The sequence below is a fragment of the Duganella aceris genome (assembly GCF_011090165.1).
In the GTDB taxonomy this organism is placed as follows: Bacteria; Pseudomonadota; Gammaproteobacteria; order Burkholderiales; family Burkholderiaceae_D; genus Rugamonas; species Rugamonas aceris.
Genome location: NZ_JAADJT010000022.1, coordinates 1 through 54,238 on the forward strand (window position 1 = coordinate 1; position 54,238 = coordinate 54,238).

A 54,238-nucleotide genomic window follows, 5' to 3' on the forward strand; every position below is an offset into this window, starting at 1 on the left:
GAATTGTTGGCCGCAAACCAAGCGTTGATGACGGTCTACGTGATGAGGGCGAGCTTGAAGGAACTCTGGCAGCCCACAGATCCTCGGCGCTGGCGGACTGCTTGGCGAGCGTGGCACGCCATGACAATAAGCAGCGCCATTGAGCCACTGGTTCGCTTTGCCAAACGCCTTAAATTGTACTGGAGAGGTATCTTGGCCCGAATGCGTTGGCCGATGCACACCGGCCAACTCGAAGGCATAAACAACCGGATCAAGGTCATGAAACGCATGGCCTACGGGTATCGCGACTCTGATTTCTTCTTCATGAAGATCAAAGCCGCGTTTCCCGGTAATCCGCGATGAACCTTTTTTTTCGCCTTCTCATAGCCGGTTGCTGCTGGACATCGACGCCCATCGCGGCAGCTGCCAATTCCGGCAAGGCGAGAACCCCGCGCTACCGTGGCGTGAGATCGGCCCATTCCTCGCCCACTTGCAGCGGCGGGTGAGCAATTACTTGTATCAAAGGTATTTGACCGATACCTGTTATAAGCGTAATCTGAAAATATTCGTTATAAAGGTAAAGCGCGGGAATCCGATGAGGCAAATTCTATCGCTCTCCAAACAGCTTGGCCCGATTATCCAGTCGGCGCGAAAGTCCGCAGGGTTGTCGCAGACGGAGCTGGCGCAACGCCTGGGCATCAGCCAAAGCCGCATCTCGGCGATGGAACTCGATCCGGGATCGATCAACGTCGAGCAGCTGCTGGCGCTGCTGGCCGCGTTGAATCACGAAGTGCTGGTGCAGCCGAAGACGAGCATCGGTGAAGAGCGTGGTTCGAACACGTCGGAATGGTAAGACATGGGACGCAAATCGCATTCTCGGTCGCTGTCGGTGTGGAGCAATGGCGAGCGCGTCGGAACCTGGACTATCCCGCCACGTGGCGAAACGCAATTCCTTTACGATAAATCCTGGAGGGAATCGGCGCTGGGACGGCCATTGTCGCTATCGCTGCCCTACACCGGCGATGAGCCATTGCGAGGCGATGTCGTCCGCGATTTCTTCGACAATCTCCTTCCCGACAGCGAGCCGATACGCAAGCGCCTGGCGTCGCACTACAAGCTCGCTTCCATCGAAGCATTCGACTTGCTGCAAGAAATCGGTCGGGACTGCGTTGGCGCGGTCCAGTTGCTGAAGGAGGACGAAGCGCCGACCGACGTCCAGCGCATCGAAGGCAGCCTCATGTCCGAGGAAGATGTCGAGCGACACCTGATCCAGCTGACGCGGTCGGGACCGTTAGGACTCGGAGAGGCCGCCGACGACCTACGCATCTCGCTCGCCGGCGCACAGGAAAAAACCGCTCTGCTGTGGCACAACGGCGGCTGGATGCGTCCGCATGGTTCGACGCCCACCACGCACATGCTCAAACTGCCGTTGGGCCTGGTCGGCCGCCGCAAGGCCGACTTGACCGCATCGGTCGAGAATGAATGGCTGTGCATGAATCTGCTGGCGGAGTTCGGCCTTCCGGTCGCCAAAACGGCCATCTTGAATTTTGGTACTCAAAAGGTATTAGGCGTCGAACGCTTCGACCGAAAAATGCACTCGTCCGGGAAATGGATCATGCGCCTGCCGCAGGAAGACTTCTGCCAGGCTCTAGGGGTACCGCCGCATCTGAAGTACGAAAGCGACGGCGGTCCAGGACTGTTGGAACTGGCAACAGTGCTGCGCGGCTCCGAGCGCGCGGAGGAGGATCTGACCACGCTGCTGACCAGCCAAGTACTGTTTTGGCTGATGGCCGCACCGGATGGCCACGCAAAGAACTTCAGCATTCACTTGTTGCCAACAGGTCGCTACGCGCTTGCACCCTTATACGACGTCATGTCGATCTGGCCGATTGAAGGCGGCGGCGCGAATCAATATTCGCTTCACAACGCCAAGCTGGCGATGGCCATATTGGGCAAGAACAAACACTATCGCTTCGCTGACGTGCAGCGCCGACACTTCAACAGCACCGCCGCCAAGTGTTTCCTGCGCGCCGATGCGGAAGAGGTTATCGAAAGCGTGCTGGCGCGAACTTCCGGCGCGATCGAGGCAGTAGCGGCGCGGTTGCCGTCTGGCTTCCCCGACCGGGTTGCGAAAACGATTTTCGGGGGGATCAAACGATCCGCACAGCAATTGGCCGCAGGTTGATCTCAAATGCGCGCTGCACAAAATTTTATGTCGAGCACGAAGGTGGGGTTCACAAAGCGGCTGAGTCCGCTATCGGGATCTGATACAAACCGCCGAAGCCGCCGGTAATCGTCTAACCAACAATTCGCTATGTAAGACTCAATCTATGCTATTCGAATCCGAGCGGTTTCAAGGACGCCTTACCAAACCTGTTAGCTGGTCAGATCACGTCTTCCGTTACAGCGAGTTCACGGGAATTAATACAGAAGGGGGCGATGTTGACTCAGTGTTCGTTTCATGCAAAATCGAAAACTGTGAATGGTATTGGGGGCTATTTAACCTTGAGATCTTCGTCGCGGTCGATTTCAACAAATGCATTTTCAGAGGCACGGCTTTTTCTGGTTCAAAATTCGTAGATTGCTCCTTCAATAATTGCGAGTTCCTTAAGGACAACCTCGGCGCGAGTTGCTCATTTGACGACGTCGTTTGGTACGGATGTACGCAAAATAACTGCACAGGATTGAACGAGTAATTTCGAAATCGCACTCGTGCTTGACGTCTCTGCTGAAAATTGGATAGTGATAATTTGCGCATTTTTATTTTTAGCCAAAGTGATGTGTTTGGCATCGCCATTCCGGTACCAGCCAACACGTCCAACGACGATGTTTGAGGTATCGCTTTCTCTGAAAGATTACCCATGCAAAAGAAGAAACGGTAGCTCATGATCGCACCGGCGTTGCCTCATCACGCAAGACATCAATCCCCTGGCTACAATTGGCCGTGTCTGGTCAACTACGACTCGGCGGCAAACACTCAGATGAGCCTCGCGGCGACTCTACAACGTCTACGGTGGAAATGTTCGTACCGGAGCAATGCACTGCGGCATATTCGTACGGATGCGAACGTTATTCCTCAGGAATTTGTGAGTCGGACCAGAAAGGCTGGGCATGTACCATCTGGAGCCCGGGGAGTTCTTCAAGTTGTACTGTACCGCAGCGCCAACCATCAGCTGGTTCCCAGTGACAGGGCTGTAGCAGCAAACGGGCGAAAAAAAACAGACCGAAGTCTGTTTTTTTTGCTTGTACCGGACGCCATTGGCGTCCAGCGGGCATTAAGCCTTGTTGCGGCGGCGAGCGATCGCGCCAACCAGGCCCAGGCCGACCAGCATCATGCCGTAGGTTTCTGGTTCAGGTACGGCGGTCACGTTCAGGTCCAGCGAACCGACGAAAGCGCCGCCCATTGGGGTGCCGGTCACGACCAGATGGTGCACGGTCGAGGTCAGCGACGTCAGATCGAACGTCCAGTAATCCGCACGGCTGTTATTGACCACTGGCGTGAAGGCAGCGCCGTCCAGGGTGACGCCGGTAACGTTGTAACCGGAAACGCCGGTGAAGTTGGCCGAAATCTGGGCGAAAAAGTCGGTCGCGGTGGCGAAATTGGTCAGGTCCAGATCAAAGGTGTTGACCGCAGCCGAACCAGTGAAGTCCGCCGAGTACGAAGTGGTCGTCACCGGGGTCAGGTTGATAGGGGTGTTCGCCGATGCGACAGCCGAGGAGATCAGCAGCGCGGCTGCCAGGATGGTGGATTTAAAGTTCATTAGATTCTCGTAGATAGTTAAGTTAAATTACGGATAATTGCCGTAAGGTATTGTTTCTTTGGAGGAAATCACTTTTAATAAGTGCTTAAGACAGATAGTACATAGGCTCAATGATGAATGCAATCAATTTCATTAAAAACAATTCAAATGTTCATTTAGAACTATTTCGGAGCCGTTTCCAGCGGCTACTTGACGATTTCAAATAGAATCTGTATTCTATTTGGATGGTCAGAATCGCAAAATACAACGAAGACGGGTTTATCGAGAGCGCAATCTTTATTGCCGCGCAGTGCGGCATCGGCGCGGTGTCGATGGCGTCCATCGCGTCCAAGGCGGGCGCGCCGATCGGCTCGCTCTATCACCGCTTCGACTCGCGCGACACGGTGCTGGCGCGCGCCTGGCTGAAGGTGAGGGCGGATTTCCGCGCCGACGTCGGACGCCACTGGGCCGATGGCGACACCTGGCGTGCGGTCGAGGCGCTGGTCCGGTGGTGCCGCAGCAAACCGGTGTACGCGCGCTTCATGCTGCAATCCGACGAGGCGCCGGACTTCGGTGAACTGGCGGCGCCGTTGCGCGCGGAACTGGAAGCCGACCAGGCCGAACTGGACGCCGCCTTCGCGCTCTGCCTGCGTAGCTTGCCGGCCGATGTCGACGATCCCATTCACCTGCTGCGCTTCATGCTGATCGGCGCACCGGTGGCCATGATCAAGCCATTCCTGAACCAGGAGCTGCCCATTCCCCCATCCATCGACGCCGTGCTGCGCTCCTCGCACGACGCCGTCCGCACCTGGACGGCCAAGGCGGCCTGATATAACAAAGCGAACCCATGAAACATTCCCAGCAGACCGACCACGGCAAGCCGATTCCGCTGCACGACGAGGCCGAGGTCGCGGCCATGCGTCGCGTCTGCCGGATCGCGGCGGACACGCTCGACATGATCGCGCCGCACGTCAAGCCCGGCGTTTCCACGGCCGAGCTCGATGCACTGTGCGAAGCCTCTATGCGCGACGCCGGCAGCGTCCCCGCCACGATCGGCTACCACGGCTATCAGCACGCCAGCTGCATCTCGGTCAACCATGTGGTCACGCACGGCGTGCCGTCGAGCACGAAGCTGCTGCGCGAGGGCGATATCGTCAACATCGACATCTCGCCCCTGCTCGACGGCTGGCATGGCGACACCAGCCGCACCTTCCAGGTCGGCGCGGTCTCGATCCTGGCCGAGCGCCTGGTCAGGAAGACCTACGAGGCGCTGTTCGCCGGCATCGACGCGGTCCGTCCCGGCGCGACCCTTGGCGACGTCGGCGCCGCGATCGAAGCGTTGGCGCGGGCGCAGGGTTTTTCGACCGTGCGCGATTTCTGCGGCCACGGCATCGGCCGGGTGTTCCACGACGCGCCGCAAGTGCTGCACTACGGCCGCGCCGGCACCGGCGTCGTGCTGGAGCCGGGCATGATTTTCACCATCGAACCGATGCTCAACGCGGGCGGCCATCAGGTCAAGACGCTGCCGGATAAATGGACCACGGTGACCAAGGACCATTCGCTGTCGGCGCAGTTCGAGCACACGGTCGCGGTCACCGAGACCGGGGTCGAAGTCCTGACGCTGTCGGCGGACGAGCGGGCCAGGCTGGCGCCTGCCTATGCTCCGTTCTTCGCAACGGCTTGAATTGGCTCGCCATGCATGCCGCCGAGCTTTACGCCAGATCGCCGGCGGGTTTGCATTGTCTTCCTGACGCTAGCGCCAGCTGACGATGCCCGCGCGCGCCAGCCGGTCGAAATGGGTGGCGATCAGCGCTTGCGGCACCGCCGCGTAGCGGCCGGTGAGGATGTCGCGGATCTCGGCGATGCTGCGCTTGCCGTCGGCCAGGTTCATCGCTTCGTACAGTATCAGCTCGGCGTCGCCTTCGGTGAGCTCCGGCATCGCCGGCAGCGAGCCGGCGCTGATGTTGCGCTCGGCCAGCGTGGCGTTGAAGTGGTCGTAGTAATACACATTCAACGGACCTCGAATGGCGGCGGCGGGCACCGGCACCCGGGCGTCGCCCGCGCCGGCGCTCGCTGCCGGCAGCGAAACGGTCTGTGTTGTCAATTGATCGGCCCATGCGTCGGCCACCTTCGCCGTGGCGGGCCAGCGCTGCGCCACCGTCCGCAGCCTGGCGCGCTGCATGGCCAGCGCTTCGCGCACCGCCAATGCGCCGTCGCGCGGATCGTCGCCGAGCGCCATGCGCAGGCGGGCTTGCGCCAGTTCCTGTTCGCCGTCGTAGCGCGCCAAGGTCAACAGACGCGCCGCCTCGTTGTCGGGCAGCGCGGCCAGCGTGTAGGCGATGCCTGCGCCCAGATACGTCACCCGTCCCAGCTTGGTGGCGTCGAGGTTTTCCGGCTGGTCCTTGTTGGTGTGGATGGTGGTGTCCGGCCAGTCGTGGAAGTACAGCATCGGCACCCCCCAGCCGGCCGCCTGGAATACCTCGTGATCGCTGCCCAGCTCCACCGCCCGCATGTCGCCGAGGAACACGTCGCGCGAGCCGCCCGGTGCGGCGAAGCCGGCGTACGCGTCGCCGCCGCGCTCCGCGTATTGCGCCGATGCCTTGCTGATTTCGTCGAAGAAGGCCTTGCCGATATCGTTGAGCACATGTGGCAGCGTCTGCGCGGTGCGCGACAAATGGAAGGTGCTGTGCGTTGCGCCCAGCAGCGCGCCGACCATGTCCATGTGGATGCCGCCGACGATCTTGATCTCCGGGTGGCTGGCCAGCCACGCCTGCGATCCGGCGATCTCCGGCGTCCACAGGAAGCGGATCGTCAGGCGCGGCCGCGCGATGGCGCCGGATTGAATCGCCCGGTTCAGCGCGCGCGCCACTTGCAGGATGGCGGCGCTGCCGGACGCGTTGTCGTTGGCGCCGGCCGATTGGTGGCACAGGTGCGCGGTCAGGACCACTTCGCCGGCGGACGGATCGGTGCCGGGTATGGTGGCGCTGACCACGTCCAGCGCGGCCGGCGTCATGCGCGCCTGGACCACGGCGTGCAGGGTGACCTGCTCCGCTGCGGCCAGGCGCGCGCGGTAGCCGTTGGCCTGGCGCTTGGACAGCATGAAGGCGAAGCTGTTTTTGGTTTGATACGGCGACAGGTGCCCCCAGCGCACCAGGTCCGGGTCGTCGCCGGACCAGGCGGTGGTCTGGTTCGGATAGTCGGACAGGATGCCGAGCGCGCCGCGCTCTTCGACCGCGAGCTTGTGCACCAGCGGCAGCGGTCCGCTGGCCAGCACCAGTTTGCCTTTGACGTCGCGCCCTTCGTAGTCGGCGGCCGCCGCGCCGCCGCCGACGCTCACCAGCGTCGCCTTGACGTCGGCGTTCTGGCTGTAATCGGCCAGCGCCACCGGCAGTTCCGGGAAGCGGGCCACGGGCCGGAGCTGCGGACTCACTTCATCCAGTCGCGCCGACCTGGCATCCCAGCCGAGATAGCTGCGGAAATGTGCGTACCTGGTGTTGCCATCGGACGGGAAGTGCTCGACCACCGCGTCGCGCATGCCGGCCGCCAGCGCCTGCTCCCGTACCCAGCCGGCGGCGGCGGCGTAGCCGGGCGAGCCGTGCACGCGATGGAAGCGGCCCAGCGCGCGCACGCTCTCCAGCGCGGCCTGGCCGTCGACCTCGGCCTGGATGGCCGCCGGCACCGCGTCGGGCCAGAACGGAATGCGGCGTTCGGCGGCGTCCGCGGCGGCGGCGGCGAACAAGACGATGAGCAGGGACGTGAGCTTGGACAAGGGCGACTCCGGTTGACGAGGTATCCGACCATACTGTCACAGCCGCGCGGCCAGCGCAATGGACGGCGCTAACCCACGGTGCGGAACCAGGTCACCAGCACCGAGATCGTGATGATCGACAGGATGGTCGAAGCGAGGATGCTGCCGGCGCTGCCGCTGGCTTCACGCTGGTACATATTGGCCAGCATGAAGGGGCCGGTGCCGGTCGGCAGCGCCGCCAGCACCACGGCGATCGCGGTCATCGTCGGCGGCAGCGCGAACACCCAATGCGCCAGCGCCCAGGTCAGCGCCGGCTGGCCGATCAACTTGAGCGCGACCTGCGCGCTGAGCGCCGGCAGCGGCGGACGACTGCGCAACTCGCCGATAAACAGTCCCAGCGCGACCAGCGCGCACGGACTGGCGGCGCTGGCCAGCAGCGTCAGGAAGCGGTTCGGCCCCTCGGGCAGCGGCGGGCCAAAGTCGGCATACAAGGCGCCCAGCAGCGGCGCCAGCAGCATCGGATTCTTCAGCAGCGACAGGCCGACCTTGCGCGCGATCTTCCACCCGCCGCCGCCTTCGCTGACGCCCAGCTCCACCACCGTCACCGCGATGCCGAACAGCACGCAGACGGTGAGGATCGAGGTGATCGTCACAGGCGTCATGCTGGATGGGCCAAAGGCGGCCAGGCACAAGGGAAAGCCGATGAAGCCGACATTGGCGTACGCCGCGTTCAATCCTTCCAGGCTGGCGTCGGCCAGCGCACCGCCGCGACCGCGCCGCACCGCCACGGTGGCGGCGTAGATCAAGCCGCTGCCAAGGCCGAAGGCGCCGATGAAGCCCGGCTGGTCGAGTTGCGACCAGCTGGCCTTGGCCATGATCTGGAACAGCAGCGCCGGCATGCCGAGGTACACCACGAAGCGGTTCATCTCATACGCGCCGGCCGGCCCCATCCAGCCGAAGTAACGCGCCAGCCAGCCGACGCCGATCAGCGCGAAGATCGGCAGGACGATGGAGAACAGGACCGCCATGCTATCCGGCCCAGCCTTCCAGGAAGGACAGCAGTTCGGCATTCACCAGTTCCGGTTGCTCCTCCTGCGGCAGATGGCCGGCCTGCGGAATCGCGGCGGTGCGCAGGTCGCTGGCCATTTCCGCCCATACCTCGGCCATGTCGAACATCTGGCCGACCGCGTGGAAGTCCTGGCCCCACAAGGCCAGCGTCGGACAGGCGATGCGGATGTCGGCGTCGACCTTGTCCTGCGCCACATCCTCGCCGATGGCGCGGTAGTCCGACATGCAGCCGCGCAGCGCGCCGGGACGACGGTAGGCTTCGACATAGGTGTCGAACGCCGCGCCGGAAATCGCCAGCGGGTTGTAGCACCAGTCGGAGAACAAGTGGCGCAGCCACAAGTCTTCGCGGCCGCTGATCAACGCTTCCGGCAGGTCCGGCACCTGGTTGAAGATGAAGAACCAGTACGAGTTCGCCAGTTGCGGGCTGAATTCGCGCGCCACGATGCGGGTTGGAACGTTGTCCATCACCACCAGCCGGTCCAGCATCTCGGGGTGGTCCTTGGCGAAGCGGGTGGCGACGCGGGCGCCGCGGTCGTGTCCGACCAACGCGATCTTCGGAATATCCAGCGCGCGCAGGAGCTCGCGCAGGTCCAGCGCCATGTTGCGCTTGTCGTAGCCGCCGGCCGGCTTGTCGGTCTCGCCGTAGCCGCGCAGGTCGGGGGCGATCACGCGATAGCGCTTGGCCAGCTCCGGCATCTGGAAGCGCCAGGCGAAGCTGGTCTCGGGAAAACCGTGCAGCAGCACCACCGGCGCGCCCTGGCCGGCTTCGAGGTAGTGCTGGCGGATGCCGTTGGCGCGCAGCGTGTGGTGTTTGATGTCGATGCTCATGATGGTCCTTGTGAATTAGCCCGGTGGATTAGAGCACGCGGTTTTTCAGCCTGCCATGGGTCATGCGGCATAACTGCAATTGGCCGGTTTCTCCCATCCTTATGGCAGGGGGGCCGCGCGCGGATCGGCCATACACTCGCTGCATGAACAAACCAGACCCCGACCACCTCGGCATGCCGCTGCGCCGCCGCGATTTCCTGCGCGGCGCGGCCGGCATGGCGCTGACCTCCACACTGCCGGCAACAGCCGCCGCCACCGCCAGCGGCGTGGTCGCGGCGCCGTCCGTCGCACACCAGCCGGCGTATTTCACCGCGCCGGAGTGGGCCTTCATCAACGCCGCCGTCGACCGCCTGATTCCTGCCGACGGCAATGGTCCGGGCGGCGTCGAGGCCGGCGTGCCGGTGTTCCTCGACCTGCAGATGGAGCTGCCTTACGGTCATGGCGCCTACTGGTACATGCAGGGACCGTTCCATCCCGAGATGCCGCCGACGCTGGGTTACCAGCTGCGCCAGACGCCGCGCGAGTTGTACCGGCTCGGCATCGCGCTGGCCGACCGCGTCTGCCTCGACGCGCATCGCAAGCCGTTCGCGCAGCTCGATGGCGCGACGCGCGACGCGGTGCTGCACATGCTGGAAAAAGGCGCCACCGCCAGCGACGGCACGATGGCGGCCGCCTTTTTCGGGCTGCTGCTGAAGAACACGCGTGAAGGATATTTCGCCGATCCGCGTTACGGCGGCAACCGCAAGATGGCGGCCTGGAAGATGATCGGCTTCCCCGGCGCGCGCGCCGACTTCACCGACTGGATCGACCAGCAGGGCAAGCCGTATCCCTACGGCCCGGTGGCGATCGACGGCTCGAAAGGATGACGATGAAGGCAGTGGACGCAGTCATTATCGGTTACGGCTGGACCGGCGCCATCATGGCCAAGGAGCTGACCGACGCCGGCTTGTCGGTGTTGGTGCTGGAGCGCGGTCCGGCGCGCGACACCTCGCCGGATTTCGAGTATCCGCGCATCGCCGATGAACTCAAGCACGCGGTGCGCGGCGACCTGTGGCATCCGCTGGCGCGGGAGACCTTCACCATCCGCCACAAGCGCGGCGACACCGCCGTCCCGTACCGCCAGTACGGCACCATCGTGCTCGGCACCGGAACCGGCGGCGCCGGCGCGCACTGGAACGGCCAACAATGGCGCGCCTCGCCGAACGACCTGCGCTTGCGCAGCGCGTACGAGGAGCGCTACGGCAAGAAGTTCATCCCGTCCGACATGACGATCCAGGACTACGGCATCAGCTTCGAGGAGCTGGAGCCGCACTTCGATCACTTTGAAAAGGTCGGTGGCGTGGCCGGCAGCGCCGGCAATCTGCGCGGCAAGCTGGTCGACGGCGGCAACCCGTTCGAGGGCGCGCGCAGCAGCCCTTATCCGAACCGGCCGATGGCGCCCATCCTCAGTTCGCAGCTGTTCGCCAAGGCGGCGCGCGAACTTGGCTACCAGCCTTTTCCAGTGCCGGCGGCGAACAGCACCAGCGCCTACACCAATCCTTACGGCGTGCGCATGGGGCCTTGCAACCTGTGCGGCTTTTGCGAAGGTTTCGGCTGCTTCCTGTATTCGAAGGCTTCGCCGCAGACCACGATACTTCCGGTGCTGAAGGGACGGGCCAACCTGGAGGTCCGCCACAATGCCTATGTGACCCGCATCCTGCTCGACGGCGGCGGCAAGCTGGCCACCGGCGTGCGGTATGTCGACGCCAACGGCCGCGAAGTGGACCAGCCGGCGGCGCTGGTGGTGCTGGCGGCGTTCCAGCTCAATAACGTGCGCATGCTGCTGTTGTCGGGCATTGGTCAGCCTTACGATCCGGTCAGCGGCAAGGGCACGGTCGGCAAGAATTACGCGTACCAGATGGTCAGCAGCACCAGCGCCTTCTTCGGCCAGGAGGTGCACATGAATCCCTTCGTCGGCGCCGGCGCGGCCGGCCAGCAGGCCATCGACGAATTCAACGCCGATCACTTCGATCATGCCAGGATGGGCTTCGTCGGCGGCGCGATGATCTTCGCCGGGGCAACCGGCGGCCGTCCCATCGTGCAGATGCCGTTGCCGCCCGATGCCCCGCAATGGGGCAGCGGCTGGAAGAGCGCGGTGCGTCGGCACTATGCGCATTCAAGCTCGGTCGCGACCATGGGATCGGTGATGGCGTACCGCGACCGCTATCTCGATCTCGATCCGACTTATCGCGACGCGCACGGCCTGCCGCTGCTGCGCATGACCTTCGACTGGCATCCGAACGAGTACCGGATGACGGCCTTCGCCTCCGAGCGCGCCGGCGAGATCGTGCGCGCGATGCGGCCGCAGCGGGTCAGCCAGCATGTGCTGCGGCCCGGCGACAGTTACGATACGCGGGTGTATCAGTCATCGCACACCACCGGCGGCGCGATCATCGGCAGCGATCCATCCAACAGCGTGCTGAACCGCTATTCGCAATGCTGGGATGTGCCGAACGTGTTTGTGTTCGGCGCCTCGTCCTTCCCGCAGAATATCGGCTACAACCCGACCGGCCTGGTGGGCGCGCTGACGTATTTCGCCGCCGCCAAGATTCGGTCGAGCTACCTGAAGTCCGGCGGCCCGTTGGTGCAGGCATGAGGGCCCGTGCGCTGCTGCTCGCGGCGGGGCTGGCCGGCGCCGGCTTGCTGGCGCTGGTCGGCATGACGCGCTGGTCCGACCTGCACGCCGGCGCCGCGCCGCAATCGGCGCCGTTCAGCGCCGGGATGATCACGCGCGGCGCCTACCTGGCCAAGGTCGGGGACTGCGCGGCTTGTCACAGCGTGGCGGGCGCGGCGCCGTTTTCCGGCGGCTTGAAGATGCTGACGCCGATCGGCGCCATCTACACCAGCAATATCACGCCCGACGTGCGCAACGGCATCGGCGCCTACAGCCTGGCGGATTTCGACCGAGCCTTGCGCTTCGGCGTCGCGTCGGGTCATACGCTGTACCCGGCGATGCCGTACAGCGCCTATTCCATCACCGCGCCGGCGGATGTGGCGGCGCTGTATGCCTATTTCATGCGCGGCGTCGCGCCCGATCCCGCGCCCAACCGCGACAGCGAGATACCGTTCCCGTTGTCGATGCGCTGGCCGCTGACGCTGTGGCGCTGGGCTTTCGCACCCGAGCCCCGGGCGTTCAGCGCATCGAACGACGCGCGGCTGTCGCGCGGCGCCTACCTGGTCGAAGGATTGGGCCATTGCGGCGACTGCCATACGGCGCGCGGTCCGGCGTTGCAGGTGCGCGCGCTGGGCGCGTCCGGCGGTCCCGCCTACCTGGCCGGCGCGATGATCGACGGCTGGCACGCGCCCAGCCTGCGCAATGGCGACCGCACCAGCATCGGCGCGTGGAGCGAGATGGAGATCGCGGCGTTCCTGCGCAGCGGCAACAACCGCCACGGCATCGCCTTCGCGTCGATGAACGAGGTGATCGTCAACAGCACCCAGTTCCTGACCGAGGACGATGCGCTGGCCGTGGCCCGCTTCCTGAAATCGCTGAACGACCCGGCCGGCGGCGCCTACGTCTACGACGCCACCGCCAGCCTGGCGCTGCGGCGCGGCGACGCCGGCGCGCGCGGCGCGCAGCTATACCTGGACAATTGCGCGGCGTGCCACCGTCCGGACGGGCGCGGCTACGAAGGCGTGTTCCCGGCGCTGGCCGGCAACCCGGTGCTGACATCCGCGCCGCACGACTCGGTGGTGCGCATCATCCTGCAAGGAATGCGCACGCCGCGCACCGCCGCCGCTCCGGCGCAGTTCACCATGCCGGCCTTCGCCTGGCGCCTGTCGGACCAGGACGTGGCCGACGTCGCCACGTTCGTCCGCGCCAGCTGGGGCAACCAGGCGCCGGCGGTGGACGCCAAGGCCATCGCCCGCTTGCGTCCCAAAGATCAACCCACCCCCAACCACTGACAAAAAGGACCACTCCATGTCGACCAAACCTGAGAATCACATCAACCCGTCGCGCCGCTCCGCCATGCTGGGCAGCGCCACTGCTGCTGCGGCGGCGGTCGCCGCCGCGCTGCCGTTGGCCGCGGTCAGCACCAACAGCCAGGCCGCCGCCGGCGGCAAGGTGCAAAAGACCGCCAGCATCCTGACCACGCGCGACGGCGTGGAGATCTACTACAAGGACTGGGGGCCGAAGACCGGCCAGCCGGTGGTGCTGAGCCACGGCTGGCCGTTGAACGCGGACAGCTGGGAATCGGCCGCCTTTCACCTGGCCAGCAACGGCTTCCGCGTGGTGTGCCACGACCGCCGCGGACACGGCCGCTCCAGCCAGCCATGGGAGGGCAACGATATGGACCACTATGCCGACGACCTGGCGCAACTGATCGAGGCGCTGGATTTGAAGAACATCATCCTGGCCGGCTTCTCCACCGGCGGCGGCGAAGTGGCGCGGTATGTGGGGCGGCATGGCACCCGGCGCATCGCCAAGCTGGCGCTGGTCTCGGCCGTCACGCCGCTGATGCTGAAGACCGACACCAACCCGGGCGGCCTGCCGCTGGAAGTGTTCGACGGCATCCGCGCCGCCTCGGCGGCCAATCGCGGCCAGTTGTACCTGGACTTCGCCGCCGGCCCGTTCTACAACTACAACCGGCCGGGCGCCAAGCCGTCGCAGGGCTTGATCAACGCCTTCTACAACCAGGGCATGCAGGCCGGCCACAAGAACACCTACGACTCGATCGCGGCGTTCGCCCAGACCGACTTCCGCGACGACTTGAAGAAGTTCGACAAGCCGACGCTGATCATCCACGGCGAGGATGATCAAGTGGTGCCGATCGACGCCGCCGGACGCGCCGCCGCCAAGATCGTCAAGAACGCCAAGCTGATCACCTATCCGGGCGCGCCGCATGGCCTGACCGACACCCACAAGGACAAGTTCAACGCCGACTTCCTGGCGTTCGCCAAATCCTGATCGAAGGCGCGCGTTCGGCTATGGCGCGGCCGGACGCGCCACCTGGTCCTGGAAGCGCCGCGCGAAGTCGGCCAGGTCCTGCGGGTTCATGTCGGAGACGGCGGAAAACATCATGCCGCCCTGCGACCAGCGCAGCAGGTGGAAGCCCTGGCGCTCGCTGGCCCGTGGCGCGCGGTCGCGCGGCGACGAGGCGGGCCACACGTACAGGTTCATGATGTGCTGGCGATGGCGGTAGGCCAGCGCGGCCACCGGCCGTTGTTGCAGATAGTCGAGCCGTCCGCCGACCAGCGCATAGCCTTGCGGCGCCAGGTCGACCACCGGCGGCGAGAAGTCCAGCTTGCCGGCGAACCACGGCTTGACGGTGTGCTGGTCGGTCGAGACGACGTCGGCCAGATGGTCCGGCATCAGCGCGCGGAAATGGCTGGCGACCAGTTCCCGCTCGGCCAGCTCGTCGCCGGACGGCTGGCCCAGATATAGCGCCAGCGTGACGGCGAAGGCGGTAGTGGCGGCCGCCGCCAGGCCGAGGTTGATCCACGCCCACGGCCAGGCGGTGGCGAAACGGCGCGCCGGCCGTTGCGCGTGTTGCGCCCGCAACGCGGTCTGGATGCGATGCTTCAGGTGCGGCGGCGCGGTGTAGACCGTGGCCTGCGCGGCGATGCGCTCATGCAGCGCCTCGATCGCGGCCAGCGCGGCGCGGCAGTCGGCGCAGTCGTCGAGGTGGGTCAGCAGCCGGCATTGATCGGCCGGGTTCAGCTCGGCGTCCTGCGCCGCCGACATCAGCGCTTGCGATTGTTGGCAATCCATCTTGCTTAGTCTCCCGCCTGGTCAGGTTGTAGATACGCCAGCAGCAGCTTGCGGGCGCGGGCGAGGCGCGACATCACGGTGCCGATCGGCGTCGCCGTCACCTGTGCGATTTCCTTGTACGACATCTCGTCCATTTCCTTCAACACCAGCACCTCGCGGAACGCCGGCGGCAAGCGGGCCAGCGCGCTGTCGACGCTGCGGCCGGCGTCGCGGCTGGCGGCGATGTCGGCCGGGTCGCCGCCGCCATCGCGGTCGTGCAGCGCTTCGTCATAGCTGACGTCGCCGTCTTGCGGCAAGCCGTCGCGCAGCGTCGTGTAGTAGGTGTGGCGCACGATCGTGAGCAGCCAGGCGCGCGCGTCGCCGCCGCGAAAGCCGCCGTGGAAGCGGAATGCGCGCAGGTAGGCGTTTTGCACCAGGTCGTCGGCGTCGTGTTGATTGCGGGTCAGCCAGCGCGCCAGGTTGTAGGCGGCGTCCAGATGCGGCATGGCCATCGCCTCGAACCGTGCGGTGTCGTCGTCGTCGCCCAAATGCTTGTCCATGTAGTGGTCCAGTGTATGAAGACTCGGCTTGCGGCGTTTTTATTCCCGCCCAGGCGAAGAAAAAAAATATAAATCATTTCGGGAATAGGGACGTCGCGATCCGGGTTTTAGTCGGTAGGTCTTACCACACACAAGAGGAGCATAGCATGATGGATCGCAGAGGTTTTCTGGGGCTGGGCGCGGCGGGCGGCGGCGCCGTCTTCCTGTCCGGCCTGTACGGCATGGCATGGGCTGAGGGGCACGACGATTTTTACTTCGTGCAATTGTCCGATTCGCACTGGGGCTACAAGGGGCCCGCCAATCCGGAGGCCGACAGCACCTTGAGGCAGGCGGTGACGGCGGTCAACAGCCTGCCGGTCAGGCCGGAGTTCATCGTCTTCACCGGCGACCTGACCCACACCACCGACGATCCTGCCGAGCGCCGCCGCCGCATGACGGAGTTCAAGCAGATCGTCGCCGGCCTGGCGGTGCGGGAGATCCACTTCCTGCCGGGCGAACACGACGCCTCGCTGGACAATGGCGCCGCCTTCCGGGAGTTGTTCGGGCCGACCCACTACAGTTTCGACCACAAGGGCGTGCATTTCATCGCGCTCGACAATGTCTCCGATCCCGGCGCGCGCATCGGCGAGGCGCAACTGGCGTGGCTGAAGGCGGATCTGTCCCGGCAAGCCAGCGACGCGCGCATCGTGGTGCTGACGCACCGGCCGCTGTTCGACCTGGCGCCGACATGGGACTGGGCCACGCGCGACGGCGAACAAGCGATGGCCTTGCTGATGCCGTATGCGAACGTCACCGTGTTCTACGGCCACATCCACCAGGAGCACCACCACCAGAGCGGGCATATCGCCCATCATTCGGCCAAGTCGCTGATCTTTCCGCTGCCCGCGCCCGGCTCGCAGGAAAAGCGCGCGCCCTTGCCCTGGGACCCGGCGGCGCCGGGCAAAGGCCTCGGCTTCCGCGAGGTCGAGGCGGAAGCCGGGCTGGCCGACTACCGGATCACCGAGTTTCCCGCGATGAAAGCCTGAATCATGATGTCGTCCAGAAGAAGGTTGCTGCTGGCGGCGCCGCTGCTGCTGGCGTCCAGCGCCATGCTGGCCAAAGCGCCGAAGCGGCGCGTGATCCGGATCGAAGCCCGGAAATTCCGCTTTGCGCCGAATGTCATCGAGTTGAAGGCGGGCGAGGAAGTGGTACTGGAGTTGACCGCGATCGACTTCGTGCATGGCTTCAGCCTGCCGGACTTCAATCTGCGGGTCGATCTGGTCATGGGCAAGCCGGTGCGGGTGACGCTCAAGCCGGAGCGCGAGGGCCGCTTTGGCTTTCTATGCGACAACTTCTGCGGCAGTGGTCACGAGGAAATGGCCGGCACCATCGTGGTCAAGGCCTAGAGGTTAGGTGGCGCACACAGGCGGGCCAATCGTGCTTAGCCCCGATCCGTAATGCATTTACTATAAGGCTGATATTCCACATCAGCCCAGAGGATGCAAACAATATGGACGACCTTAGCGATATCACCATCACCCGGCGCAGCCTGCTGATCGCAGGCGCGCTGACCGCCACCTCGGCGGCGATGCCGCTGTCGGCGGATGCCCAAACCCCGGCCACCGCGCCTTCCAGTCCGCCACCCTCCATGACCAAATTCTCCTTCGACGTGAACGGCAAGCGGCAGATGCTGGAAGTCGACACCCGCACCACGCTGCTCGACGCCTTGCGCGAACACCTGCACCTGACCGGCACCAAGAAGGGCTGCGACCATGGCCAGTGCGGCGCCTGCACCGTCATCGTCGACGGCCGCCGCATCAATTCCTGCCTGACCCTGGCCGTGATGCACGACGGCGGTAAGATCACCACCATCGAAGGCCTCGGCACGCCGGCGAAGCTGCATCCGATGCAGGCCGCTTTCGTCAAGCACGACGGCTATCAGTGCGGCTACTGTACCCCCGGGCAGATCTGTTCCGCCGTGGCGGCCCTGGATGAAATCAAGCAAGGCATTCCGAGCCACGTCAGCCCCGACCTGAACGTCAAGCCGCTGCTGAGCGCCGAGGAATTGCGCGAGCGCATGAGCGGCAACATCTGTCGATGTGGCGCCTACTCCAACATCATCGATGCGATCACCGAAGTGGCGGGGGGAACGGCATGAGAGCCTTTACATACCAACGCGCGCAGTCGCCCGCCGAAGCCGCCGCCGCTGCCGCGCGCACACCCGGCGCCCGCTTCATCGCCGGCGGCACCAACCTGCTGGACTTGATGAAGCTGGAGATCGAGACCCCGACCCATCTGATCGACGTCAACGGCCTGGCGCTGGACAAGATCGAAGCGACCTCGGAAGGCGGACTGCGCATCGGCGCGCTGGTGCGCAACACCGACCTGGCCGCCGACCAGCGCGTGCGGCGCGACTACGCGGTGCTGTCGCGGGCCTTGCTGGCCGGCGCGTCGACCCAGCTGCGCAATAAGGCGACCACGGCGGGCAACCTGTTGCAGCGCACGCGCTGCCCGTACTTCTACGACACCAACCAGCCGTGCAACAAGCGGCAGCCAGGCAGCGGATGTTCCGCCATCGGCGGCTTCAGCCGCAACCATGCCATCGTCGGCACCAGCGATGCCTGCATCGCGACCCATCCGAGCGACATGGCGGTGGCGATGCAGCTGCTGGACGCCGGCGTCGAAACGGTGCGGCCTGACGGTTCGACCCGCACCATCCCGATCGCCGACTTCCATCGCTTGCCGGGCAGCACGCCGCATATCGAGACCGCGCTGATGCCTGGCGAACTGATCACCGGAGTGACCTTGCCCAAGCCGCTGGGCGGCACGCATATTTACCGCAAGGTGCGCGACCGTTCGTCGTACGCGTTCGCGCTGATCTCGGTCGCGGCCGTGGTGCAGGCGGACGGCAGCGGGCGCGTCGCGCTGGGCGGTGTGGCGCACAAGCCGTGGCGCGTGCCGGCGGCCGACGCCAGCATGCCGCAGGGCGGCAAGGCGGTGGCGGAGCAGTTGCTGGCCGGCGCCAAGACAAGCGCCGAAAACGCGTTCAAGATTCCGCTGGTCCAGCGCACGCTGGCATCGGTGCTGGCCGAAGCGAAGAAAGGTTAATCCGATGAAATTCACTACGCCTGCAACCACCAACCCCATCGATCAACTGAAGGTGGTCGGCCGCGCCACCGACCGGATCGACGGTCCGATGAAAACCACCGGCACCGCGCCCTATGCCTATGAGCACCAGGCGCCCAACGCCGCCTACGGCTACGTGGTGCACGCCGGCATCGCCAAGGGCCGCATCACGTCGATGGACGTCAGCGAAGCCAAGCGCGCGCCCGGCGTGCTGACCGTCGTCACGGCGGACACCGCCGGCAAGCTGGGCAAGGGCAACTTCAATACCGCCAAGCTGCTCGGCGGCCCTGAGATCCAGCATTATCACCAGGCGATCGCGCTGGTGGTGGCGGAGACCTTCGAGCAGGCGCGCTCGGCGGCGCAACTGGTGCGCGTCAAGTACGACCAGCAGAAGGGCGCCTACGATCTGGCGCACGCCAAGGATGGCGCCAAGCCGCCGTCGGGCGACGACAACAAGGACAGCAAGGTCGGCGATTTCGCCGGCGCGTTCGCCGCCTCGCCGGTGCGGCTGGACGCCAACTACACCACGCCCGACCAGTCGCACGCGATGATGGAGCCGCACGCCACCATCGCCGCCTGGGAGGGGGAGAAGGTCACGCTGTGGACCGCCAACCAGATGATCGACTGGAGTCGCGGCGACGTCGCCAAGACGCTCGGCATCGCCAAGGAGAACGTGCGGCTGGTGTCGCCGTACATCGGCGGCGGCTTCGGCGGCAAGCTGTTCCTGCGTTCCGAGGCGCTGCTGGCGGCGCTGGGCGCGAAGGCGGCGCAGCGGCCGGTCAAGGTCGCGCTGGCGCGGCCGATGATGTTCAACAACACCACGCACCGGCCGGCGACGATCCAGCGCATCCGCATCGGCGCCACGCGCGAGGGCAAGATCAGCGCCATCGGTCATGAAAGCTGGTCCGGCGACCTGGCCGGCGGCGGCCCGGAAACGGCGGTGTTGCAGAGCAAGCTGCTGTACGCCGGTCCCAATCGCATGACCAAGATGCGGCTGGCGGTGCTGGATCTGCCCGAGGGCAACGCGATGCGCGCGCCGGGCGAGGCGCCGGGCTTGATGGCGCTGGAGATCGCGATGGACGAGCTGGCCGAGAAGCTGAAAATGGATCCGGTCACCTTCCGCATCATCAACGACACGACGGTCGATCCGGCCAAGCGCGACCGCAAGTTTTCGCAACGGCGGCTGGTCGAGTGCCTGCGCAGCGGCGCCGACAAGTTCGGCTGGAGCAAGCGCAGCCCGCAACCCGGCAAGATGCGCGACGGCCGCTGGCTGATCGGCATGGGCGTGGCGGCGGCGTTCCGCAACAACCTTGTCCAGAAGTCGGCGGCGCGGGTGCGGCTGGACGGCAAGGGCATCGTCACGGTCGAAACCGACATGACCGATATCGGCACCGGCAGCTACACCATCATCGCGCAAACCGCCGCCGAGATGATGGGCGTGACGCTCGATCAGGTGGTGGTCAAGCTGGGCGACTCGGACTTTCCGGTGTCGGCCGGCTCGGGCGGGCAGTGGGGCGGCAACAGTTCCACCGCCGGCGTGTATGCGGCGTGCGTCAAGTTGCGCGAGGCGGTGGCGCAGAAGCTGGGCTTGAATGCGGCCGAGGCGGAGTTCGCCGGCGGCGCGGTGCGCGTCGGCGGCAAGTCGATCGCCTTGCGCAAGGCGGCCGAGGGCGGCGACGTGGTGGCCGAGGACCTGATGGAATACGGCGACCTGGACAAGAAATTCCAGCAATCGACCTTCGGCGCGCATTTCGTCGAAGTGGCGGTCGACGCCTACACCGGCGAGACGCGGGTGCGGCGCATGCTGGCGGTGTGCGCGGCGGGCCGCATCCTGAATCCGAAGGCGGCGCGCAGCCAGGTCATCGGCGCGATGACGATGGGTGTCGGCGCGGCGTTGATGGAGGATCTGGTGATCGATCATCGCGGCGGTTTCTTCGTCAACCACGATCTGGCGGGCTACGAGGTGCCGGTGCATGCCGACATTCCGCATCAGGAAGTGGTATTCCTGGATGAAACCGATCCGATCTCGTCGCCGATGAAGGCCAAGGGGGTCGGCGAGCTGGGCATCTGCGGCGTGGCGGCGGCGGTGGCCAACGCCGTCTACAACGCCACCGGGGTGCGGGTACGCGATTATCCGGTCACACTCGACAAGCTGCTGGCGAAGATGCCGATGGTGTGATTGTGCTATCCTGTTTCGACACTTTGTAAGGAGGATATATGGCTGCTTCCCATGACACTTATACTCGTCGGCAAGGTCTCAAGAAAACCTACGATGTCGAATACACGGCGTTGCACTACAAGATATCCTTGGGCACTAAGGTGCTCAAGGATATCCATCTCGACCTGCAATCCGTTCCCGTCGTCGATACCGAGGTCGCGTGGCGACACGCGGTCTCCGACATAGAGCATCTGCGCGGCATGCCGGAGGCCTGAGCCCTTCAGGCCACGGTATCGATCAGGCTGCCGAGCGTTTCGTTGCTTTTGTCTTGCTGCGCGGCCGGCGTGGCTGGTGCTTGCTTGACCTCGTCCTCCGCCGGCTTGACCACCTGCACGGTGCGGTCGGTGTCGGTCTGCAGCAGCGCGGTTTGCAGCGCCTTGATCTGATCTTCAATGCCCTGGATTTGCTGCTGCAAGGCGATGCGTTGTTCGATCGAGGAGCTGTCGTAGCCCAGCTTGGCCAGCTCTTGGGACAGGCTCGCTTCGCTCTTTTGCAGCGCGTTGATCTGCTTGAGGATGACGGCGCGTTGCGTCGTCGTTTCGACCGTGCCGGAGCCGCCGGGAATACGCGAGGTGGAGTCGATCTTCATATTTGATAATTCCCATGGTAAATATATCAAGGTTATCGGCATATTTGCGTTAACCTTTAGCCACGCCCCCGCTTGCTATACTGTCACTTGTGGCAGGCACAACAAATCAGGGGATGGTCTTGGCAATACGATGGAAGCGATGGGGGATAGGTGCCGTTGGCGCCTTGGGCGCGTATGCGCTGGCGGGCGGCTGGCTGTTGCCGAGCGTGATCAAGCATCAGCTTCCGAAAATTGTCGAGACCGAGCTGGAGCGCAAGGCCACCATCGGCGACGTCAGTTTCAATCCCTTCACGCTGCGGCTGGAGGCGAAGGATTTTCGCCTGACCGAAGTCAACGGCGCGCCCTTGTTCGGCGTCGAGGCGCTGGCGGTGGAGATGCAGTGGCGTTCGCTGTTCCGGCGCGCCTGGAGTTTCGCTGAAATCCGCGTCACCACGCCGGCCGTGCAATTGGCGATCGCGCCGGACGGCAAGTTCAATATCGCGGCGCTGATGGAGACCTTGGCCAGGCACAAGAAGGACGACGGCGACTCCAGCATGCCGCGCCTGGTCATCGAGCACTTCGCGCTGGATCAGGGACGGGTGGACATGGATGACCGGCATGCCGGCTATAAGGATGTCTACACGCCGATCACTTTTTCGCTGAATAATCTGAGCACGCTGCCCGACGAGAACGGCGATTACACGCTGAGCGCCGATGCGGGCCTGGGCGGCAAGCTGCGCTGGAAAGGCGCGGCGGCACTGAATCCGATCCGGGGCAGCGGTCTGCTGTCGCTGGAGAATGTGACCTTGCCGGGCATGGCGAAGTATCTGAAATCGTTCGCGCGGGTGGAGGTGACCAGCGGTCGCCTGTCGGCCAAGGTGCCGTATCAATTTTCGTACATGGATGGCAAGCTGGATGCCAACGTGGCCGGCGCCGGTCTGGCGCTGAGCGATCTGGCGGTCAAGCGCGATGGCGCGGCCGAGGCGTTCGTCCAGTTGAAGCAGTTGGACGTCGCCGATGTCGGCGTCGATTTGTTGAAGCGCAGCGTGCGTGTCGGCGGTGTGCATTTGAACGGTGGCGCGCTGGCCGTGCGGCGCGATGCGACGGGAGCGTTGGACCTGGCCGGGCTGGCGGTCCCCCCGTCGACCTCGGCGCCGGCCGCCGTCGCGCCCGCCACTCCGGCCAAGCCGGCCGGCTGGAAAGTCGATGTCAAACAAATCGGGTTGGATGCGTTCGCGTTCACGGCGATCGATGAGACCGCGAGTCCTGCGCTCAAGGTCAGCACGGATAATATGAAACTGAAGTTGCATGCGCAGATGGATGGCGACAAGGTCACCGTCGACGACGCGGCGTTCTCGATGGATAACCTGGCGCTGGCCAGCGGCGCGATGCCGCCGTTCAAGCTGTCGCAGCTGGGATTTGACGGCGGCAGGCTGGACTTGGCCGCGCGTCGCCTCACGCTGGCGCGCTTGTACGCGGACGGAGGCCAGCTCGACCTGTCGCGCGATGCGAAAGGGCAGTTTGTTTTCCTGAGCCGATTGCCGACGGCCGGCTCGGGCGGCGCTCCGCTCCCGGCGCGCTCGCAGCCGGCTGCCGCACCCGCTGCGGCGCCGTGGCTCGCCGACGTCAAGTCGGTCGAGCTGACCAAGTTCGGCGCGCGCTACGACGATGCCAGCACCGGCATCAAAGCCACTCTGCAAGACTTCAACTTGACATTGACCGACGTCGGAACCGACCTGAAGAAGCCGCTGGCCTTCCAGGGCGGCGTCGGCCTGCGCGAGGGCGGCCAGCTGACCGCCAAAGGCAAAGTGGTGCCGGCCACCGGCGCGGTGGACACCGAACTGAAGCTGGCCAAGCTGAGCATCGCTCCGGTGCAGCCGCTGCTGGCCAAGTACGTCAAGTTGAAGATCGCCGACGGCAGCATCTCCGCGCAGGGACGCTTGCGCACCGGCGCCGGCGGCAGCAAAGCCAATCCCGCCTTGCGCTACGATGGCTCGTTCGAGGTCGCCGAGCTGTCGCTGAACGAAGAGGACAACGACCGCTTCGCCCACTGGAAATCGGTGCGCGCCGACAAGCTGGCGCTGAGCCTGTCGCCGGATCTGCTGGACGTGGCCGAGCTGCGTGTGGTGGAACCGAACGCGATCCTGATCATCGAGAACGACCGCAGCTTCAACGCGGAGCGTTTGCTGGTCAAGCAGCCGGCCGCGGCCAAGCCTGCCGCAACGTCCGCGCCTGCGGCCAAACCGGTGGCGGGCGAGCCGTTCCCGATCCGCGTACGCCACGTGCGCTTGCAGGACGCCAAATTGGACTTCACCGACCTGAGTCTGCGGCCGCAGTTCGGCGCCAAGATTTACGAGCTGGGCGGCGTCATCACCGGCCTGTCGTCCAGGCGCGACGCGCGCAGCCAGATCGAGCTCGATGGCCGTGTCGACGAGTTCGGCCAGGCGCGCATACGCGGGCAGTTGAATCCGTTCGTGCCGGCCGATAACACCGACGTCAACGTGGTGTTCAAGAATATCGACATGGTGTCGGCTTCGCCGTACAGCATGAAGTTCGCCGGCTACAAGATCGCGCAAGGCAAGATCTCGCTGGACCTGCAATACAAGGTGCGCGACAGCCAGCTCGAAGGCAACAACCAGATCGTGCTCGACAACCTGACCCTGGGCGAGCGCATCGATAGCCCGGATGCGCTGAAGCTGCCCCTGGAGCTGGCGCTGGCCATCCTCAAGGACAGCAACGGCCGCATCGATCTCGGCGTGCCGGTTTCGGGCAATATGAACGATCCGCAGTTCAGTTATGGCGCGGTGGTGTGGAAGGCGATCGGCAACATCATGAGCCGGATCGTGACCTCGCCGTTCCGCGCGCTGGGCAATCTGTTCGGCGTCAGCGGCGACAAGCTGGAGTCGATCGACTTCGATCCGGGCAGCGACAAGGTCTTGCCGCCGCAACGCGAAAAATTGCAGCAGGTGGCGCAGATCCTGGCCAAGAAGCCGCAGTTGAAGTTGGCGGTGCCGGGGCAGTACAACGACGCGGTCGACGGCGCGGCCTTGCGCGCGCAAGCCCTGCGCCGCGTGGTGGCGACGCGCGCCGAGATCAAGCTGGCGCCGGACGAGCAGCCCGGTCCATTGGATATCGGCCAACGCAAAGTGCGCACCGCGCTGCGCGATCTGTACGCCGAACGTTTCGGCGCGGCGGAGCTGGACAAACAGAAGAAGACCGCCGAAGCCGGCGCCGGCCCGGCCGCCGCGAGCGCGGATGGCGCTGCGCAGAAGAAGCTGCCGATGTTGCAGCGCTTGGGCAAGCTGGTGCAGGGCGAGCCGCAGGTGGCGGACGCCAGCGCCTTCTACGCGGGCTTGCAGGAACGCCTGGAGAAAAACCAGGCGCTGCCGGCCGACGCCTTGCCGCAGCTGGGCGCACGACGCGCCGCCGCGATCATGGCCGCGCTGAAGGAGTCCGGCGTGGCGCCGGCTGCGGCGCATGCCGCCGCAGCAAGCACGACCGACGCCGACGCCGGCAAACCGATCGCACTCAAACTCACCTTGTCGGCCAACTGAGATGACCGACATTAAGAATCACGCAGGCCACGGCGCGCTGCTGGCCGGCTTTGCCTTGCTGGCCAGCCAGCTGTCGCTGAACGCCGGCGCGGCGGTGGCCAAGCACTTGTTCCCGCTGATCGGGGTCGAAGGCGTGACGGCCTACCGGGTCGGCTTCGCCGCCTTGCTGATGATGCTGGTGTTCCGCCCATGGCGCACGCCGCTGACCTGGACGCAGGCGGGCAACGTGGCCATCTACGGCAGCGTGATCGGTCTGATGAACCTGCTGATCTACCGCTCCTTCAGCCGCATCCCCCTGGGCATCGCGGTGGCGATCGAAGTGGCGGGGCCGCTGACGGTGGCGGTGCTGTCGTCGTGCCGGCCACGCGATATCGCGGCGGTGCTGCTGGCGGTGGTCGGCCTGTATTTCCTGCTGCCGATCCATGGTCACGCCGATCAGCTCGACCCGGTCGGCGTCGCCTATGCGGCGGGCGCGGCGGTGTGCTGGGCGCTGTACATCGTGTTCGGCAAGCGGGTGTCGGTGATGCACGGCGGGCAGTCGGTGGCGTGGGGCATGCTGGCGGCGTCGCTGTTCATCGTGCCGATCGGCGCGGTGTATTCCGGCGCGGTGCTGCTGACGCCGTCGTATATGCTGATCGGGCTGGCGATCGCGGTGATGTCGAGCGCCTTGCCGTACACGCTGGAGATGCTGTCGATGCGCAGTTTGTCGTCACGCACGTTCAGCATGTTCAGCAGCGCCGCGCCGGCGATCAGCGCGCTGGCGGGGATGGTGGTGCTGGGCGAGCATCTGACGCCGACGCAGTGGCTGGCGATCGCCAGCATCGTGACGGCGTCGGCGCTGACGTCGTTGCGCTGAATCAAACCTGCTGAGCTTGCCAGAGGGGAGAGCGCGGTCCTAACATGATTTCATGGACATCGAATCCCGGCTAGGCAAGCTCGAAGACTTCGCGGTCGAAACGCGCGAGCGCTTGACGCGGATCGAGACGCGTCTGGAGCAAACCGCAACCAAGGCCGATCTGGCGGAGGTCACTGCGACGATGATCAAATGGATCGTCGGCATCGCATTCGGCATGAGCGCCGCAGGCATCACAGTCATGACCTTCGTGCTGAACAACGCCGTGCCCAAAGCCGCGCCGTGCGAGCGCGCTTGCCCATCGTCGCTCGTCTGCCCCGGGCCGAATCGGTCCAACGTTGCATTTGTGATCAGATCGTGGCAGCATGCTGCTATTCCCCAGGAGGTCCCATGCATATCGCCCGCGCCAAACAACCCATCGCCGCCGCCGCCGTCACGCTGGTGTGCTGGATCGGCGGCGTCGCCTGCTTCCTGCCGCCGCTGCTGCAGCATACGCGCCAGTCGGTGTTGCTGATGATCGCGGCTGGCCTCGGCATCGCCATCAGCCTGATCCTGCACCTGATTTTCATCGGCATGGCCGCCAAACGCCTCGGCCGCTCGCCGGCGTTGTGGGTGATCGTCGCGCTGTGCGGCTTCCCGATCGCCTCCATCATCGGCCTGATCCTGTTCGAATGGTTCAGCGACGAGGAAAACCAGGCGCCGGCCTGAGGGCTGGACAGAAGCCGAATTGATGGGCTAGTATGGATCCCGATGCAGCATTGCATCGACGTCGCTCGGACGGTTCCGGGCGCTTACGTGAGACATCCATGACTGACACACAAACTCCGCGCAGCTTTTCGCGCATCGATCGCCTGCCTCCCTACGTTTTCAATGTCACCGCCGAGCTCAAGCTGGCGGCGCGCCGTCGCGGCGAAGACATCATCGACATGTCGATGGGTAATCCCGATGGCGCCACGCCGTCGCACATCGTCGACAAGCTGGTCGACACCGTCAAGCGGCCCGACACGCACGGCTACTCGGCCTCCAAAGGCATCCCGCGCCTGCGGCGTGCCATCACCAAGTGGTACAAGACGCGCTACGACGTCGAGTTCGACCCCGACGCGGAAGCCATCGTCACCATCGGTTCCAAGGAAGGCCTGGCGCACCTGATGCTGGCCACGCTGGACCAGGGCGACACCGTGCTGGTGCCGAACCCGAGCTACCCGATCCACATCTGGGGCGCGGTGATCGCCGGCGCCAACATCCGCTCGGTGCGGATGACGCCGGGCGTCGATTTCTTCGACGAACTGGAGCGCGCGGTGCGCGAGAGTTATCCGAAGCCGAAGATGATGATTCTCGGCTTCCCGTCGAACCCGACCGCGCAATGCGTCGAGCTGGAATTCTTCGAGCGCGTGGTGGCGTTGGCCAGGCAGCACAACATCCTGGTGGTGCACGACCTGGCCTACGCCGACATCGTGTTCGACGGCTGGAAGGCGCCGTCGATCATGCAGGTACCGGGCGCGCGCGAAGTGGCGGTGGAATTCTTTACCCTGTCCAAAAGCTACAACATGGCCGGCTGGCGCATTGGCTTCATGGTCGGCAACAAGGAACTGGTGTCGGCGCTGGCGCGCATCAAGAGCTATCACGACTATGGCAGCTTCACGCCGGTGCAGGTGGCGGCGATCGCCGCGCTGGAGGGCGACCAGGGCGCGGTCAGCGACATCTGCGCGCAATACCAGAGCCGCCGCGACGTGCTGCACAAGGGGCTGTGCGAAGCCGGCTGGCCGGTCGACAAGCCGAAGGCGTCGATGTACATCTGGGCCCGCATTCCTGAACCGTATCGCCACCTCGGTTCGCTGGAGTTTTCCAAGCTGCTGCTGGCCGAGGCCAAGGTCTGCGTCTCGCCCGGCATCGGCTTCGGCGAATACGGCGATGAGTACGTGCGCTTCGCGCTGATCGAGAACGAGGCGCGCATTCGCCAGGGACTGCGTGGTATTAAAGCCATGCTGCGCAAAACTGCGGAATAAATTCGCGTCCGTTTAAGCCGCATCAAGTGGTGTTCTTGATGCCGCGGCTACTGTAGTTCCTTGCGTTCTCACAGGAGCTGCCATCATGTCTGCCTTACCCAACGGCCACAGCGCGCGTCGCCTGATCGAAGCGGTGCGCAAACTCGAAGACTCCTTGAATTCGGCGGGGCTGCCGCGCTTCGTGGCGCGGCTGCCGGTGTGCTGGCTGAGCTGGCACTACTGCCGGGTGCTGGACAATAAAATCGCGCGCATCCGGCGCATCGCCGGCAAGTTCGAAAAATGGCGCGCATCGATTCTCAGCATTTCCAAGGAGGCGGCGGCGCAGATGGAGATGATGGACGTCGACCGCAGCATGCGCACCGATATCGAGTTCACCAAAAATGCGATGTGGGAATTGCGCGGTTACTGCATCGACGTCGGCCGCATGTTCGATCAGCTGGGCTACCAGTCGGCGCGCTTGAAGCGGCGCCAGGAAGCGTTCCTGAAGATCCTGGAGCAATCGTGCGAATCGGCCAGCGGCATGCAGCGCGCGCTGGATGCGCACGACGACGCCGTGCTGGCCTTCCTGCGCGCCGAGCAGTTGCGCGAGCGCGCTGAGGCCATCGTGGCTGCAACCGCAACCGCAACCGCCACTGCAGCGGCGCCCGCAACCGCCACGCCGGTCACGTCGGCTTAGAAGCCTTCCAGCACGATCTTGCCTTTGGCGCGGTTGGTTTCGATCAGCGCGTGCGCGCGCTTCAGGTTGGCGGCGTTGATCTTGCCGAAGCGCTCAGCCAGCGTGGTCTTGACCGCGCCGGTTTCCACCAGCTTGGCCACATCGTTCAACAGCTGATGTTGCTTCTGGATGTCGTCGGTCTCGAACATCGAGCGGGTGAACATGAATTCCCAGTGCAGCGACACGCTCTTGCGCTTGAGCAGGCGCACGTCGATCGCGGCCGGGTCGTCGATCAGCGCGACCTTGCCTTGCGGCGCGACCAGTTCGGCGATGGCGGTCCAGTGATGATCGGTCTGGTTCAGCGCGGCGACATAATTCACCGGCGGCAAGCCGAGGCGGGCGATCTCTTCGTTCAGCGGTTTGCTGTGGTCGATCACGTGATGCGCGCCCAGCTCCTTGATCCATTCGACCGTCTCCGGACGCGAGGCGGTGCCGATGATGGTCAGGCCGGTCAGCTGGCGCGCCAGCTGCACCAGAATCGAACCGACGCCGCCGGCCGCGCCGATCACCAGCAGCGACTTGCCGGCCGAGGCGCCGGCATCGCGGCTCACTTCCAGGCGCTCGAACAACAGTTCCCACGCCGTGATGGCGGTCAGCGGCAGCGCGGCGGCCTGGGCGAAGTCGAGGTTGGCCGGTTTGTGGCCGACGATGCGCTCGTCCACCAGGTGCAGCTCGCTGTTGGTGCCGGCGCGGGTCAGGGCGCCGGCGTACCAGACCTCATCGCCCGGCTTGAACAGCGTCACGTCCGGACCGACCGCCTTGACCACGCCGGCGGCATCCCAGCCGATGATCTTGGTGTCGCCGTCGGCCGGCGCGACGTTCTGGCGGATCTTGACGTCCACCGGATTGACGGAGACGGCGCGCACCTCGACCAGCAGATCGCGGCCGGTCGCTTGCGGCGCCGGCAGCTCGACGTCGATCAGGGCGTCGTCGTGGTCGATCGGGAGGGACTTGCGGTAGGCAACGGCTTTCATGGAATGCTCCGGTGAAGTGGGGATGGAGGTATCATCATTTATTTCGTGGCGATGAAAAAGAGGCGTTGTCACGAAACACCTTCAAAGAAATCAAGAAAATGTTGAGAATCGATGACCTGACCGTGTTTGTCCGCACCGCCGACCGGGGCAGCCTGTCCGCCGCCGCGCGCGAACTGGAGATTTCGCCGGCGTTGGCCAGCGCCGCCGTCAAACGGCTTGAAAACGAATTGGGTCTGCGGCTGTTCGCCCGCACCACGCGTTCGCTGCGGCTGACCGAGGAGGGTGAGCTGTATCTGCGCCACGCACGCGAAGCGCTGCGGCTGCTGAAGGAGGGCCACGACGCGCTGATCCAGGGCCAGGAAACCCTGGGCGGCACGCTGAAGATATCGATGCCGTCCGACCTGGGCCGCAACATGCTGGTCGGCTGGCTGGACCAGTTCCAGGCGCAATATCCCAAGGTCAGCCTGCAGCTCAGTGTCAGCGACAGCGTATCGGATATGTACCGGCAGCCGATCGACATCGCCATCCGCTACGGTGTGCAGGAGGATTCCGGCCTGATCGCTTTGCCGCTGGCGCCGGACAACCGCCGCGTGCTGGTGGCGTCGCCGGACTACATCAAGCAGCACGGCAAGCCGGCGATGCTGGACGAGCTGTCGCGCCACAACTGCCTGCGCTTCATGCTGGACGACGTGATCCACGACCGCTGGAGTTTCTATCCCGCCGCCGACGCCGACGCCGGGGCGGTGACGGTCGACGTCGACGGCAACCGCAGCGCCGACGACGCCGACGTGGTGCGGCGCTGGGCGGTCGCGGGACTGGGCATCGCCTACAAATCGCGGCTGGACCTGCGCGACGATATCCGCGCCGGCCGCCTGGTCATCCTGCTGCCCGACCTGCTGGGCGAACCGACGCCGCTGACCATGTTGTGCATGCACCGCTCGCAGATCACGCCGACGGTGCTGGCGCTGCGCGACTTCTTGCGCGCGCAGTGCGAGAAAGCTTAAGGACGGCTGAAAAGGGCACTGCGATGACTTGCGCAGCGACAAAATGCGCTTACCATAGCGCTAACAATAATCCTGAGAGAAAACAATGACCGAAACCCAGCGCGACCTGCTGAGCGCAGGCTTTTCGCTGACGCTGATTGCGCTGGCGGCGTTCGTGATGCAACGCTTCTTCCTGCCGCTGATCTGGGCCGGTATCCTGTGCGTGGCAACCTGGCCGCTGTACCAGCGCGTGCGGACCCGCTTCGGCCGCCGCGATGTGCTGGCCGCCGCCGTGCTGACCTTGCTGTGCGCCGGCGTCTTCATCGTGCCGGTGCTGCTGGGCGTGACCCAGGCGGCGCGGCAGGCACCGGAACTGGCCAACTACATCGTCAGCGCAAATCTGGACGGCATACCGGTGCCGGCATTCGTGCACCATATTCCCGCCATCGGCGACACCATCGCCGAATGGTGGCAAGCCACGCTGAGCCAGCCGCACGGCCTGGCGCATCTGTTGTCGGACCGCGAAATCAACGGCTTCCATTCGGCCAGCGACATGGTCAAGGTCGCCGGCGTCGGCCTGATGCACCGGCTGGTCGATTTCGGACTGGCCTTCCTGTGCCTGTTCTTTTTCTACAAGGACGGCGAAGCGCTGAACCGCCAGATCACCGCCATCGGCAGCCGCTGCCTTGGCGAACTGCGCTGGGCGCGTTACGCGGAAAAAATCCCGACCGCGATCCGCGCCACCGTCAACGGCCTGGTGCTGGTCGGCCTTGCGGAAGGTGTGCTGATTGGGATCGGCTACGCGTTCGCGGGTTTGCCGTCGCCGGCTTTATGGGCAGCGGCGACCGGCATTCTGGCGATCATTCCATTTGGCGCGCCGGTGGCCTTCGTCAGTGCGGCGGCGGTGCTGGTGTTCAACGGCGCGATACCGGCCGCGATCGCGGTGGCGGTCTGGGGCAGCATCGTGTTGTTCGTGGCGGATCACTTCGTACGGCCGCAGATGATCGGCAGCGCCACGCGCTTGCCGTTCCTGGCCGTACTGTTCGGCATACTGGGCGGGGTGGAAACCCTGGGCCTGGTCGGACTGTTTATTGGTCCGGTCGTGATGGTTCTGTTTGTGACGTTGTGGTACGAGGCGCATCCGGTTGATGACGGCTCGCCAGTTGCCAAACCCAGGTGAGGAGCGCGAGCGAGGTCGCGGCATCTGCCGGCCTGTCTTGCGACTGGATCGGACAACTGGCACCGGCAACCATTAATGCGCCTTCGACAGGATCAGCAGCCAACGGCGCATCAGCAGGATTTCCAGATGGCCAGCCTGCACGCCGGTGTCGCATTCCATGATCGGGTTCACCGCGTAGAAACGCTTGCGGAAGTCACGGCAGACCAGCATTTCGCGTTTGCCCATGCGTACCAGGAACGAGGTAGGCATATATTCCATGCCGAAGCGGGAACCGAAGCTGCTATTAACTGGTGTCATGACATTTCCTTTAAGGGAGAAGCGTTTAACGAGGAGTTCAGAATAGCATAACTACTGTATGAATAAACAGGTACTGTGTAAATAAACAGTAAATTCGTTGTTTTGTGATTTTTACGACAATTCATATCCCCTCCAGGCCATCTTTCCCGTTTTTTTGACTTTTTTGTTGCATTTGTGACAGCTGTTACTTTTCGTGAGAAATTGACAAGGTAAACCATGCAGAATCCTGTAGGAGTTATCCTACATAGAGGCATGGGGTAGCTGAGCGGCGCCGCCTCCTCCTCCCTGTTTGCACTCAAATCCATGTCAATTATTGCCGCTGTCGCGCGTATTTCCGTGTTGTCGGGGATGGCCGGTTGTTCTTCGATTTCGATTTCGACCGTGGACGGCGACCTGCTGTACTCCGGCATGCCCGGCTACCAGCATCTCCAGACTCACTCCCTGCCTCTGGCCATCAGCGCCAGAGGCGTAGGCGTTTTTGTCGGCAACGACGGCTTATCGTTCGGTTGGCTGGACGAGACGCGCGTGTATCTGCCTGGTGCGGACACCTGCCGAATGGTCGTGATCAGCGAACAGGTTGAAGAGGTGAAGAACCTGATAAAAGTACTTGGTGCCGCGTCGATTAAACCATCTGAAATTTGTATTCTCAAAAAAGGAAAATCAAATGAAAGCTAAGCTATGGCTGGTTTTGACGTGCGTCGCAGGCTTGGTCGCCTGTGCCCCGATGGAGCAGGCCCCTTTGGTGTATTCGTCCAAGATTTCGGTGGGGATCGATATGACCGGCACATCGACCGAGAACCCCGGCGTCTCGCTCTCGCTGGGTTATAAACAGGTCGATGCCGCTTACATCCCGGTTGCCGTGGCGAAGGCGTGTGATGCAACAAAAACCGCAGCGGATTGCAAGGACACCATTTATGCGCTGAAAGTGCTGCAAGGTAACCTAAGCACTCAGGACGGCGGGGAACGCCAATCGGACGTGGAGGCCAAGCGGGTGCTTGCGGACTACGACGCGGCACTGCTTAAGCTGGATGGCGCCAAGGCCGCCACCAGCAATAAACAAAGCGAATTCGGTCAGCTCAATGGACGTAAGATCGTATTGGAGCAAAAGAAGGGCCAGTCGGCCGCGCAGGAAGTTGCGCTCGCCGCCTGGCGGGTGAAGAAAGCCGCGTTGGATGCGGTGGTGGCCCCGGCCGTGCTCACCGACGCCGAACAAAAGAGCCTCGTGGATTTGAACAATAAGATTCAAGCAGGTAATCCGTACGCGTTGACTGCGGAGGAAACCAAGGAGATCGCGGGGATCGATGCGCGCATAGCGCAAGCACTAGGGGATCTGGGCAAGCTCACTGCGGAACTGCCGCCGTTGCAGGCGGCGCTGGACCAGCTGAAGCAAAAAGCGTTTGAGGCGAAGCAGTTATTGAATAGCCTGGGGCGTACCGACGCCTACTCCGTGTTCGGCCGATTCGATGCGACGACATCAGCGGAAGCGGCCGCCGGCAAGGTCAGTTTGGGCAAGGTCTTTTCCACCGGCGTGGCCTCGCAGTCCCTGGCGCAGGGACTAGGCGACTACTACAAGGCGACGGCCGTCACTTCCTGCTACGAGGCAGTCGCCAAGCTGACGACAAGCGATACCAAGAGACTGGAAATGATCGACGCCTGCATCCGCCAAGTGGCGCAACGGTGATGCGGCGCGCGCCGGGAGACATTCGGCGCGCGTGAGTGCGGCCCTGGACGGCGGAGTCAAGGCACGTTACTCTCCCGTCAACATGGGAGCGTGACATTGCAGACTAAATTACTCAGCTTTATCGAAGCCCGCTTGTCGCCAGGCGGCGAATTCGGCCTGCATCTGACCGCCGGCATGGCGGTGCTGGTCGTGGCGGGCATTATTTTTCACGAACTGGCCGAAGCGGTCATGGGCCAGCAGGCGATCACCGTGCTGGACATGCAGGTGGCGCACTGGTTCAACGCCAACGCGGTCGAGCCGTTCACCAGCCTGATGCTGGGCGTTTCGGCCTGGCACTCGGCGTTGGGCATGCTGTTGATGGTGGCGGCGCTGGCCGCCTACTTCTGGCGCGTGCGGGCGCGCTACTGGCTGCTGGCGTTGATGTTCTCGGTACCGGGCGGCATGGTGTTGAACATCAGCCTTAAATACATCTTCCAGCGCGCGCGGCCGGTGTTCGAGGAGCCGCTGGTGACCTTGAGCACCTACAGCTTCCCCAGCGGCCACACCACCGCCGCCACCTGTTTCTACGGACTGCTGGCCAGCTACCTGGTGATCGCCCGTCCCGGCTGGAATGTGCGCTTGGGTACGGTGGCGCTGTGCACGATGATGGTATTGTTGGTGGCGTTCAGTCGCGTCTACCTGGGCGCGCACTATGTCAGCGACGTGCTGGCGGCCATGGCGGAAAGCATCGCCTGGCTGGCGGTGTGCATCACGGCGATATCCACGCTGCGGCGCCGGCGCGAGGGCAGAACGGTATAAACCAATTCAAGGAGAATATGCTGGACAAGATCGTGGTCATCGTCAACGCCAGTGCCGGCCTGGGTTACTGCGGCGGCTGGGCCGCCGCGCTGGCGGAAAAATTCCGCAGCCACGGCGTCGAGGCCGATATCACGCTGGCCAAGAGCGGCGAGGAAATGATCGCGCGCGCCGAACAGGCGCGGGCCGACGGCGCGCGGGTGGTGGTGGCGGGCGGCGGCGACGGCACCATCAACGCGGTGGCGTCCAGGCTGGCCGGCAGCGACACCCACCTGGGCGTGCTGCCGCTGGGCACGCTCAATCACTTCGCCAAGGATTTGAAGATTCCGCTCGATCTGGACGAGGCGGTGGCCAACGCCGTGCGCGGCGCGCCGCATCAGGTCGACGTGGGCGAGGTCAACGGCCGCATCTTCCTCAACAATTCCAGTCTCGGCATCTATCCGGACATCGTGCGCGACCGGGAAAAACAGCAGCGCCACCTGGGTCGCAGCAAATGGCATGCCTTCGGCCGCGCGATGTTCGCCGCGCTGCGACGCTTTCCCTTCATGAACGTGCGGCTCAAGATCAACGGCGACGAACATCTGCGGCGCACGCCGTTCGTCTTCATCGGCAACAACGAGTACACGCAAGGTTTGGCGATGGGCGCGCGCGAACGGCTGGACGGCGGCAAGCTGTGCCTGTACGTGGCGCAGAAGCCGACCCGGCTCGGCCTGTTGCGCTACGCCGCGCACGCGCTGTTCGGCAAGCTGGCGGAGGCGCGCGACTTCGACGTACTGTCGGCGCCGGAACTGGTGATCGAAACCCGCCACCGCCAGATGCGCGTGGCCACCGACGGCGAGGTCACGGTGATGACGCCGCCGCTGCGCTACCGCTCGCGGGCGGCGGCGCTGAGCGTCCTCGTCCCGGCCGTCTAGGAGAAGTCCATGCGCACCATCGTTCATTTATCCGACCTGCATTTCGGCCGCGTCGACCAGCAACTGCTGGAACCGTTGCGCGCGCTGACGGTCAAGCTGGCGCCGGACGTGCTGGTGGTCTCGGGCGACTTGACGCAGCGCGCCAAGTCGGACGAGTTCAAGGCCGCGCGCGCCTGGCTGGACACCCTGCCGGGGCCGCAGATCGTGGTGCCGGGCAACCACGACATCCCGCTGTACAACGTCGCCAGCCGCTTTTTGACGCCGCTGCGCAACTACACGCGCCACGTCACGCTGGACCTGGCGCCGGAATACGTGGACGAGGAGATCGCGGTCCTCGGCATCAACACCGCGCGCTCGCTGACGTTCAAGGATGGCCGCATCAACCACGAGCAGATCGCGCAGATCAGGCAGCGGCTGGGCGCGGTCGATCCGCAACTGACGCGGATCATCGTCACCCACCACCCGTTCGACCTGCCCGAGAGTTTCGACAAGGACGACCTGGTCGACCGCGCACCGCTGGCGATGCAAGCGTTCGCCGAATGCGGCGTCGATTTGCTGTTGGCGGGACATCTGCACGCCAGCCACGCCGGCAACAGCGCGCAGCGCTACAAGATCAGCGGCTACGCCGCGCTGGTGGTGCAGGCCGGGACGGCCACGTCGACGCGGGGCAGGGGCGAATCGAACTCATTCAACGTGCTGCGCATCGAGCCCGACATGGTGCAGGTCGAGCGTTACAGCTGGGTCGAAGGCACGGCCAGCTTCGAACCGGTGCACACCGAACGCTTCCGCCGCGACGGCGATACGTGGGCCATGGCCGGCGAAGCCTGAGTAAATGGTCGCGCCGCGGCCCGCCGCTTACAGCCAGTAGTTCATGAAGCGCGCCGCCCATTCCTTCATGCGGTGGGCCCATGGACGGTGGCGCCAGTCGTTCAGCGTGATCACCGTCGAGTCGCGCAGGTCCTCCTGGAAGGCGCGCTCCATCTCGGTGCCGAAGGCGTCGCCCAGCACCACCACATTGAGCTCGCTGTTGTGCAGGAAGCTGCGGGTGTCGATGTTGGTCGAGCCGACCGTCGACCAGTTGCCGTCGATGACGGCGGTCTTGGCGTGCAGCACCGCCAGCTTCAGCTGGTAGATTTTGACCCCCGACGCCAGCAACTCGTCGTAGAAGGCGTGCCCGGCGTAGAACACCAGTCCGCTGTCCGATACGCCCGGCAACACTATCTTGACGTCCACCCCGCGCCGCGCCGCCGCCATCAGCGCGTCCACCGTCTGCCGGTCCGGCACGAAGTAGGCGGAGGTGATGTGGATCGAGGTCTTCGATTCCTGGATCGCCAGATTGTAGGCCTTGTAGATCTCGAACTTGCCGCCCGGCTCGCTGCCCAGCACGCGCACCACCTTGTCGCCGGCGATCACCGGCTGCGGGAAGTAGTCGGCCTCCGGCAGGTCGTCCTTGTCCTGGGTCGCCCAGTTGCGCACGAACAGCCATTGGAACGCTTGCACCGCCGGCCCTTCGACCTTGATGTGGGTGTCGCGCCAGCCCACCTGCGACTTGTCGGTCGGCTTGGAGGCGGAGCGGAACAGCGAGCTCTTGGCGTAGGTCGCGCTGATGTTGATGCCGCCGGTGAAGGCGGTCTTGCCGTCGACGATCAACACCTTGCGGTGGTCGCGGCTGTTGACCTTCCAGCTGTCGCCGCTGACCTTGGCCGGGTTGACCGGGTTGAATTCCAGCAGGTTGATGCCGGCGGTGCGCATGCGGGTGAAGAATTCCGCCGGCACGCCGATGGTGCCGACGCTGTCGTACATGATGTTGACCACCACCCCTTCGAGCCGCTTGGCGATCAGCGCGTCCGCGAACTTCATGCCCAGCTCGTCCTGGTCGAAGATATAGGTTTCCAGGTTGATGCTGCTGCGCGCGGCGGTGATGGCCTTGAGCATCTCCGCCATCGTCTGCGGACCGTCGAACAACAACGTGGTTTTGTTCCCGGCGATCAGCGGCACGCCGGTCGCCGCTTCCTCCAGCGCCGCCTGCGCCTGCTGCTCCAGCGAGGCCTTCTTCCAGCGCTTGCTCAGCAGCGCCTTGGCGCGGGCGTCGCTCATGGCGCCGTGGACGCCGGTCACGCTCGGCACCGCGCCGGGTTCGAGCTTGTCGCTCATCGCGGTCACGTTCGGCAGCGACGCGCACGCGCCCAGCAGCCCCCAGCACATCAGGGTGGCGGGCAGCCAGAAACGCATGCGGAATATGGTCATTTTATTGCCTTGTCGAGAGATTTAGTTTCATCGGACAGCGCCAGCGGCGCCGCGTCTTCGTCGCGCGAACCGAAAAAGAAGGAGATCGGTCCTTGCCGGAACCTGCGTCCCAGCGCTTTCATCAACTGCCAGCCATGCTTGAACCGCACCTGGCGCGAGCGCAGCGCCACCCACAGCGCCAGGCCGAAACTGACCACCAGGTTGACCGTGCCGATGGCCAGGAAACCGGCCACCGAGGTCACAACTAATTCCCAGCTGACATTGTGATCGAGTCCCACCATTGCTGTCGCAAAGTTGGCGGACGAGAAGGTCACGTGCCGGATATCAAGCGGGATGCCGGTCACGAAGCCGATGAACGGCATCGCGCCCAGCAAGATGCCGAAGAAGAAGTTCCCCATCAGCCCGCCCAGGTTGTTTTCCAGGTAGACGCCCAGCCGGGTCAGCCGTTCCCGGCCCAGCAGCCAGCGCAGGCCGCGCAGTTGCGCGATGCGCTGCGCCCAGCGCGTGTACAGCGCCTTGTTGTCGTAGTAGCCGGAGATCAGGCCGGCGACGAACAGGCAGACGCCGGCGATCGCGGCGTACAACAGCGTCGGGCCGTGGATCGGGTCGATGTCGTGCAGCAGGTGCATCGCCTTTTCCGGCGACACCAGATGGTGCCCGGTCATCAGCGGCCACGCCATCGCGATCAGCCATGCGGTCGGGATCGCCGTCGCCAGATTGCCCAGCACCGCCATGTTCTGCGTGCGCAGCACCTTGGCGCACAGCTCGGCCATGCTGTCGAGGTCGATGTTGCGGCCGTCCTTGCTGTGCAGCCCGGCCGCGATGCGCGAGGCGGTCATCGCCGGCTGCTTGGTGGCGACCGTGAAGTGCAGCAGGTGGATGAACATGAAGCCGAGCGAGTAGTTCATGCTGAACATGAAGGCCTCGACCAGCGGCGCGGCGCGCAGGTAGGACATCAGGATCTTGAACAGCGCCATGAAGCCGATCACCAGCCCGGCGCCGGCCGACGAGAAGAACATGCCGCCCAGCTCGCGCCGGTGGTCGGCGACATAGTGTTCGCCGGTATGGCTGGCGTTCTCGGTCACGTTGCGCGCCAGCAGGTCGATATTGTCGCGCAGCAGGTCGCTGACCGCGTATTTATGGTTGTGCGCCTTGACCAGTTCCAGCGTCAGGCCGACGGCGGCGCTGCGGCGCGGACTCGGCGGGCCTTCCTGCTGCAGCGGCGACGCCACCGCCAGCAGGTTGACCTCGGCGGCGGGACGGTGTTCCAGCTCGCCGCTGACGTCCACCAGGAACAGCAACTTGCGCATCCGGTCCAGGCTTTGCGACAGCGTCACCAGCAGGTAGGTCAGCGCGATGCTGGTGCCCTGGCTCAGCGCCTTCTTGCGGATCTTGCCGACCACGGTGTCGCACTGGTCCAGCATCACCAGCAGGTGGCGCGCGTCCTCCAGCTCGACCGCTTCGCCGGCCAGCATGCGCTGGTAGCTGTCGAGATAGGCGTTGACCTCGAAGTTCTGCACCATGAACGGCGATTCGTAGGTTTCCATCTCGGTGTGGAAATTGGTCAGGCGCGGCTCCAGCCCGATCGCGCAGACGCGGTAGGACAGGGTGCGGATCGCCTCCAGCAGGCCGGGCAGCATCAGGTTGCCGCCGCCGGCCGGCGCGCCGACCGGATGGATCACCACATCGAGCAGTGCCAGCCAGTCGGCGGCGGGCACGGCGGCGATCCACAGGTGGTCGCTGCGCTTGTAGACGATCTGGTCCAGCGCCTCGCTCAGGTAGTCGCTGCCCAGCGCCGGCGGCAGCATGCGGTAGGCGATGCGGGTTTTCAGTTCGGTGAAGAAGCCGTCGTTCGACAGCACGCCGATCTCGGTGTACAGGCTGGAATGGCGGCGCGAGGCGATCAGGTTGCGGCCGTAGCCGCGCAAGGCGAGCGCGTGCGCGGGATTCCCCTTCAACAATTGGCAAAGGGTGCGCACGTTGGCGGTGGCGCCGGCGACGTCGCTGGCGCGCTTGGGACGCAGGGTGCCAAACAGCTCGACCATCAGGCCGATGTCGTTGCTGTTTGCGTCGATGCGTTCGAGAATATTGAGCATGCGGGTGGCGGCGGGGCGCGTAGAACAAAGAGTCAGTATAACTGCGGCCCCGCCGCCGGTATGTACGATGGCGAACATTGATTTCCAGAGTGAAAGAAGACGCTGCGTGATGTTCCGCACAGAGAACAGTGCCTTCGAGGACTACACTGGTTCCAACGATTAACCAATTCCCTCCAGCACGGCGCCATCATGAAACCCACCCTCGTCACGTTGACTTTGCTTGCACCGCTGTTCGCGGCGGCGCAAGCGCCGTCGCCGGTGCAGGTGTACGGCGTGCTGGACGCGGGCGTGGTGGCGGAGCGCGGTTGCGTCGGCGAGTGCGCCAAGACCAAGCTCGACAGTGGTGTCGCCTCCGGCTCGCGCCTCGGCGTGACCGGACGCGAGGACCTGGGCGGCGGCACCTCGGCGGTGTACACGCTGGAGGCCGGCATCCTCAACGACAGCGGCGCCTCCGACCAGGGCGGCCGCCTGTTCGGCCGCGAAGCGTATGTCGGACTGGACGGCCCGCTCGGCCGGGTGACCATGGGCCGGCAGTACAACCTGGTCTACGAGACCTTGACCGATGTGGCCGATCCCTTCCACGGCGGCATGGCCGGCAGCGCGGCCAATCTGGTCGGCTACACCACCAAGCGCTACGACAACACCATCAAGTACAAGTCGCCGCGCTCGCGCAGCGGCTTCATCGGTTCGGCGATCTACAGTTTCGGCGAATCGCCGTTCAACAGCCGGGTCAACCGCGCCTACGGCGCCACGCTGGGTTACGCCAAGGGCGCGGCCAATCTGAGCATCAGCCACCAGCGCAAGGAAAACATGCTGGACGCCACCGGCACCACGCCGCCGGTCGACCAGTCGGCGCGCAACACCCTGGTCGGCGCCAATGTCGACTTCGGCCGTTTCATCGGCTACGCCGCCTATGGCCGCAGCCGGGGCGACGGCAGCGCGCAGTGGAATATGGAGAACCAGTACGGCGCGGTGGTGCAAACCACGCCGTCCCGCGACAGCCGCGACGCGTTGTTCGGCGTCGCCGTGCCGATGGGCGCGACCACCTGGATGGCCTCGTACGTGCGCAAGGACGACCGCGACCTGGCCGACCGCGACGCCAGCCAGATCGCGGTCGGCTTCTCCTACGCGATGTCGCGCCGCACCGACTGGTACGCCGCCATCGCCAAGATCCAGAACCGCAACAGCGCCGCCTACACCGTCGGCAACGCCAGCGGCGGCGGACGCGGCGACCGCGCCGTCAACGTCGGCCTGCGCCACTCCTTCTAATACCCCCGCCACTCGTGCTACATTGCTCGTTTCACTGATTTCCGGGAACAAGCATGTATCTGACTTACTTCAACGGCAGCTGGACCGAAGGCAACACCCCACTGTTCGGCGCCATGGACCACAGCGTCTGGCTGGGCTCGTCCGTATTCGACGGCGCCCGCTCGATACGCGGCCATATGCCCGATCTGCGCCTGCACTTGCAGCGCGTGATCGCCTCGTCGGAACGGGTCGGGCTGGCGTGCCCGCTGGGCGTGGATGAGATGGAAAAGCTGGTGCGCGAAGGCGTCGCCAAGTTCCCGGCCGACGCCGAACTGTATGTACGGCCGCTGGTGTTCGGTACCGACGGCCTGTTGATTCCGGTGGCCGAAAAGAGCGGCTTCGCGCTGACCTTGTTCGATGCGCCGATGCCGGCCTTCACCGGCTTCTCGGCCTGCCTGTCGGAGCTGCGCCGGCCCGGCCCGCTGATGGCGCCGACCGACGCCAAGGCGTCGGCGCTGTACGTCAACAGCACCAAGGCGCTGCGCGAAGCCAAGACGCGCGGCTACGACAACGCGGTGGTCTGCGACGGTGACGGCAACGTGGCCGAGTTCGCCACGGCCAACCTGTTCTTCGTCACGCCGGGCGGCGCGGTGGTGACGCCTGTGCCGAACGGCACCTTCCTGTCCGGCATCACCCGCGCCCGCGTCATCGAGTTGCTGGCCAAGGAGGGTATCGAGGTCGAGCAGCGCTCGGTGCGTCCGGAGGAACTGGACAGCGCGGTCGAGATCTTCAACACCGGCAACTACGGCAAGGTCACGCCCTGCGTGCGCTACGAAGCGCGCAGCTTGCCGGTCGGGCCGGTCGCGACCTTGGCGCGCGACCGCTACATGGCGTTTTCCGACACCCAGTAATCAGTTCGCCTTGGCGGCCGGCTTGGGCGGGCAGGTGTCCGACAACCGGCGGCCGGTCGATTCGACAATGGTGTTCCTGGCGCCGACGCCGACCATGTTGGACACGTCCATCGTCATGGTGTAGGCGCTGTCGCCCTGGAAGCGGATTTGCCCCTTGCCGCTGGAAACCGGATCGGTGCAGGAGAACGAGAAGTTCAGGCCGCCGGGCACCTCGTCCTGCTTCGAGGTGCACTTGCCTTTTTGCTGCAGCGGCAACTGCCGCTTCGCCACCATCTCCGGCGTGACGCAGGCGGTCATCAGCATGCCGCCGTCGCTGCCTTGCTTGGGCATCGACACGCCTTGCTGGGCCATCATCGCTTCCATCTTCTGCCGCTGCTCGGGCGGCATGTTCGCCATCATTTGCATCGCCTGGCTCAGCGCCTGGTCGGTCTGCGCGTTGCCGCTCTTGATCTTGCTGTTGGTCTCCCACAAGCCGGGCTTGACCGTGGTTTGCGCATGCGCCTGCGCTGCGGCCAGCATGGCCAGCACGATGATTGTTCGTTTCATAGCGTCTCCAAAAAATACAGCATAAACCAATCCGTCGCGGACATGAAAAAACGGCGCGCCACCGTAGGGTGGGGCGCCGTTGTTCGGGGTCGTGCGGAGGGCTAGACGCCGCGTCCGCTGATCAGGCGCAGCAGCACCATGATGATGGCGACCACCAGCAGGATGTGGATGAAGCCGCCGATGGTGTACGACGTGACCAGGCCCAGCAGCCACAGGATAAGCAGAACTACAGCGATGGTATAGAGCATGATTCTCTCCTTGAGTTTGTAGAGTGACGTCCACTGGGGGCATCGTTCACGATGTCGAACTTGTTGTCTTGTTCGTATCTTGAGTTCATTATGAACGTTGCAAGTTGTTTGCTCTGTACGGTGCCGTACGTTAATCCTTTAATCGATGGAGCGCAGCTGGCCCTTGACCACACGCACCGCATCGCCGGCGCGCCATTGCGGTTGCGCCGACTGGCTGATGGTGCGCTTGGCGCCGTTATCCATGCGCACCACGACGTTCCAGGTGTGCGTGGTTTTCATATTGCCTTCGATCTGGTTGCCGGCCACCGCGCCGCCGACCGCGCCGGCCACCGTCGCGATCTGACGGCCGTGGCCGCTACCGACCTGGTTGCCCAGCAGGCCGCCGAGGATGGCGCCGCCGGCCGCGCCGACGCCGCTGCCTTGCGGACGATGCTCGACCGAGCGCACCGATTCGACCACGCCGCAATTGCCGCAAGCCGCCGGTGCCTGTTGCGCTTCCGGCGCGGGCGCCTGGCCCGGGCCTTGCGCGATCACCGGCGCCGGTGCGGCGTTGCTGTAGCCGGCTGGCTGCTCCGGCACGGACGACAGTTGGCCCGGCATCGGCGCCGCGCCGGGCACGCTGCCGCTGGCGTTCGAGGTCGGCAGCCAGCCCAGCATCGCGGCGCTGCCGACGCCGCAGAACAGCACCACCGCGACTGCGGCGATGACCATGATCGGATGGATGGAACGTTGGGTGGTGGGCGTATTCATGTGGTGTCCTTTATCTTGTTGAGTGTGATGCATAACACCGCATATTTTCCTATGAGACATGTCCAGCTTCCGTGCGTCACCGTACATACAGGGCAATTCATTGCCTTTACGCTGATCCCATGCATACCCATCCCTCAAATTTTCTCGACGACGACCGCACGCAGGCGCGGCCAGCGCAGAATCGCCTGCTGGCAAGCCTGCCGGACGACGATCAAGCCCATCTCGCAGCGGTCAGCGCGACGGTGCGGGTCGAATCGGGCGAGGTCTTGTACGAGCCGGGCCAGCCGATGCGCTACATCTACTTTCCGATCGATTGCCTGATTTCCCTGCTGGCGGTGGCCGAGGGCCGCATGACGCTGGAGGTCGGTTCGATCGGCCGCGAAGGCATGCTGGGCGCGTCGGTGGTACTGGGGCACGAAACGGCGCAGGTGAGGGCGGTGGTGCAACGCGCCGGCCGCGTCAACCGCATTGAAGCGGCCGACTTCGTCACCGAGTTCCGCCGCACCGAATCGCTGCACCGGCTGCTGCACCGCTACACCGACAGCCTGTTGTCGCAAGCGATACAGATCGCCGTGTGCAGCCGCTTCCACGTGCTGGAGGCGCGGCTGGCGCGCTCGCTGCTGATCACGCGCGATCGCCTGCAATCGGAAAAATTCCACCTGACCCACGAGTTCCTGGCGCACGCGCTGGGGGTGCGGCGGGTCGGCGTCACCAAGGCGGCCAGCGCGCTGCAAAATCAAAAGCTGATCAGCTACAGCCGCGGCAATATCGAGATCCTCGATTCCGCCGGCCTGGAAGCGGTGTCGTGCCGCTGTTACGAGCTGGTCAAGGACGCTTGAACCAGGCCGCCCCCATTGAAAAAGGGCTCGATCGCGATTGCCGCGATCGAGCCCTTTTCGATGCAAGTGGAATTAACGCGGTGGCTTTTGCACCTGGTTGCCGATCACGCCGCCGACCGCCGCGCCGCCGACCGCGCCAACCGCGCTGCCGCCGGTCAGCACCGAGCCGGCCACCGCGCCGACGCCTGCGCCCACTGCCGTGTTGCGATCCTGATTCGACATGCCCGCGCATGCGCTCAGACCCAGGGTGGCCGCCAGAATGGCTGCCGTCGATGCGATATGTTTGATGTTCATGTTGTTCTCCTCTGGCAGGTTGGGGCGCGGTATTGCGCCTTCACCAATGGATCCAGAGTACGTCACACCGCGCGCCGATTCCGTTCGCCACCGCACCTAGAAGAAATCTTACTTGGGAGCAGGTGCCACCGGCTTGCCGCCGGCCTGCGCCAGCAAGGCCTTGCAGCCGCTGCCGTCCTCGCCGGCGGTGTTGACCAGCGGCAGGATGGCGGCGATCGGCGCCACCACCGCCAACGCCAGCGCGCCGCCGGCGCGCAGCGCCATCATGCCCTTGTCGATGCTGACGTCGGGATCCTTGAAGCTGCCGCGCACATAGATCGGCGAACGCAGCGAGATCACCCGCATGCTCTTGGCGTCCGGCTTCAAGGTCAGGTCCAGTTTCTCGTTGCCGAGATTGACCGTGCCGGCGATGTCGATCCGCGCTTCCGAGGTGTCGACCACGAACAGCCGCGAGCGCATCAAGCCGTTGCTGACGGCGAAGTCGGTGACCATGCAGTTCAGCTTGACCTGCTTGTCGCCGATCACCTTGGTCAGCACCACGCTGCCGATGTTCAAGCCCATCTCCTCCAGCAACAGCTTGCTGACGCTGCCTTCGTTGATCACGCCCTTGAGCTCGCCGTTGGACGAGCCCAGCAGCCCGGCCACCGAGTTGCCGGTGGCCGACAGCGAGACGTCGGCGTTGACTTCGCCCACCGTGGCCTGCATGCCGTCGAACTTGGGGAACAGCTGCTTGAGCTGCAGATGGCGCGCGCCGGCCTTCAGTTCGGCGCGGATGGCGTGGGCGTTGACCTTGCCGCTGCCGTCGAGCATGACGTTGGAGGTGAAGCGGCCGCCGGCGATGTCGAAGTCCATCGGCGTCAGCGACAGCACGCCGTCCTGCATGTGGATCCGGGTGTCGAGGTTGTGGATCGGCAGGTCGCGCTCGCGCGTGATGCGCTGCGCCTTGAAGCCGACGTCGGCGTCGAGCGCGGTCCAACGCTCGGTGCGGAAGGTTTCCACCGGCAGCACCTTGTTGCCCGGCTGGACTTCCTCGGCGCCGCGCGCCTTGCGGCTGGCCTTGGAGTCGGCGCCGATCAGCGGCCCGAGGTCGGCCACCTGCAACAGCGTCGAATGTACCGCGCCGGTCAGCAGCGGGCGCGGCCTGGCGGAGTTGTAGTCGAGCTTGCCGGCGATGTCGCTGCTGCCGACGCGGCCGGTGAACTGGTCGTAGATCCAATGGCCGCCGGCGGCGCCGATGCTGCCGGTCAGATGGCCTTCGGTGCTGAACGGCGGCGTCTCCGGCAGCAGCACGCCGGTCAGGCCGTACAGCCGCTCCATGCTGGGTCCGGACAGTTTGAGCCGCATGTCGAGCACGGTCAGCGCGGCCGGCCGGGTCAGCGTGCCGACGATGCTGATGCGGGTGCCGCCGACGTCGAGCTCGGCGCTGAGCGGGAACGGCGCGGTCTGCTCGCGCAAGGCCAGCACCGCGCCGGCCTTGCCGCCGCCGCTGACGTCCTGCGCGTTCCACTTGCCGCGCAGCTTCCACGACACGCCGTAGTCGCGGTCGCCGTTGATGGTGTCGACCTCGGCGCTGGCGTCGACATGGGTCATGGCGTCGATATAGCGCACCGTGCCTTTGGCGAACACCACCCGCTGCACGTCGAGCTGCCACAGCGACGGCTTGTCGGCCCGCTTGAAGGTCCAGTTGTTCTTGCCGTCGGCGTCGCGCTGCAGCAGCAGCGCCGGGCGGTCGAAGCGCAGCACCGGCACCGTGATCCGGTTGCGCAGCAGCCCCAGCGGATCGACCGCGAAGGCGAACTGGCCGACGCTGGCCATTTCCGTCGGCGCCCGCATGCCGTTCGGATTACCGATGTGCACATCCCTGGCGATCAGGTACGGCAGCGGCAGGTAGTCGCGCCAGGTGCGGTCGGCGTCGCCGCTGCCTTGCCGGCCCCAGGTCAGCGACAGCGCGCCGCGGATCTCGAACGGCCGGTCGATGGCGGCGCCGATCTTGTCGTTGAGCCAGGGACGGGCGCGGTTCCAGTCGACGCTGGCCAGCGCGACCAGCGCGATGACGGGCACGGCGACCAGCGCGCCGGCGATGGCGAGGGCGATACGGGAGCGGCGGGGCAGGGACATGGACGCATCTTTTTCTTCTAGTTAGTTGCACCATTCTACACACTCCGTTCGGGCCGCAGCGCAGCGTTTTAGTGTGCGGCACCGTACTGAAAGACAATGCGCAAAAGTCTATAACGTTATCTGTCCGATCAAATTAATCAAGGAGAACAATAATGATGACCACGAAACGCGTTCAAATGTTATGCGGCGCCGTTGCGCTGTTGGGCCTGGCCGCTTGCGCCAGCGACAAAGCGCCTGCGACCGCCGATGTGGCCGTGTCCCGCGCCGCCGTGGCAAACGCCACCAGCGCCGGCGCCGCCGATCTGGCGCCGGCTGAAATGCAGTCGGCCCGCGAGAAACTGATGCGCGCCAACCAGGCGCTGGCCGCCAAGGATTACAAGACCGCCCAGGATCTGGCGACGCAGGCTTCGGCCGACGCCCAGCTGGCGCAAAGCAAGGCTAACTCCGCCAAGGCCACCAGCGCCGCCGACGAGCTGCAACAGAACATCCGCCTGCTGCGCGAAGAGCTGAACCGCGCCAACAGCACCACCCAACAATAATCCGGAGATTCCATCATGAAAAAACTGCACCTGATCCCTACCGTGTTCGCGATGTCCGTCTTCTTCGCGGCTTGCAGCACCACCCCGACCACCACCAGCACGCTGGACCAGGCGCGCGGCGACTTCGCCGCCGCGCAGTCGAACCCGCGCGTCGCCGCCAGCGCGCCGGTGGAATTCAAGGCCGCCGCCGATGCGCTGGACCGCGCCAACGCCGCCGCCGCGAAAAAAGAAAGCCTGAACGATATCGACAAGCTGGCGTACATCGCCAAGCAAAAGATCGCCACCGCGCAGGAAATCGCCAAGCAGAAGCAAGCCGAGGCTGATGTCGCCAACGCCGGCCGCCAGCGCGACGAGATTCGCCTGGAAGCCCGCACCGCTGAAGCCAACCAGGCCCGCAGCGCCGCCGACAAGGCGCGCATGAGCGCCGAGGAAGCCAAGGCCCAGGCCGACGCCGCCCGCCTGCAAGCCGAAGCCGCCACGAACTCTGCGCGCGACGAGCAAGCCAAGAGCGCCGCGCTGCAACAGCAGCTGAACGACCTGCAAGCCAAGCAAACCGACCGTGGCCTGGTGATCACGCTGAGCGATGTACTGTTCAACGTCGACCGTGCCGAACTGAGCGCCGAAGGCATGCGCACCGCGCAAAAAATGGCCGACGTGCTGCTGCAGGAACCGCAAAGCGCCGTGCTGATCGAAGGGTTCACCGACAGCACCGGTACCTCGGCGCACAACATGGAGCTGTCGCAGCGCCGTGCGGAATCGGTGCGTAACGCGCTGATCGGCCTGGGCGTGAAAAGCGACAAGATCGCCACCCGCGGCTACGGCGAAGCCTACCCGGTCGCCGCCAACACCGACGCCGGCAGCCGCCAGCTGAACCGCCGCGTCGAGATCGTGCTGTCGCAAAACGGCGCACCGATCGCCAACCGTCGTTAATCTCACACCAGGAAGGACTATCATGGCTGAATCTAATCCCACCCATCCGGCAGGTATCGACACCAATGCCATCCGCGAAGCCGCCCGCAATCTGCAGGACGGTCCGGTCACCGCCGGCTACCAGGGCGACCGCGCGGCGGTCGTCGACATGCTGAACGGCGCGCTGGCCACCGAACTGGTCTGCGTGCTGCGCTACAAGCGCCACTACTACACCGTCAGCGGTCTGCAAAACGGCCCGATCAAGGCCGAATTCCTGGAGCACGCGCAACAGGAGCAGGAGCACGCCGACTGGCTGGCCGAGCGGATTGTCCAATTGAATGGACAACCTGATTTTAATCCGGCAACATTGCTCGCACGTAGTCATGCCGAGTATGATGCTTCGGAGGACGTGCAATCGATGGTCAAGGCCAATCTGATCGCGGAGCGGGTCGCCATCGAGTCATACCGCCAGATGATCGAAAAGATCGGCGACACCGATCCGACGACGCGCCACTTGTTGATCAAGATCATGGCGGTCGAAGAAGAGCACGCGGACGATATGCGTGACCTGCTTGCTTAAGGCGGAGCCGCTGTCGACCGAATTGCTGTACAGTTTTCACACCACAACCAAAACAGGAGCTTCATCATGCTGGAACAAAACATTAGCACCGTGAATAACGACGTGAAAACTCTGGTGAAAGATGCCCAGGCATTGTTTACCGCCGCCACCGCGCTGACCGGTGAAAAAGCCGAAGAACTGCGCGGCCGCGGCATGCGCGCCCTCGACACCGCACTGGCCAAGGCCCACGAAGCCCAGATCAGCGCGGTCGCCGCCGGCAAGGAAGCGGCCAAGCACGCCGATGAATACGTCAAGGAAAACCCATGGCGCTCGATCGCCGGCGCGGCCGCCATCGGCCTGCTGATCGGCGTGATCATCGGCCGCAAGTAATCCATCGTGGCGCACGCTGACGAAGGGAACCGTCCGCCGGGCTTGATCGCCTCGCTGGGCCTGGTGACCCGCAACGCGCTCGGCTTGCTGCTGTCGCGGCTGGAGTTGGCCGCGCTGGAGTTGTCGGAGGTGCGTAATCACCTGCTGCAACTGGTGCTGGTGTTCGCGCTGGCCATCGCCGTGGGCAGCCTCGCGCTGATCTACGCGACGGTCACGATCGTCTGGCTGGCCTGGACGGTGATCGGCTGGGTCATCCTGCCGATCATCACCGGCGTGTTCCTGCTGATCGCCGTCGCGCTGGTGCTGTACGCGCGCGGCCTGATCCGTGGCGGCAAGCTGACCATGCCGGCGACCATGGCGGAACTCAAGTCCGACCGCGACATGCTGTTGTAAGGAGAGGCGATGAGCAAGCAAAACGAAGCCCTCGCGTTCGACGCCGAGAAACAGCGGCTGATACGCGAAGGCGAGCTGTATCGCATCAAGGTGGTGCACTCGAAGGCGCTGGTCGCCCATGCGCTGCATCCGGACGCGCTGTTCCACGGCGCGGTCGATCATGCGGTCGGCATGGCGCGCGCACGCATCGGCGGCCTGGTGCAGCCGGGCGCGCTGGGTTCGGCGCTGAGTGGATTCAACGTCAAGTCCCTGCTGCCGTACGCGATGACGGTGGGTTCGTTCATCGTGCGCAGGCGCTTGATCAAACCGGTCATCGGCATCGCGCTGGTGGCGGGGATCGGCGTCGCCTGGCTGATGCGGCGCAAGCCTTCATCGGAACCGGACGACACGCCTTGAGCACCGCTCCCAATCCGCTCAATCCCGCCGGACTCAGCATCGTGCTGGTCTTGCAGGGAGAGGGCGAGTTGGGAGCTTATCAAGCCGCCATCCTGGCCGGCAATCCCCACTAAACACGTTTGTCCCGGCTGCGCCAATTCTGGCATGGCATCGCGCATCGCAACACGATCGACATGCGCCATTTGTCCGCTGGAGGCACTGGAACTGAGCCCGGAATAAGAACGGGCCGCCTGATTCGGCGGCCCGCTGGGCTTAATGGCTTTGCGCCACGATCTGCGGCGCGTTGGCAAGGTCGCGCTGATAGGTGTCCTGCGCTTCCTTCAGGCATCCGCCGCGTTCGCTGGCGGGGCCTTTCTTGCAGGCCAGTCTGGCTTCAGCCAGCGCGGCGCCGATCTCCTTGCGCAGCGTGCGCATCTGCGCCGACGCGGTCGTGTCTTCCTGATGCCAGCGGGCCGGATCGCCCTTGGCGATTTCCTGCTGCTGCAACTGGACGTTCTGCTGTGGCGTGGTGTCCTGCGCTTGCGCGGCAAGCGCCGCGCAGGACAACATCACGCCGAGTACGAGGCGATGCGTCATGGCGTGCTCCCGGTTATAAGCGGCCGGTCAGCAGCATGATCAGCAGGATCACGACGATCAGGCCGGTGATGCCGCTGGGCGCGTAGCCCCAGCTGCGGCTGTGCGGCCAGGTTGGCAATGCGCCGATCAGCGCCAGAACCAGAATAATCAGAATGATGGTGCCCATATTTTTTCTCCCGTGGTGTTATAAATGTTTTTACTGGTCCCGCGCCGGCGTGAGGCCGGTGTTAGTAGCGATACAGGCGGCCGTCGACCAGGCGCACGCGGTTGCCCACGCGCAGGTCGTAGACGCTGTCCTGGTTGACGATGCGGTAGTCGCCGTTATCCATGCGTACGCTGATCTGGTATTGCTGCGCCGGCTGGTTGCGATTGTCTTCAACCTTGTTGCCGACCACGGCGCCGCCGACGGCGCCGGCCACGGTGGCGGCGGTACGGCCGCTGCCCGAGCCGACCTGGTTACCCAGCAGGGCGCCGACCAGACCACCGGTGACCGCGCCGACGCCGCTGGTGCCGGACTTGGCCTGCACCACCTGGATCGATTCAATGCTGCCGTAGCTGGCCGAATCCTGATTCATATAACCGATTTGCTGTTGTGGCTGATTAGTGCTGGCGCAACCACTGAGCACGGCGACGCCGGCCAGGACTGCTGCTGCCAAGGTAGTGGAGCGTTTCATGATGATGTCCTCCTGAAATAGTGTGAGTCCAGAATAAACTTCGTGATGGGCAAGGTCTGTGCGCTTGCGCACTCATACGCGGCGTGGCGTTTTGACATGAAATTCCCCGTGTGTACGCTAACGTACAGAGGTAATGCGGCAACAGGCGTAAAACGTCTACATCGGTAGCAGAGACGTCGCAACGTCCCGCTGGCTGACAAACTCATTTGTTACATACCCCAAGGAGAATCGCCATGAAAATCGCACATAAAATCGCTACTGCCCTGTTCACCGTATCGCTGCTGGCCACCGCTGGCTGCGCTTCGACCTCTTCGAAAGAAGGCACCGGCGAGTATGTCGACGATTCCGTCATCACCACCAAAGTAAAGGCCAGCATCTTCAACGAGCCTAGCCTGAAAACGACCGAAATCAATGTCGAAACCTTCAAAGGCACCGTGCAACTGAGCGGCTTCGTCGCCCAGCCTGGCGACATCGCCAAGGCCGGCGAAGTGGCGCGCGGCGTCAAAGGCGTGACTGCTGTCAAGAACGACCTGCACGTCAAGTAAGCGGTCCTTCCCCCTAGCCGGCGCGCCATGCTCATCGAGCGTGCCGCGCCGGCATTTTTTTTTGTGAGCCATCATGAATCAGCCTGTCGATCTTCCCCGAACTAATGCACAGGCGGTCAGTGCCGAAGCCGACGTATTGCGCGACACCGCGCGCGAGCTTCCACTCGACCCTCCCCGCGAATTGCCCCGCATTCCGCTCCACGTCAACGCGCGCGGCCTGGCGCTGGGCGTCATCGCCACCGTGGCCTTCGTCTATGCGCTGCAATGGTCGCGCGACTTCCTGGTGCCGCTGTTGCTCGGCATCCTGATCACTTATACCCTCAGTCCCATCGTCTGCTGGCTGGAGCGATGGCGCGTGCCGCGCGTACTCGGCGCCACGCTGGTCACCATCGCCATCCTCGGCGGCTCGGTGCTGACCATCGACAAGGTGCAGGGCGAATTCCAATCCATCGTCGACGAACTGCCGAGCGCCGGGCACAAGCTGTCGCGGCTGCTGTCGGAACGTCTGCATGGTGGCGGGCCGAGCGCGCTGCAACGGATCCAGGACGTCGCCACCGAACTGCAGCAGGCCACTACCAGCGCCCAGGAACGGCGCGCCGCGCGCAGGGCGGTGGCGACCGCCAGCGCGCCGGACACGTTGCCGGTGATGGACTGGGTCTGGGCCGGCTCGCGCGGCGTGATGACCTTCCTCAGCCAGTCGACGATGGTGATCTTCCTGGTGTTTTTCCTGCTGCTGTCGGGCGACACCTTCAAGCGCAAGCTGGTCAAGCTGACCGGGCCGTCGTTGAGCAAGAAGAAGATCACGGTGCACATCCTGGACGACATCAACACCTCGATCCAGAAATACATGCTGATGCTGCTGTCGACCAACGTCATGCTGGCCTTGCTGATGTGGGTGGCGCTGCGCTGGATCGGCCTGGAGAACGCCGGCGCCTGGGCCATCGTGGCCGGGCTGCTGCACCTGATGCCTTACTTCGGTCCCTTGCTGATCATGGTCGCGACCGGCATCGTCGCCTTCCTGCAATTCGAATCGGTGAAGATGAGCTTGTTGGTGATGGGCACCTCGCTCGGCATCGCCACGCTGGTCGGCACCGTCATCGCGACCTGGATGACGGGCCGCTTCGCGCGCATGAATCCGGCGGCGGTGTTCGTCAGCCTGTTGTTCTGGGGATGGTTGTGGGGAATTTGGGGCTTGCTGCTGGGCGTGCCGATGATCGTCATCGTCAAAGTGGTGGCGGAACGCGTCGAGGGGATGGAGGTGGTGGCGGAGCTGCTGGGCGAGTAGAAGGCCTGGCCTTCAAACTGCCCAGCTGCAGCGCGTACTGGCGCGCGAACTCGGCGCCGAGGAAGAAGATCTGCGCCGAGTAGTACACCCACAGCAGCAGGGCGATCAGCGAGCCGGCGGCGCCGAAGCTGCTAGCGACGCCGCTGTTGCCGATATACACGCCGATCGCGTATTTGCCCAACGTGAACAACGCCGCCGTGCCCAATGCCCCGATGGTGACGTCGTGCCACGACAGCTTCACCCGCGGCAGCATCTTGAAGATCACGCCGAACAGCGCGCCGATCACGACGAAACTGATGGCCAGGTTCAGCCCCGTCAGCACCATGCCGGCGTCCTTCCACAGGCTGCCCCAATACTTTTCCAGCAGCGCCAGCGCGGCGCTGACCACCAGCGACACCATCAATAGAAACGCCAGCACCAGCACCATGCCGAACGACAGCAGACGGGTGCGGACCGCGTCCCAGGCCGTGCCTTTGGTCAGGGGAGGGACTTGCCAGATTGCGTCCAGGCTGGCCTTGAGCTCGGCGAACACGGTGGTGGCGCCGAACAGCAGCAAGCCGCCGGCGATCACGGTGGCCAAGCGGCCTTCCTCCTTGTTGCGGGCGCCGGCCAGCACCAGCTGGATCGCTTCCGCGCCCTGTGCGCCGACCAGGCCGCGCAGCTGCGTGAACAGTTCGCCCTGGGCCGCCTGCGGTCCGTAGAACCAGCCGGCGATGGCGAGCACCAGCACGATGATCGGCGCCAGCGAAAACAGCGTATAAAACGCCAACGCCGCGCCCATACTACCGGCGCGGTGCTCAAACCATTCGGAGACGGTGCATTTCAGCACCGAACCTATGTTTGCCTTCATCGATTGAACAGCCGCGCGACCGGAGCCGCGCGGCGTGCCGCTGTTACTGTACGCGGCGTTCGATGGTGATCTGTTCCACCTCGACGCGACGGTTAGGTTCCAGGCACTTGATCAGGTCGACACGTTTCTTGTCGTTGCACTCGACCACAGGCATGGTTTCGCCTTTGCCTTCAGCGTTCAGACGGTCAGCCGCGATACCTTTGCCGACCAGGTAAGCCTTGACCGAAGCGGCGCGCTGTTCCGACAGCTTCTGGTTGTACTTGTCGCTGCCGATGCGGTCGGCGTGACCGGTGATGACGACGCCGCTGATGCTTGGGTTGGTGCTCAG

Annotated in this window: 59 protein-coding genes (1 of these 59 cut by a window edge); 38 read left to right on the top strand and 21 right to left on the bottom strand. The window is 64.6% G+C overall.

The window, feature by feature from the left end; translation table 11 throughout:
• The 3 genes from GW587_RS29670 to GW587_RS29680 form a co-directional block, all read left to right on the top strand.
• On the top strand, positions 1-342 hold a 342-nt coding region (locus tag GW587_RS29670), incomplete at its 5' end, for a transposase (RefSeq protein ID WP_166108515.1).
• Positions 343-574: 232 nt separating this feature from the next.
• Positions 575-832 (top strand): helix-turn-helix domain-containing protein, encoded by a 258-nt coding sequence (locus GW587_RS29675; RefSeq protein WP_166108516.1) that lies wholly within the window; start codon positions 575-577, stop codon positions 830-832.
• A gap of 3 nt (positions 833-835) precedes the next feature.
• Entirely contained in the window at positions 836-2,164 is a 1,329-nt protein-coding gene (locus tag GW587_RS29680) for a type II toxin-antitoxin system HipA family toxin (protein ID WP_166108517.1), read from the top strand.
• A 1,090-nt stretch (positions 2,165-3,254) separates the two neighbouring features.
• Here the strand turns inward: GW587_RS29680 and GW587_RS29690 are convergent.
• Positions 3,255-3,740 carry an FxDxF family PEP-CTERM protein gene (locus GW587_RS29690; protein ID WP_166108519.1) on the bottom strand — a complete coding sequence of 162 codons (486 nt, stop codon included), beginning with the start codon at positions 3,738-3,740 and terminating at the stop codon, positions 3,255-3,257.
• A 224-nt stretch (positions 3,741-3,964) separates the two neighbouring features.
• On the opposite strand from GW587_RS29690, the gene GW587_RS29695 reads away from it, so the two are divergent.
• Together GW587_RS29695 and map are read left to right on the top strand one after the other, a co-directional pair.
• Positions 3,965-4,549, top strand: coding sequence for a TetR/AcrR family transcriptional regulator (locus GW587_RS29695; protein ID WP_166108520.1), 585 nt, complete (start codon positions 3,965-3,967; stop codon positions 4,547-4,549).
• A 17-nt stretch (positions 4,550-4,566) separates the two neighbouring features.
• A complete protein-coding gene (gene map, locus GW587_RS29700) occupies positions 4,567-5,403 on the top strand; it encodes a type I methionyl aminopeptidase (RefSeq protein WP_166108521.1) in 837 nt (278 codons plus the stop codon).
• A gap of 69 nt (positions 5,404-5,472) precedes the next feature.
• Here the strand turns inward: map and GW587_RS29705 are convergent, their stop codons facing one another.
• The 3 genes from GW587_RS29705 to GW587_RS29715 form a co-directional block, all read right to left on the bottom strand.
• The gene (locus GW587_RS29705; protein WP_166108522.1) at positions 5,473-7,488 is read right to left on the bottom strand and encodes a DUF4910 domain-containing protein; all 2,016 of its coding nucleotides are present in this window, start codon (positions 7,486-7,488) and stop codon (positions 5,473-5,475) included.
• 68 nt (positions 7,489-7,556) lie between these two features.
• Complete coding sequence (locus GW587_RS29710) at positions 7,557-8,495, bottom strand: AEC family transporter (RefSeq protein WP_166108523.1); 939 nt, start codon at positions 8,493-8,495, stop codon at positions 7,557-7,559.
• 1 nt (position 8,496) lies between these two features.
• Positions 8,497-9,363, bottom strand: a complete 867-nt coding sequence (locus GW587_RS29715; RefSeq protein ID WP_166108524.1) for an alpha/beta fold hydrolase — start codon at positions 9,361-9,363, stop codon at positions 8,497-8,499.
• Positions 9,364-9,506: 143 nt separating this feature from the next.
• On the opposite strand from GW587_RS29715, the gene GW587_RS29720 reads away from it, so the two are divergent.
• From GW587_RS29720 to GW587_RS29735, 4 genes are read left to right on the top strand one after another with little or no spacing between them, the layout of a single operon-like run.
• Positions 9,507-10,229, top strand: a complete 723-nt coding sequence (locus tag GW587_RS29720) for a gluconate 2-dehydrogenase subunit 3 family protein (RefSeq protein WP_166108525.1) — start codon at positions 9,507-9,509, stop codon at positions 10,227-10,229.
• Between the two features lie 2 nt (positions 10,230-10,231).
• Positions 10,232-11,998: a GMC family oxidoreductase gene (locus tag GW587_RS29725; protein ID WP_371875665.1), complete on the top strand. Its 1,767-nt coding sequence runs from the start codon at positions 10,232-10,234 to the stop codon at positions 11,996-11,998.
• Complete coding sequence (locus GW587_RS29730) at positions 11,995-13,308, top strand: cytochrome c (protein ID WP_166108527.1); 1,314 nt, start codon at positions 11,995-11,997, stop codon at positions 13,306-13,308. The genes GW587_RS29725 and GW587_RS29730 overlap by 4 nt, the downstream gene beginning before the upstream one ends.
• Before the next feature lie 16 nt (positions 13,309-13,324).
• Positions 13,325-14,311 (top strand): alpha/beta fold hydrolase, encoded by a 987-nt coding sequence (locus GW587_RS29735; RefSeq protein WP_166108528.1) that lies wholly within the window; start codon positions 13,325-13,327, stop codon positions 14,309-14,311.
• An 18-nt stretch (positions 14,312-14,329) separates the two neighbouring features.
• On the opposite strand, the gene GW587_RS29740 is transcribed toward GW587_RS29735, so the two are convergent.
• Together GW587_RS29740 and GW587_RS29745 are read right to left on the bottom strand one after the other, a co-directional pair.
• Positions 14,330-15,115: an anti-sigma factor family protein gene (locus GW587_RS29740; RefSeq protein ID WP_166108529.1), complete on the bottom strand. Its 786-nt coding sequence runs from the start codon at positions 15,113-15,115 to the stop codon at positions 14,330-14,332.
• A 5-nt stretch (positions 15,116-15,120) separates the two neighbouring features.
• A complete protein-coding gene (locus GW587_RS29745; protein ID WP_166108530.1) occupies positions 15,121-15,654 on the bottom strand; it encodes a sigma-70 family RNA polymerase sigma factor in 534 nt (177 codons plus the stop codon).
• A 149-nt stretch (positions 15,655-15,803) separates the two neighbouring features.
• Between GW587_RS29745 and GW587_RS29750 the strand changes: the two genes are divergently transcribed.
• The 6 genes from GW587_RS29750 to GW587_RS29775 all read left to right on the top strand — a co-directional run bounded on the left by GW587_RS29750 (position 15,804) and on the right by GW587_RS29775 (position 21,192).
• Entirely contained in the window at positions 15,804-16,679 is an 876-nt protein-coding gene (locus GW587_RS29750; RefSeq protein ID WP_166108580.1) for a metallophosphoesterase family protein, read from the top strand.
• Between the two features lie 3 nt (positions 16,680-16,682).
• On the top strand, positions 16,683-17,039 hold the full coding sequence (locus tag GW587_RS29755; RefSeq protein WP_229259724.1) for a cupredoxin domain-containing protein: 357 nt from the start codon (positions 16,683-16,685) through the stop codon (positions 17,037-17,039).
• Positions 17,040-17,143: 104 nt separating this feature from the next.
• On the top strand, positions 17,144-17,791 hold the full coding sequence (paoA, locus tag GW587_RS29760; RefSeq protein WP_166108531.1) for an aldehyde dehydrogenase iron-sulfur subunit PaoA: 648 nt from the start codon (positions 17,144-17,146) through the stop codon (positions 17,789-17,791).
• Positions 17,788-18,741 (top strand): FAD binding domain-containing protein, encoded by a 954-nt coding sequence (locus GW587_RS29765; RefSeq protein WP_166108532.1) that lies wholly within the window; start codon positions 17,788-17,790, stop codon positions 18,739-18,741. The genes paoA and GW587_RS29765 overlap by 4 nt, the downstream gene beginning before the upstream one ends.
• Positions 18,742-18,745: 4 nt before the next feature.
• On the top strand, positions 18,746-20,938 hold the full coding sequence (gene paoC / locus GW587_RS29770) for an aldehyde oxidoreductase molybdenum-binding subunit PaoC (protein ID WP_166108533.1): 2,193 nt from the start codon (positions 18,746-18,748) through the stop codon (positions 20,936-20,938).
• 38 nt (positions 20,939-20,976) lie between these two features.
• Entirely contained in the window at positions 20,977-21,192 is a 216-nt protein-coding gene (locus GW587_RS29775; protein ID WP_166108534.1) for a hypothetical protein, read from the top strand.
• A 5-nt stretch (positions 21,193-21,197) separates the two neighbouring features.
• Here GW587_RS29775 and GW587_RS29780 read toward each other — a convergent pair whose 3' ends face one another.
• Positions 21,198-21,566, bottom strand: a complete 369-nt coding sequence (locus tag GW587_RS29780; protein WP_166108535.1) for a hypothetical protein — start codon at positions 21,564-21,566, stop codon at positions 21,198-21,200.
• A 119-nt stretch (positions 21,567-21,685) separates the two neighbouring features.
• On the opposite strand from GW587_RS29780, the gene GW587_RS29785 reads away from it, so the two are divergent.
• The 5 genes from GW587_RS29785 (at position 21,686) to GW587_RS29805 (ending at position 28,634) form a co-directional block, all read left to right on the top strand.
• Positions 21,686-25,099, top strand: coding sequence for a DUF748 domain-containing protein (locus GW587_RS29785; RefSeq protein WP_229259725.1), 3,414 nt, complete (start codon positions 21,686-21,688; stop codon positions 25,097-25,099).
• Between the two features lies 1 nt (position 25,100).
• Positions 25,101-25,955, top strand: a complete 855-nt coding sequence (locus tag GW587_RS29790) for an EamA family transporter (protein WP_166108537.1) — start codon at positions 25,101-25,103, stop codon at positions 25,953-25,955.
• A 387-nt stretch (positions 25,956-26,342) separates the two neighbouring features.
• Positions 26,343-26,660, top strand: coding sequence for a hypothetical protein (locus GW587_RS29795; protein WP_166108538.1), 318 nt, complete (start codon positions 26,343-26,345; stop codon positions 26,658-26,660).
• A 98-nt stretch (positions 26,661-26,758) separates the two neighbouring features.
• Positions 26,759-27,958, top strand: coding sequence for an alanine transaminase (gene alaC, locus GW587_RS29800; RefSeq protein WP_166108539.1), 1,200 nt, complete (start codon positions 26,759-26,761; stop codon positions 27,956-27,958).
• 85 nt (positions 27,959-28,043) lie between these two features.
• Entirely contained in the window at positions 28,044-28,634 is a 591-nt protein-coding gene (locus GW587_RS29805; RefSeq protein WP_207393698.1) for a hypothetical protein, read from the top strand.
• On the opposite strand, the gene GW587_RS29810 is transcribed toward GW587_RS29805, so the two are convergent.
• The gene (locus GW587_RS29810) at positions 28,631-29,647 is read right to left on the bottom strand and encodes a zinc-binding alcohol dehydrogenase family protein (protein ID WP_166108540.1); all 1,017 of its coding nucleotides are present in this window, start codon (positions 29,645-29,647) and stop codon (positions 28,631-28,633) included. The two genes, GW587_RS29805 and GW587_RS29810, sit on opposite strands and share 4 nt — an antisense overlap.
• Before the next feature lie 98 nt (positions 29,648-29,745).
• On the opposite strand from GW587_RS29810, the gene GW587_RS29815 reads away from it, so the two are divergent.
• On the top strand, positions 29,746-30,651 hold the full coding sequence (locus GW587_RS29815) for a LysR family transcriptional regulator (protein ID WP_166108541.1): 906 nt from the start codon (positions 29,746-29,748) through the stop codon (positions 30,649-30,651).
• 85 nt (positions 30,652-30,736) lie between these two features.
• Positions 30,737-31,810 (top strand): AI-2E family transporter, encoded by a 1,074-nt coding sequence (locus tag GW587_RS29820; RefSeq protein ID WP_166108542.1) that lies wholly within the window; start codon positions 30,737-30,739, stop codon positions 31,808-31,810.
• 72 nt (positions 31,811-31,882) lie between these two features.
• Here the strand turns inward: GW587_RS29820 and GW587_RS29825 are convergent, their stop codons facing one another.
• On the bottom strand, positions 31,883-32,107 hold the full coding sequence (locus GW587_RS29825; RefSeq protein ID WP_166108543.1) for a hypothetical protein: 225 nt from the start codon (positions 32,105-32,107) through the stop codon (positions 31,883-31,885).
• A gap of 303 nt (positions 32,108-32,410) precedes the next feature.
• Here GW587_RS29825 and GW587_RS29830 point away from each other — a divergent pair, with 303 nt between their 5' ends.
• The 5 genes from GW587_RS29830 to GW587_RS29850 all read left to right on the top strand — a co-directional run bounded on the left by GW587_RS29830 (position 32,411) and on the right by GW587_RS29850 (position 36,325).
• Positions 32,411-32,782, top strand: coding sequence for a hypothetical protein (locus GW587_RS29830; protein WP_166108544.1), 372 nt, complete (start codon positions 32,411-32,413; stop codon positions 32,780-32,782).
• Positions 32,772-33,788, top strand: a complete 1,017-nt coding sequence (locus tag GW587_RS29835) for a hypothetical protein (RefSeq protein ID WP_166108545.1) — start codon at positions 32,772-32,774, stop codon at positions 33,786-33,788. The genes GW587_RS29830 and GW587_RS29835 overlap by 11 nt, the downstream gene beginning before the upstream one ends.
• A 96-nt stretch (positions 33,789-33,884) precedes the next feature.
• A complete protein-coding gene (locus GW587_RS29840) occupies positions 33,885-34,586 on the top strand; it encodes a phosphatase PAP2 family protein (RefSeq protein ID WP_229259726.1) in 702 nt (233 codons plus the stop codon).
• A 17-nt stretch (positions 34,587-34,603) separates the two neighbouring features.
• Positions 34,604-35,497: a diacylglycerol/lipid kinase family protein gene (locus GW587_RS29845; RefSeq protein ID WP_166108546.1), complete on the top strand. Its 894-nt coding sequence runs from the start codon at positions 34,604-34,606 to the stop codon at positions 35,495-35,497.
• Positions 35,498-35,506: 9 nt separating this feature from the next.
• Positions 35,507-36,325, top strand: a complete 819-nt coding sequence (locus tag GW587_RS29850) for a metallophosphoesterase family protein (RefSeq protein WP_166108547.1) — start codon at positions 35,507-35,509, stop codon at positions 36,323-36,325.
• Positions 36,326-36,352: 27 nt separating this feature from the next.
• Here the strand turns inward: GW587_RS29850 and cls are convergent, their stop codons facing one another.
• The gene (gene cls, locus GW587_RS29855) at positions 36,353-37,744 is read right to left on the bottom strand and encodes a cardiolipin synthase (protein WP_166108548.1); all 1,392 of its coding nucleotides are present in this window, start codon (positions 37,742-37,744) and stop codon (positions 36,353-36,355) included.
• The gene (locus GW587_RS29860) at positions 37,741-39,840 is read right to left on the bottom strand and encodes a site-specific recombinase (RefSeq protein ID WP_166108549.1); all 2,100 of its coding nucleotides are present in this window, start codon (positions 39,838-39,840) and stop codon (positions 37,741-37,743) included. Before GW587_RS29860 ends, cls begins: the two co-directional genes overlap by 4 nt.
• A 189-nt stretch (positions 39,841-40,029) precedes the next feature.
• On the opposite strand from GW587_RS29860, the gene GW587_RS29865 reads away from it, so the two are divergent.
• Both GW587_RS29865 and GW587_RS29870 read left to right on the top strand, forming a co-directional pair.
• The gene (locus GW587_RS29865; RefSeq protein ID WP_166108550.1) at positions 40,030-41,109 is read left to right on the top strand and encodes a porin; all 1,080 of its coding nucleotides are present in this window, start codon (positions 40,030-40,032) and stop codon (positions 41,107-41,109) included.
• A gap of 53 nt (positions 41,110-41,162) precedes the next feature.
• On the top strand, positions 41,163-41,999 hold the full coding sequence (locus GW587_RS29870) for a branched-chain amino acid aminotransferase (RefSeq protein WP_166108551.1): 837 nt from the start codon (positions 41,163-41,165) through the stop codon (positions 41,997-41,999).
• Here the strand turns inward: GW587_RS29870 and GW587_RS29875 are convergent, their stop codons facing one another.
• The 3 genes from GW587_RS29875 to GW587_RS29885 form a co-directional block, all read right to left on the bottom strand.
• Positions 42,000-42,545 (bottom strand): DUF3617 domain-containing protein, encoded by a 546-nt coding sequence (locus GW587_RS29875; RefSeq protein WP_166108552.1) that lies wholly within the window; start codon positions 42,543-42,545, stop codon positions 42,000-42,002.
• A gap of 101 nt (positions 42,546-42,646) precedes the next feature.
• Positions 42,647-42,793 carry a lmo0937 family membrane protein gene (locus GW587_RS29880; RefSeq protein ID WP_008446864.1) on the bottom strand — a complete coding sequence of 49 codons (147 nt, stop codon included), beginning with the start codon at positions 42,791-42,793 and terminating at the stop codon, positions 42,647-42,649.
• Between the two features lie 138 nt (positions 42,794-42,931).
• Positions 42,932-43,543 (bottom strand): glycine zipper 2TM domain-containing protein, encoded by a 612-nt coding sequence (locus GW587_RS29885; RefSeq protein ID WP_166108553.1) that lies wholly within the window; start codon positions 43,541-43,543, stop codon positions 42,932-42,934.
• A 119-nt stretch (positions 43,544-43,662) separates the two neighbouring features.
• Here GW587_RS29885 and GW587_RS29890 point away from each other — a divergent pair, with 119 nt between their 5' ends.
• Complete coding sequence (locus GW587_RS29890; protein WP_166108554.1) at positions 43,663-44,382, top strand: Crp/Fnr family transcriptional regulator; 720 nt, start codon at positions 43,663-43,665, stop codon at positions 44,380-44,382.
• Between the two features lie 72 nt (positions 44,383-44,454).
• On the opposite strand, the gene GW587_RS29895 is transcribed toward GW587_RS29890, so the two are convergent.
• Entirely contained in the window at positions 44,455-44,676 is a 222-nt protein-coding gene (locus tag GW587_RS29895) for a YMGG-like glycine zipper-containing protein (RefSeq protein ID WP_166108555.1), read from the bottom strand.
• A gap of 108 nt (positions 44,677-44,784) precedes the next feature.
• Entirely contained in the window at positions 44,785-46,794 is a 2,010-nt protein-coding gene (locus GW587_RS29900) for an AsmA family protein (protein ID WP_166108556.1), read from the bottom strand.
• A gap of 155 nt (positions 46,795-46,949) precedes the next feature.
• On the opposite strand from GW587_RS29900, the gene GW587_RS29905 reads away from it, so the two are divergent.
• From GW587_RS29905 to GW587_RS29930, 6 genes are all read left to right on the top strand, one after another.
• Positions 46,950-47,333 carry a DUF4398 domain-containing protein gene (locus GW587_RS29905; RefSeq protein ID WP_371875666.1) on the top strand — a complete coding sequence of 128 codons (384 nt, stop codon included), beginning with the start codon at positions 46,950-46,952 and terminating at the stop codon, positions 47,331-47,333.
• A 15-nt stretch (positions 47,334-47,348) separates the two neighbouring features.
• Positions 47,349-48,263 (top strand): OmpA family protein, encoded by a 915-nt coding sequence (locus tag GW587_RS29910; protein ID WP_229259727.1) that lies wholly within the window; start codon positions 47,349-47,351, stop codon positions 48,261-48,263.
• 22 nt (positions 48,264-48,285) lie between these two features.
• On the top strand, positions 48,286-48,822 hold the full coding sequence (locus GW587_RS29915; RefSeq protein WP_166108558.1) for a ferritin-like domain-containing protein: 537 nt from the start codon (positions 48,286-48,288) through the stop codon (positions 48,820-48,822).
• 66 nt (positions 48,823-48,888) lie between these two features.
• The gene (locus GW587_RS29920; RefSeq protein ID WP_166108559.1) at positions 48,889-49,191 is read left to right on the top strand and encodes an ElaB/YgaM/YqjD family protein; all 303 of its coding nucleotides are present in this window, start codon (positions 48,889-48,891) and stop codon (positions 49,189-49,191) included.
• A gap of 6 nt (positions 49,192-49,197) precedes the next feature.
• A complete protein-coding gene (locus GW587_RS29925) occupies positions 49,198-49,584 on the top strand; it encodes a phage holin family protein (RefSeq protein WP_166108560.1) in 387 nt (128 codons plus the stop codon).
• A gap of 9 nt (positions 49,585-49,593) precedes the next feature.
• A complete protein-coding gene (locus GW587_RS29930; protein ID WP_166108561.1) occupies positions 49,594-49,980 on the top strand; it encodes a hypothetical protein in 387 nt (128 codons plus the stop codon).
• A 252-nt stretch (positions 49,981-50,232) separates the two neighbouring features.
• Here the strand turns inward: GW587_RS29930 and GW587_RS29935 are convergent, their stop codons facing one another.
• The 3 genes from GW587_RS29935 to GW587_RS29945 form a co-directional block, all read right to left on the bottom strand.
• Complete coding sequence (locus tag GW587_RS29935) at positions 50,233-50,556, bottom strand: hypothetical protein (protein WP_166108562.1); 324 nt, start codon at positions 50,554-50,556, stop codon at positions 50,233-50,235.
• Between the two features lie 13 nt (positions 50,557-50,569).
• Positions 50,570-50,722: a DUF3309 domain-containing protein gene (locus GW587_RS29940; protein ID WP_008446884.1), complete on the bottom strand. Its 153-nt coding sequence runs from the start codon at positions 50,720-50,722 to the stop codon at positions 50,570-50,572.
• Positions 50,723-50,783: 61 nt separating this feature from the next.
• Complete coding sequence (locus GW587_RS29945) at positions 50,784-51,230, bottom strand: outer membrane lipoprotein (RefSeq protein ID WP_166108563.1); 447 nt, start codon at positions 51,228-51,230, stop codon at positions 50,784-50,786.
• 233 nt (positions 51,231-51,463) lie between these two features.
• Here GW587_RS29945 and GW587_RS29950 point away from each other — a divergent pair, with 233 nt between their 5' ends.
• A complete protein-coding gene (locus GW587_RS29950; protein WP_166108564.1) occupies positions 51,464-51,775 on the top strand; it encodes a BON domain-containing protein in 312 nt (103 codons plus the stop codon).
• 73 nt (positions 51,776-51,848) lie between these two features.
• The gene (locus GW587_RS29955) at positions 51,849-53,060 is read left to right on the top strand and encodes an AI-2E family transporter (protein WP_166108565.1); all 1,212 of its coding nucleotides are present in this window, start codon (positions 51,849-51,851) and stop codon (positions 53,058-53,060) included.
• Here GW587_RS29955 and GW587_RS29960 read toward each other — a convergent pair.
• Both GW587_RS29960 and GW587_RS29965 read right to left on the bottom strand, forming a co-directional pair.
• Positions 52,999-53,910, bottom strand: coding sequence for a YihY/virulence factor BrkB family protein (locus GW587_RS29960; protein WP_166108566.1), 912 nt, complete (start codon positions 53,908-53,910; stop codon positions 52,999-53,001). The two genes, GW587_RS29955 and GW587_RS29960, sit on opposite strands and share 62 nt — an antisense overlap.
• 43 nt (positions 53,911-53,953) lie before the next feature.
• A protein-coding gene (locus tag GW587_RS29965) for an OmpA family protein (protein WP_166108567.1) crosses the window boundary here: on the bottom strand, positions 53,954-54,238 show its 3' end. The gene runs 756 nt beyond the window's last position; only the last 285 of its 1,041 coding nucleotides appear in the window; its start codon lies beyond the right edge, outside the window; its stop codon occupies positions 53,954-53,956.

What these genes read in the sequence shown, in the direction of transcription:
- GW587_RS29675 (WP_166108516.1), top strand. Translation starts at nt 575, where the DNA reads ATGAGGCAAATTCTATCGCTCTCCAAACAGCTTGGCCCGATTATCCAG.
- GW587_RS29680 (WP_166108517.1), top strand. Translation starts at nt 836, where the DNA reads ATGGGACGCAAATCGCATTCTCGGTCGCTGTCGGTGTGGAGCAATGGC.
- GW587_RS29690 (WP_166108519.1), bottom strand. Translation starts at nt 3,740, where the DNA reads ATGAACTTTAAATCCACCATCCTGGCAGCCGCGCTGCTGATCTCCTCG.
- GW587_RS29695 (WP_166108520.1), top strand. Translation starts at nt 3,965, where the DNA reads ATGGTCAGAATCGCAAAATACAACGAAGACGGGTTTATCGAGAGCGCA.
- map (WP_166108521.1), top strand. Translation starts at nt 4,567, where the DNA reads ATGAAACATTCCCAGCAGACCGACCACGGCAAGCCGATTCCGCTGCAC.
- GW587_RS29710 (WP_166108523.1), bottom strand. Translation starts at nt 8,495, where the DNA reads ATGGCGGTCCTGTTCTCCATCGTCCTGCCGATCTTCGCGCTGATCGGC.
- GW587_RS29715 (WP_166108524.1), bottom strand. Translation starts at nt 9,363, where the DNA reads ATGAGCATCGACATCAAACACCACACGCTGCGCGCCAACGGCATCCGC.
- GW587_RS29720 (WP_166108525.1), top strand. Translation starts at nt 9,507, where the DNA reads ATGAACAAACCAGACCCCGACCACCTCGGCATGCCGCTGCGCCGCCGC.
- GW587_RS29725 (WP_371875665.1), top strand. Translation starts at nt 10,232, where the DNA reads ATGAAGGCAGTGGACGCAGTCATTATCGGTTACGGCTGGACCGGCGCC.
- GW587_RS29730 (WP_166108527.1), top strand. Translation starts at nt 11,995, where the DNA reads ATGAGGGCCCGTGCGCTGCTGCTCGCGGCGGGGCTGGCCGGCGCCGGC.
- GW587_RS29735 (WP_166108528.1), top strand. Translation starts at nt 13,325, where the DNA reads ATGTCGACCAAACCTGAGAATCACATCAACCCGTCGCGCCGCTCCGCC.
- GW587_RS29740 (WP_166108529.1), bottom strand. Translation starts at nt 15,115, where the DNA reads ATGGATTGCCAACAATCGCAAGCGCTGATGTCGGCGGCGCAGGACGCC.
- GW587_RS29745 (WP_166108530.1), bottom strand. Translation starts at nt 15,654, where the DNA reads ATGGACAAGCATTTGGGCGACGACGACGACACCGCACGGTTCGAGGCG.
- GW587_RS29750 (WP_166108580.1), top strand. Translation starts at nt 15,804, where the DNA reads ATGGATCGCAGAGGTTTTCTGGGGCTGGGCGCGGCGGGCGGCGGCGCC.
- GW587_RS29755 (WP_229259724.1), top strand. Translation starts at nt 16,683, where the DNA reads ATGATGTCGTCCAGAAGAAGGTTGCTGCTGGCGGCGCCGCTGCTGCTG.
- paoA (WP_166108531.1), top strand. Translation starts at nt 17,144, where the DNA reads ATGGACGACCTTAGCGATATCACCATCACCCGGCGCAGCCTGCTGATC.
- GW587_RS29765 (WP_166108532.1), top strand. Translation starts at nt 17,788, where the DNA reads ATGAGAGCCTTTACATACCAACGCGCGCAGTCGCCCGCCGAAGCCGCC.
- paoC (WP_166108533.1), top strand. Translation starts at nt 18,746, where the DNA reads ATGAAATTCACTACGCCTGCAACCACCAACCCCATCGATCAACTGAAG.
- GW587_RS29775 (WP_166108534.1), top strand. Translation starts at nt 20,977, where the DNA reads ATGGCTGCTTCCCATGACACTTATACTCGTCGGCAAGGTCTCAAGAAA.
- GW587_RS29780 (WP_166108535.1), bottom strand. Translation starts at nt 21,566, where the DNA reads ATGAAGATCGACTCCACCTCGCGTATTCCCGGCGGCTCCGGCACGGTC.
- GW587_RS29790 (WP_166108537.1), top strand. Translation starts at nt 25,101, where the DNA reads ATGACCGACATTAAGAATCACGCAGGCCACGGCGCGCTGCTGGCCGGC.
- GW587_RS29795 (WP_166108538.1), top strand. Translation starts at nt 26,343, where the DNA reads ATGCATATCGCCCGCGCCAAACAACCCATCGCCGCCGCCGCCGTCACG.
- alaC (WP_166108539.1), top strand. Translation starts at nt 26,759, where the DNA reads ATGACTGACACACAAACTCCGCGCAGCTTTTCGCGCATCGATCGCCTG.
- GW587_RS29805 (WP_207393698.1), top strand. Translation starts at nt 28,044, where the DNA reads ATGTCTGCCTTACCCAACGGCCACAGCGCGCGTCGCCTGATCGAAGCG.
- GW587_RS29810 (WP_166108540.1), bottom strand. Translation starts at nt 29,647, where the DNA reads ATGAAAGCCGTTGCCTACCGCAAGTCCCTCCCGATCGACCACGACGAC.
- GW587_RS29815 (WP_166108541.1), top strand. Translation starts at nt 29,746, where the DNA reads ATGTTGAGAATCGATGACCTGACCGTGTTTGTCCGCACCGCCGACCGG.
- GW587_RS29820 (WP_166108542.1), top strand. Translation starts at nt 30,737, where the DNA reads ATGACCGAAACCCAGCGCGACCTGCTGAGCGCAGGCTTTTCGCTGACG.
- GW587_RS29825 (WP_166108543.1), bottom strand. Translation starts at nt 32,107, where the DNA reads ATGACACCAGTTAATAGCAGCTTCGGTTCCCGCTTCGGCATGGAATAT.
- GW587_RS29830 (WP_166108544.1), top strand. Translation starts at nt 32,411, where the DNA reads ATGTCAATTATTGCCGCTGTCGCGCGTATTTCCGTGTTGTCGGGGATG.
- GW587_RS29835 (WP_166108545.1), top strand. Translation starts at nt 32,772, where the DNA reads ATGAAAGCTAAGCTATGGCTGGTTTTGACGTGCGTCGCAGGCTTGGTC.
- GW587_RS29845 (WP_166108546.1), top strand. Translation starts at nt 34,604, where the DNA reads ATGCTGGACAAGATCGTGGTCATCGTCAACGCCAGTGCCGGCCTGGGT.
- GW587_RS29850 (WP_166108547.1), top strand. Translation starts at nt 35,507, where the DNA reads ATGCGCACCATCGTTCATTTATCCGACCTGCATTTCGGCCGCGTCGAC.
- cls (WP_166108548.1), bottom strand. Translation starts at nt 37,744, where the DNA reads ATGACCATATTCCGCATGCGTTTCTGGCTGCCCGCCACCCTGATGTGC.
- GW587_RS29860 (WP_166108549.1), bottom strand. Translation starts at nt 39,840, where the DNA reads ATGCTCAATATTCTCGAACGCATCGACGCAAACAGCAACGACATCGGC.
- GW587_RS29865 (WP_166108550.1), top strand. Translation starts at nt 40,030, where the DNA reads ATGAAACCCACCCTCGTCACGTTGACTTTGCTTGCACCGCTGTTCGCG.
- GW587_RS29870 (WP_166108551.1), top strand. Translation starts at nt 41,163, where the DNA reads ATGTATCTGACTTACTTCAACGGCAGCTGGACCGAAGGCAACACCCCA.
- GW587_RS29875 (WP_166108552.1), bottom strand. Translation starts at nt 42,545, where the DNA reads ATGAAACGAACAATCATCGTGCTGGCCATGCTGGCCGCAGCGCAGGCG.
- GW587_RS29880 (WP_008446864.1), bottom strand. Translation starts at nt 42,793, where the DNA reads ATGCTCTATACCATCGCTGTAGTTCTGCTTATCCTGTGGCTGCTGGGC.
- GW587_RS29885 (WP_166108553.1), bottom strand. Translation starts at nt 43,543, where the DNA reads ATGAATACGCCCACCACCCAACGTTCCATCCATCCGATCATGGTCATC.
- GW587_RS29890 (WP_166108554.1), top strand. Translation starts at nt 43,663, where the DNA reads ATGCATACCCATCCCTCAAATTTTCTCGACGACGACCGCACGCAGGCG.
- GW587_RS29895 (WP_166108555.1), bottom strand. Translation starts at nt 44,676, where the DNA reads ATGAACATCAAACATATCGCATCGACGGCAGCCATTCTGGCGGCCACC.
- GW587_RS29900 (WP_166108556.1), bottom strand. Translation starts at nt 46,794, where the DNA reads ATGTCCCTGCCCCGCCGCTCCCGTATCGCCCTCGCCATCGCCGGCGCG.
- GW587_RS29905 (WP_371875666.1), top strand. Translation starts at nt 46,950, where the DNA reads ATGACCACGAAACGCGTTCAAATGTTATGCGGCGCCGTTGCGCTGTTG.
- GW587_RS29910 (WP_229259727.1), top strand. Translation starts at nt 47,349, where the DNA reads ATGAAAAAACTGCACCTGATCCCTACCGTGTTCGCGATGTCCGTCTTC.
- GW587_RS29915 (WP_166108558.1), top strand. Translation starts at nt 48,286, where the DNA reads ATGGCTGAATCTAATCCCACCCATCCGGCAGGTATCGACACCAATGCC.
- GW587_RS29920 (WP_166108559.1), top strand. Translation starts at nt 48,889, where the DNA reads ATGCTGGAACAAAACATTAGCACCGTGAATAACGACGTGAAAACTCTG.
- GW587_RS29930 (WP_166108561.1), top strand. Translation starts at nt 49,594, where the DNA reads ATGAGCAAGCAAAACGAAGCCCTCGCGTTCGACGCCGAGAAACAGCGG.
- GW587_RS29935 (WP_166108562.1), bottom strand. Translation starts at nt 50,556, where the DNA reads ATGACGCATCGCCTCGTACTCGGCGTGATGTTGTCCTGCGCGGCGCTT.
- GW587_RS29940 (WP_008446884.1), bottom strand. Translation starts at nt 50,722, where the DNA reads ATGGGCACCATCATTCTGATTATTCTGGTTCTGGCGCTGATCGGCGCA.
- GW587_RS29945 (WP_166108563.1), bottom strand. Translation starts at nt 51,230, where the DNA reads ATGAAACGCTCCACTACCTTGGCAGCAGCAGTCCTGGCCGGCGTCGCC.
- GW587_RS29950 (WP_166108564.1), top strand. Translation starts at nt 51,464, where the DNA reads ATGAAAATCGCACATAAAATCGCTACTGCCCTGTTCACCGTATCGCTG.
- GW587_RS29955 (WP_166108565.1), top strand. Translation starts at nt 51,849, where the DNA reads ATGAATCAGCCTGTCGATCTTCCCCGAACTAATGCACAGGCGGTCAGT.
- GW587_RS29960 (WP_166108566.1), bottom strand. Translation starts at nt 53,910, where the DNA reads ATGAAGGCAAACATAGGTTCGGTGCTGAAATGCACCGTCTCCGAATGG.